The sequence below is a fragment of the Flavobacterium sp. 9 genome (assembly GCF_002754195.1).
Taxonomy (GTDB): domain Bacteria; phylum Bacteroidota; class Bacteroidia; order Flavobacteriales; family Flavobacteriaceae; genus Flavobacterium.
Window position 1 is genome coordinate 3,862,674 of the sequence record NZ_PEEU01000001.1, and the last position, 57,671, is coordinate 3,920,344.

At 35.0% G+C, this 57,671-nt stretch carries 41 protein-coding genes and 2 tRNA genes (2 of these 43 cut by a window edge); 28 read left to right on the top strand and 15 right to left on the bottom strand.

From position 1 onward, the window contains the following. Positions 1 to 807: the end of a M3 family metallopeptidase gene (locus tag CLU81_RS15960; protein WP_099710714.1), read on the top strand. Its footprint begins 1,281 nt before the window's first position; only the last 807 of its 2,088 coding nucleotides appear in the window; the start codon falls outside the window, past its left edge; its stop codon occupies positions 805 to 807. Between the two features lie 71 nt (positions 808 to 878). Here the strand turns inward: CLU81_RS15960 and tsf are convergent, their stop codons facing one another. From tsf to CLU81_RS15990, 6 genes are all read right to left on the bottom strand, one after another. Then, positions 879 to 1,841 carry a translation elongation factor Ts gene (gene tsf, locus CLU81_RS15965; RefSeq protein ID WP_083693452.1) on the bottom strand — a complete coding sequence of 321 codons (963 nt, stop codon included), beginning with the start codon at positions 1,839 to 1,841 and terminating at the stop codon, positions 879 to 881. 137 nt (positions 1,842 to 1,978) lie between these two features. After that, entirely contained in the window at positions 1,979 to 2,740 is a 762-nt protein-coding gene (gene rpsB / locus CLU81_RS15970) for a 30S ribosomal protein S2 (protein WP_099710715.1), read from the bottom strand. A gap of 184 nt (positions 2,741 to 2,924) precedes the next feature. Then, on the bottom strand, positions 2,925 to 3,311 hold the full coding sequence (gene rpsI / locus CLU81_RS15975; protein ID WP_099710716.1) for a 30S ribosomal protein S9: 387 nt from the start codon (positions 3,309 to 3,311) through the stop codon (positions 2,925 to 2,927). Continuing rightward, complete coding sequence (rplM, locus tag CLU81_RS15980; RefSeq protein WP_026983738.1) at positions 3,311 to 3,766, bottom strand: 50S ribosomal protein L13; 456 nt, start codon at positions 3,764 to 3,766, stop codon at positions 3,311 to 3,313. The genes rpsI and rplM overlap by 1 nt, the downstream gene beginning before the upstream one ends. 194 nt (positions 3,767 to 3,960) lie before the next feature. Then, complete coding sequence (locus CLU81_RS15985; protein ID WP_099710717.1) at positions 3,961 to 4,773, bottom strand: ferritin-like domain-containing protein; 813 nt, start codon at positions 4,771 to 4,773, stop codon at positions 3,961 to 3,963. A 26-nt stretch (positions 4,774 to 4,799) separates the two neighbouring features. Next, positions 4,800 to 5,549: a ferritin-like domain-containing protein gene (locus CLU81_RS15990; RefSeq protein ID WP_099710718.1), complete on the bottom strand. Its 750-nt coding sequence runs from the start codon at positions 5,547 to 5,549 to the stop codon at positions 4,800 to 4,802. A 193-nt stretch (positions 5,550 to 5,742) separates the two neighbouring features. On the opposite strand from CLU81_RS15990, the gene CLU81_RS15995 reads away from it, so the two are divergent. Next, a complete protein-coding gene (locus tag CLU81_RS15995) occupies positions 5,743 to 6,768 on the top strand; it encodes a LacI family DNA-binding transcriptional regulator (protein WP_099710719.1) in 1,026 nt (341 codons plus the stop codon). A gap of 41 nt (positions 6,769 to 6,809) precedes the next feature. On the opposite strand, the gene CLU81_RS16000 is transcribed toward CLU81_RS15995, so the two are convergent. Then, a complete protein-coding gene (locus CLU81_RS16000) occupies positions 6,810 to 7,928 on the bottom strand; it encodes a hypothetical protein (protein WP_099710720.1) in 1,119 nt (372 codons plus the stop codon). A 60-nt stretch (positions 7,929 to 7,988) separates the two neighbouring features. Beyond that, positions 7,989 to 10,835: a DNA polymerase I gene (polA, locus tag CLU81_RS16005; protein ID WP_099710721.1), complete on the bottom strand. Its 2,847-nt coding sequence runs from the start codon at positions 10,833 to 10,835 to the stop codon at positions 7,989 to 7,991. A gap of 419 nt (positions 10,836 to 11,254) precedes the next feature. Here polA and CLU81_RS16010 point away from each other — a divergent pair, with 419 nt between their 5' ends. The 7 genes from CLU81_RS16010 to CLU81_RS16040 all read left to right on the top strand — a co-directional run bounded on the left by CLU81_RS16010 (position 11,255) and on the right by CLU81_RS16040 (position 16,019). Further along, on the top strand, positions 11,255 to 11,476 hold the full coding sequence (locus tag CLU81_RS16010) for a hypothetical protein (protein WP_099710722.1): 222 nt from the start codon (positions 11,255 to 11,257) through the stop codon (positions 11,474 to 11,476). 55 nt (positions 11,477 to 11,531) lie between these two features. After that, positions 11,532 to 11,723, top strand: coding sequence for a hypothetical protein (locus CLU81_RS16015; RefSeq protein ID WP_099710723.1), 192 nt, complete (start codon positions 11,532 to 11,534; stop codon positions 11,721 to 11,723). Positions 11,724 to 11,915: 192 nt separating this feature from the next. Beyond that, the gene (locus CLU81_RS16020; protein WP_099710724.1) at positions 11,916 to 12,590 is read left to right on the top strand and encodes a response regulator transcription factor; all 675 of its coding nucleotides are present in this window, start codon (positions 11,916 to 11,918) and stop codon (positions 12,588 to 12,590) included. Positions 12,591 to 12,600: 10 nt separating this feature from the next. Beyond that, positions 12,601 to 13,938, top strand: coding sequence for a cell wall metabolism sensor histidine kinase WalK (locus CLU81_RS16025; RefSeq protein WP_233209724.1), 1,338 nt, complete (start codon positions 12,601 to 12,603; stop codon positions 13,936 to 13,938). 105 nt (positions 13,939 to 14,043) lie between these two features. Then, a complete protein-coding gene (locus tag CLU81_RS16030; RefSeq protein ID WP_099710726.1) occupies positions 14,044 to 14,229 on the top strand; it encodes a hypothetical protein in 186 nt (61 codons plus the stop codon). A gap of 177 nt (positions 14,230 to 14,406) precedes the next feature. Beyond that, the gene (locus CLU81_RS16035; RefSeq protein WP_099710727.1) at positions 14,407 to 15,642 is read left to right on the top strand and encodes a metallophosphoesterase; all 1,236 of its coding nucleotides are present in this window, start codon (positions 14,407 to 14,409) and stop codon (positions 15,640 to 15,642) included. 74 nt (positions 15,643 to 15,716) lie between these two features. Beyond that, entirely contained in the window at positions 15,717 to 16,019 is a 303-nt protein-coding gene (locus tag CLU81_RS16040; protein WP_068844990.1) for a co-chaperone YbbN, read from the top strand. A gap of 27 nt (positions 16,020 to 16,046) precedes the next feature. Here CLU81_RS16040 and CLU81_RS16045 read toward each other — a convergent pair whose 3' ends face one another. Continuing rightward, a complete protein-coding gene (locus CLU81_RS16045; RefSeq protein ID WP_099710728.1) occupies positions 16,047 to 16,682 on the bottom strand; it encodes a polysaccharide deacetylase family protein in 636 nt (211 codons plus the stop codon). Positions 16,683 to 16,774: 92 nt separating this feature from the next. Continuing rightward, the gene (locus CLU81_RS16050; protein WP_099710729.1) at positions 16,775 to 20,053 is read right to left on the bottom strand and encodes a DUF2723 domain-containing protein; all 3,279 of its coding nucleotides are present in this window, start codon (positions 20,051 to 20,053) and stop codon (positions 16,775 to 16,777) included. 245 nt (positions 20,054 to 20,298) lie between these two features. Here CLU81_RS16050 and CLU81_RS16055 point away from each other — a divergent pair. Both CLU81_RS16055 and CLU81_RS16060 read left to right on the top strand, forming a co-directional pair. Beyond that, positions 20,299 to 20,369: transfer RNA gene (locus CLU81_RS16055), tRNA-Gln, on the top strand. Positions 20,370 to 20,466: 97 nt separating this feature from the next. Beyond that, a tRNA-Gln gene (locus CLU81_RS16060) sits at positions 20,467 to 20,537 on the top strand. A 226-nt stretch (positions 20,538 to 20,763) separates the two neighbouring features. Here the strand turns inward: CLU81_RS16060 and CLU81_RS16065 are convergent. The 3 genes from CLU81_RS16065 to CLU81_RS16075 form a co-directional block, all read right to left on the bottom strand. Next, positions 20,764 to 21,570: an AraC family transcriptional regulator gene (locus tag CLU81_RS16065; RefSeq protein ID WP_099710730.1), complete on the bottom strand. Its 807-nt coding sequence runs from the start codon at positions 21,568 to 21,570 to the stop codon at positions 20,764 to 20,766. Positions 21,571 to 21,640: 70 nt separating this feature from the next. Beyond that, a complete protein-coding gene (locus CLU81_RS16070) occupies positions 21,641 to 23,056 on the bottom strand; it encodes an aldehyde dehydrogenase family protein (RefSeq protein ID WP_099710731.1) in 1,416 nt (471 codons plus the stop codon). 207 nt (positions 23,057 to 23,263) lie between these two features. After that, positions 23,264 to 24,088: a universal stress protein gene (locus CLU81_RS16075; RefSeq protein ID WP_099710732.1), complete on the bottom strand. Its 825-nt coding sequence runs from the start codon at positions 24,086 to 24,088 to the stop codon at positions 23,264 to 23,266. 177 nt (positions 24,089 to 24,265) lie between these two features. Here CLU81_RS16075 and rimP point away from each other — a divergent pair, with 177 nt between their 5' ends. Genes rimP through infB form a run of 3 tightly spaced genes read left to right on the top strand, consistent with a single transcriptional unit; the run spans position 24,266 to position 28,928 of the window. Further along, positions 24,266 to 24,730 (top strand): ribosome assembly cofactor RimP, encoded by a 465-nt coding sequence (rimP, locus tag CLU81_RS16080; RefSeq protein ID WP_165877227.1) that lies wholly within the window; start codon positions 24,266 to 24,268, stop codon positions 24,728 to 24,730. Between the two features lie 13 nt (positions 24,731 to 24,743). After that, complete coding sequence (gene nusA, locus CLU81_RS16085; protein ID WP_099710734.1) at positions 24,744 to 25,991, top strand: transcription termination factor NusA; 1,248 nt, start codon at positions 24,744 to 24,746, stop codon at positions 25,989 to 25,991. A gap of 48 nt (positions 25,992 to 26,039) precedes the next feature. Beyond that, entirely contained in the window at positions 26,040 to 28,928 is a 2,889-nt protein-coding gene (infB, locus tag CLU81_RS16090; RefSeq protein WP_099710735.1) for a translation initiation factor IF-2, read from the top strand. Between the two features lie 118 nt (positions 28,929 to 29,046). On the opposite strand, the gene CLU81_RS16095 is transcribed toward infB, so the two are convergent. Continuing rightward, entirely contained in the window at positions 29,047 to 29,847 is an 801-nt protein-coding gene (locus tag CLU81_RS16095) for a helix-turn-helix domain-containing protein (protein ID WP_099710736.1), read from the bottom strand. A 97-nt stretch (positions 29,848 to 29,944) separates the two neighbouring features. Here CLU81_RS16095 and CLU81_RS16100 point away from each other — a divergent pair, with 97 nt between their 5' ends. Continuing rightward, complete coding sequence (locus CLU81_RS16100; protein WP_099710737.1) at positions 29,945 to 31,153, top strand: MFS transporter; 1,209 nt, start codon at positions 29,945 to 29,947, stop codon at positions 31,151 to 31,153. A 117-nt stretch (positions 31,154 to 31,270) separates the two neighbouring features. On the opposite strand, the gene CLU81_RS16105 is transcribed toward CLU81_RS16100, so the two are convergent. Beyond that, positions 31,271 to 31,660, bottom strand: a complete 390-nt coding sequence (locus tag CLU81_RS16105; protein ID WP_099710738.1) for an SPOR domain-containing protein — start codon at positions 31,658 to 31,660, stop codon at positions 31,271 to 31,273. 219 nt (positions 31,661 to 31,879) lie between these two features. Here CLU81_RS16105 and CLU81_RS16110 point away from each other — a divergent pair, with 219 nt between their 5' ends. The 13 genes from CLU81_RS16110 to CLU81_RS16170 form a co-directional block, all read left to right on the top strand. After that, the gene (locus tag CLU81_RS16110; protein WP_099710739.1) at positions 31,880 to 33,211 is read left to right on the top strand and encodes a c-type cytochrome; all 1,332 of its coding nucleotides are present in this window, start codon (positions 31,880 to 31,882) and stop codon (positions 33,209 to 33,211) included. Between the two features lie 32 nt (positions 33,212 to 33,243). Further along, positions 33,244 to 36,297, top strand: a complete 3,054-nt coding sequence (locus CLU81_RS16115) for a TAT-variant-translocated molybdopterin oxidoreductase (protein ID WP_099710740.1) — start codon at positions 33,244 to 33,246, stop codon at positions 36,295 to 36,297. Between the two features lie 34 nt (positions 36,298 to 36,331). Continuing rightward, complete coding sequence (nrfD, locus tag CLU81_RS16120) at positions 36,332 to 37,732, top strand: NrfD/PsrC family molybdoenzyme membrane anchor subunit (protein WP_041516374.1); 1,401 nt, start codon at positions 36,332 to 36,334, stop codon at positions 37,730 to 37,732. Then, entirely contained in the window at positions 37,725 to 38,249 is a 525-nt protein-coding gene (locus CLU81_RS16125) for a DUF3341 domain-containing protein (protein ID WP_041516373.1), read from the top strand. The genes nrfD and CLU81_RS16125 overlap by 8 nt, the downstream gene beginning before the upstream one ends. 8 nt (positions 38,250 to 38,257) lie before the next feature. Continuing rightward, positions 38,258 to 38,803: a cytochrome c gene (locus CLU81_RS16130; protein ID WP_099710741.1), complete on the top strand. Its 546-nt coding sequence runs from the start codon at positions 38,258 to 38,260 to the stop codon at positions 38,801 to 38,803. A 27-nt stretch (positions 38,804 to 38,830) separates the two neighbouring features. Next, positions 38,831 to 40,225 (top strand): quinol:cytochrome C oxidoreductase, encoded by a 1,395-nt coding sequence (locus tag CLU81_RS16135; RefSeq protein WP_099710742.1) that lies wholly within the window; start codon positions 38,831 to 38,833, stop codon positions 40,223 to 40,225. Positions 40,226 to 40,244: 19 nt separating this feature from the next. Beyond that, entirely contained in the window at positions 40,245 to 41,435 is a 1,191-nt protein-coding gene (locus tag CLU81_RS16140) for a cytochrome c oxidase subunit II (RefSeq protein WP_099710743.1), read from the top strand. A 31-nt stretch (positions 41,436 to 41,466) separates the two neighbouring features. Beyond that, complete coding sequence (locus CLU81_RS16145; RefSeq protein WP_099710744.1) at positions 41,467 to 43,269, top strand: cbb3-type cytochrome c oxidase subunit I; 1,803 nt, start codon at positions 41,467 to 41,469, stop codon at positions 43,267 to 43,269. Positions 43,270 to 43,403: 134 nt separating this feature from the next. Next, entirely contained in the window at positions 43,404 to 44,426 is a 1,023-nt protein-coding gene (gene ruvB / locus CLU81_RS16150) for a Holliday junction branch migration DNA helicase RuvB (protein ID WP_055096839.1), read from the top strand. Positions 44,427 to 44,435: 9 nt separating this feature from the next. Next, positions 44,436 to 45,251: an alpha/beta hydrolase gene (locus CLU81_RS16155; RefSeq protein ID WP_099710745.1), complete on the top strand. Its 816-nt coding sequence runs from the start codon at positions 44,436 to 44,438 to the stop codon at positions 45,249 to 45,251. 63 nt (positions 45,252 to 45,314) lie between these two features. Continuing rightward, positions 45,315 to 46,661, top strand: a complete 1,347-nt coding sequence (locus CLU81_RS16160; protein ID WP_099710746.1) for a cytochrome P450 — start codon at positions 45,315 to 45,317, stop codon at positions 46,659 to 46,661. After that, the gene (gene queG / locus CLU81_RS16165; protein ID WP_099710747.1) at positions 46,658 to 47,584 is read left to right on the top strand and encodes a tRNA epoxyqueuosine(34) reductase QueG; all 927 of its coding nucleotides are present in this window, start codon (positions 46,658 to 46,660) and stop codon (positions 47,582 to 47,584) included. Before CLU81_RS16160 ends, queG begins: the two co-directional genes overlap by 4 nt. A 749-nt stretch (positions 47,585 to 48,333) precedes the next feature. Next, positions 48,334 to 57,671, top strand: the 5' portion of a protein-coding gene (locus CLU81_RS16170) for an Ig-like domain-containing protein (RefSeq protein WP_099710748.1). The gene runs 5,458 nt beyond the window's last position; only the first 9,338 of its 14,796 coding nucleotides appear in the window; the start codon lies at positions 48,334 to 48,336; its stop codon lies off the right edge, out of view.

The following is a 57,671-nucleotide window of genomic DNA, read 5'->3' on the forward strand; positions in this document are numbered from 1 at the left end:
TATGCAAGAACAGGAAAGCGTTCAGGCGCGTGGATGAGTTCTTATCGTGATCAGCAAAAGTTAGAAAACACGCTTCCGATTGTTTCTAATAATTGCAATTTTATAAAAGGAGATTCAAACGAATCGGTTTTGATTTCCTGGGACGATGCTACGACTTTGTTTCATGAATTTGGTCATGCTCTTCATGGATTGTGTTCGAATGTTACGTATCCTAGGTTGTCCGGAACATCAGTAGCGAGAGATTATGTTGAATTTCCTTCGCAGATTTTTGAGCATTGGCTGGCGACTCCGGAAGTGTTGAATAAGTTTGCTTTGCATTATAAAACAAATGAGCCATTGCCACAATCAATGGTGGAGAAAATTGAAATGGCTGCCAATTTTAATGAAGGTTTTGCAACTGTAGAAACAATATCAAGTTCTTTTGTAGATATGGAGCTTCATTTGACAACTGAAACTATTGATCCTGATGAATTTGAAAAAGTGACTTTAAAGAAGCTAAATATGCCGTCAGAGATTGTAATGCGTCATCGTATTCCGCAATTTGCTCATATTTTTTCGAGTGATGGTTACGCAGCCGGTTATTATAGTTATTTATGGGCAGATGTAATCAATGCAGATGCTTATGAGGCTTTTACGGAAGCAAATGGATCTTATGATAAAGTAGTTGCAAAAAGGTTGCATGACACTGTTTTTAGTGTTGGAAATACGATTGATAACGAAAAAGGATATGAAAATTTTAGAGGAAGAGCGCCAAAATCTGATGCTTTGATGCGCGCGAGAAATTTTCCGATTATAGAAAAGATCTAAGATTAAAATGTAAAAATAAAAAAGCCCGAATAAATAAATATTCGGGCTTTTTATATTGAAATAATAATATATTAACCTAAAGTAACTCTTTTGAAACCTGTGATTTCAACGTTGTATCCTTTAACGTAATCACCAACTTTTTTACTATCGTCTTTGATAAAGTTTTGATCTAACAAAGCTTTCTCTTGATCTAAAGTAGTGTTGTCAGAGATAAAACGTTGAACTTTTCCTGGGATAATTTTGTCCCAAATTTGCTCTGGTTTACCTTCAGCTTTTAATTCAGCTTTAGCATCTTCTTCAGCTTGTTTTAAAACTTCTTCAGTTAATTGAGAGAAAGAAATATATTTAGGAACATTTTTTAAAGTTTTTCCTAAACGTTTTGCTTCTTCATTATCTTTTTCGATTACAGCAATACGAGCAGCAAGTTCAGATTCAACGAAAGCAGGATCAAAATCTTTGTAAGATAATGTATCAGCTCCCATAGAAGCAACTTGCATAGAAACATCTTTAGTTAAAACGTCAGCGTTAGGAATTGCAGCAGAAATTGCAGTTAATGCAGCAATTTTGTTAACGTGAACATAAGATCCAACAAAAGCACCTTCTAAAATTTCAAAACCACCGATTTCGATTTTTTCTCCGATAACTCCAGTTTGCTCGATTAATTTTTCAGCAACAGTAATTCCGTTGAAATCTGAAGCTAAGAATTCTTCTTTATTAGAGAAGTTAATAGCTCTTTCTACTAATTCTTTAGCCAAAGTTACGAAAGCTTCATTTTTACCTACGAAATCAGTTTCGCAGTTTAAAGTGATGATAGCTCCTTTAGTATTATCAGCATTGATAAAAGAAACAGCAGCTCCTTCAGAAGACTCACGGTCAGAACGGTTAGCAGCAACTTTTTGTCCTTTTTCTCTTAGGACTTGAATAGCTTTATCGAAATCTCCGTCAGCCTCAACTAAAGCTTTTTTACAGTCCATCATTCCGGCACCTGTAGATTGTCTTAATTTATTTACGTCTGCAGCAGTAATTGTTGCCATAATATTTTGAATTTTAATGTTAAAAGTAAAAATTCCATCTTCTAAATTCTAAACTCCAATTTTATTAAATTATCAACATAACGTTTTTAATTTGTGTTTTGGAATTTAGAATTTAAAATTTGGAATTTAAATTTGATTTATTCTTCAGTTGCAGGAGCAGCTTCAGTAGCAGGAGCTTCTTCTGTGAAAACTTCAGCTTCTTTGTCAGAACCTCTGTCAGAAAGACCTTCGATTACAGCAGCAGTTACTAAAGATAAAATTTTGTCAATTGATTTAGAAGCATCATCATTTGCAGGAATAACGTAATCAACCTCTCTTGGGTCAGAATTCGTATCAACCATTGCGAAAACTGGAATGTTTAATTTTTGTGCTTCTTTTATTGCGATGTGTTCAGCTTTGATATCTACTACGAACAATGCTGCAGGTAGTCTAGACATATCAGCAATTGAACCTAAGTTTTTCTCTAATTTAGCACGTAGACGATCAACTTGCAAACGCTCTTTTTTAGATAACGTCATGAAAGTACCATCTTTCTTCATTTTATCAATAGAAGACATTTTTTTAACTGCCTTTCTGATAGTTACAAAGTTAGTTAGCATTCCACCAGGCCATCTTTCAGTGATATAAGGCATGTTTGCAGCCTTTGCTTTATCAGCAACGATGTCTTTAGCTTGTTTTTTGGTAGCTACGAATAAGATTTTTCTACCTGATGCAGCGATTTTTTTCAAAGCTTCGTTAGCTTCTTCGATTTTTGCTGCAGTTTTATATAGATTGATAATGTGAATACCATTACGCTCCATATAAATGTAAGGGGCCATGTTTGGATCCCATTTTCTAGTCATGTGTCCAAAGTGAACACCTGCTTCTAGTAAGTCTTTTACTTCTATTTTGTTTGCCATTTTTGTACTAGTTTACGTTCTGTTGATTAGCAATGTATAAATGGCGGTTTCTAACGATTCCTGGCTTTATACATTTAGATGCTAAACTATATCCTACCTCGATAGGAGAGCAACAACAACTGTGTTTTTTAATTTCAATAAATAATTGATAGTGTCTTGTACCTTATGCACAAGACAGGTAATATTAACGTTTAGAGAATTGGAATCTCTTACGAGCTTTCTTCTGACCGAATTTCTTACGTTCAACCATTCTTGGATCTCTTGTTAATAAACCTTCTGGTTTAAGGATTCCTCTGTTTTCAGCATTTACTTCACACATAACACGTGCTAATGCCATTCTTACAGCTTCTGCCTGTCCAGTTGAACCACCTCCGTAAACGTTTACTTTTACATCAAAGTTGTTTACATTTTCTGTCATAGACAATGGTTGTAAAACTTTGTATTGTAAAGTTGCAGTTGGAAAGTAAGTTGCGAATTCTTTTTTGTTTACAGTGATTTTTCCTGTTCCTTCAGAAACATATACACGTGCAACAGCGGTTTTTCTTCTACCGATTTTGTGAATAACTCCCATTACTTAAGATCGTTTAGGTTAACAGTTCTAGGTTTTTGAGCTCCATGAGTATGCTCAGCACCTACAACAACATTTAGATTTCTAAAAAGTTCAGCTCCTAATTTGTTTTTAGGTAACATTCCTTTTACAGCTTTCTCTACTAATAATGCAGGGTTTTTAGATTGCAATACTTTAGCAGTTAAAGTTCTTTGTCCTCCTGGGTAACCTGTATGACGCATGTAAATTTTGTCATTCATTTTTGTACCTGTAAGGTTAATTTTTTCTGAGTTGATAACAATTACGTTATCTCCACAGTCAACGTGTGGTGTGTAACTTGGCTTGTACTTACCTCTTAAGATCATCGCAACCTTTGAAGCAAGACGACCTAAGTTATGACCTTCTGCATCAACAACAATCCACTCTTTTGTTACAGTGGCTTTGCTAGCTGAAATTGTCTTGTAGCTTAATGCGTCCATAATATTATTTTAATTAAACATTCCATCCCCAATAAAGGGGATGCAAAAGTACAATTAATTATTTTAAAACCAAATACCTGAAAAGAATATTTTATATGCTGAAAATCAAGGGGTCAGTTTTATATTTAAAACAATAAAAAAAAACCACCTTCACAATAACGCGAAGGTGGTTCAATATTTAGAATTGTTTTTGCTTAAACAATAAATAAATTTGCAATATCTACAACTTGTTGAGTCGTAAGTGGCTCATCATAAGCTTCTGACCCTGCTGCAGCTCCAAATGAGGCTGCGGTGTTGAATCCTGCCTGAACAGTAACTCCTTCGCCATTATAAACAGCCTGCGTTGCAGATGGCATTCCTGCGCCTCTTTCGTCATTAGAAATCCATCCTTTTAATCCGCGTAAGCGTCGAACTTCAGATGCATGACGTGCTTCTACAGAATGAATTTGCAGTGCAGCGGTCAATAAATCCGGTGCCGAAATTAAATTTGCAGCCTGACCTTTGTAGGCTCTTACACCTGTATCTTCAAATGCTTGCGCCAATGCCAGAAAGGTTGGATAGTCTCCAAAAGGATCAAATGCACCTCCAACAGTAAAGTCAAATGTTGGTTTTGCAACGAAGTTTGCACTTGCTGGTCCTCCCAATCCTGCAATTAAAAATTTAACGTGATCAGATTCGTGTGCAGCTATTTGTTCAAAAACTTTTCGATCTCTTCCTCCATTTTCTGATGCAGGAATTACTCCTGAATCTAATGCCATTGCATAAAATTCGTTTTCAAGATATTCTAAAGTTAATGCAAATTGCAAAGCTCCAATTGGAGTTGCCGGTGTTGCGGTAATATCTTTTGCTAATGCTTTATTAGCGAAAGTGGATAATCCAAAAGGGATCGCTGCGATTGCCAGTGTTTTTCCAATATTTCCAAACTGATTAAAACTGTCTCTTCTTGATCCAGTGCTTCTCATTAAGCTATCATCAGTAAATGTTTCTATAAATTTTAAAATATTCATAATTTCTAAGTTTTAGCTAGTTAGGATTAAGGTAAATATTTGGCAGTAAATTTTGTAGTAATAAAACCTCCGGCAATTGGTAAAATTTTAGAAGGATCTTTCGCAACATCTAAACCTGTAGAAGTATTTATGACATCATCACCAGCAAAATCGCTTGAATTTGGATTAATTAAGCTTCTTATCGCTGAAGCGTGTCTTGCTTCAACTGAAACAATTTTTCCTGCTAATAAAAGATAGTCAGGACTTTTAATCAATTTTCCAGCTCCGTTATAAGCTGCAACTCCAGTATCTTCCAATGCTTTTGCTGTTGCAAGAACATCAGTACGGCTATTAAAATTCAGAGCGCCATAATTAAAAGCTAGTGTAGGAAGTAATTGTGCGCTTGGATTTGGAAGTGCTCCGGATAAGGCAGCTTTAAAAAAGTCTCTGTGAATTACTTCGTGATGATACAAATCAGTTAGGACCTGACGTTCAATATCATTAAAAGTTGTGTTAAAGTTTGAAGAATTTACAACTTTAGTATAAAAGTCGGCTTCTAGTTGTTCAAGAGCATACGCATAAGTTAATACTCCAAAATCTCCAGAGCCTAAATCAAAAATGCCATTTCTAACTCCTGGTAACGACGTGTCTTCGGGAGCGTTATCATTATCATCGTTGTTGCTGCAACCGGCTATTACGAGACCTGCGCCTGCTAATGCTAAGCCGCTGAGCTTTAGAAAGCTCCTTCTGTTATTCAATGAAGGGTCAACCTCATGAATTTTAACTTCGTTTTTCATAATCAAGGTTTTTAAAAAGGTTAATAACATGTATTAAGGTATTAACGATATTTTAAGACATGCGGTTTTGAAAAATCGCACTATTTTAAATTTATTTTAAAAAGACCTTATAAATTCAAATACTGGTAGGTGTTTTTTGTTTTATTTTAGGTAATTCTACTATATTTGTATTAATTACATAAAATTATTTTAAATGAAAGCTAAAGCAACTCTAAAACAAATTGCGAAAGAACTTGGTGTTTCTGTATCGACGGTGTCTAAGGCATTAAACGATAGCCCGGAAATTAGTGAGCAAACGAAGGTGAAGATTAAGGAGTATGCCAAACTCAAAAATTATAAACCCAATGTTATTGGTCTTAATTTGAAGAATCGTAAGACGAAAACAATTGGTGTAATTATACCTAATATATTAAACTCCTTTTTTGCAAAGGTTTTTAGTGGTATCGAAAAAGTAGCCGATAAAAAAGGATATAATGTAATTACTTGTATTTCGAATGAATCTTTAGAAAAAGAAATTCATACACTTGAAATGTTGAGCAACGGAACAATTGACGGATTTATTCTTTCGGTTTCTGAAGAAGCTCAAAAATTACAAGATTACAGCCATTTTTCGGCAATTATTAACGACGGAACGCCAATTGTAATGTTTGATCGTATTGCCGATGAAGTAGAATGTGATAAAGTTGTTGTAGATGATTTTGATTCTGCTTTAAATTCAACACAACATTTAATTGATTTGGGATGTAAAAACATTGCCTTGATTTCTTCGGTAGATAATTTAAGCGTTGGAAAATTAAGAGCTGATGGATATTTGAAAGCTTTGGCTGATAATAATATTCCGGTAAACGAAAAAATTATTCTTCGTACCGATTCAGAAGATGATATGAAGGCTAAAATTGATGCCATTTTCGACAATAAAATTGATGCAATTTTTGCTTTAGACGAAAATGATTCGGTTGCTGCTTTACGCGTAAGCTTGAAAAAAGGATATAAAGTTCCTGAAGATATTTCGATAATTGGTTTTGCTGACGGAATTTTAGCATCAAGACGTTTATCGCCAAGTTTAACAACTGTAAGTCAACACGGAATCGAAATTGGAGAAGTTGCAGCTAAGCAATTAATCAAACGTTTAGAAGAATCTGAAGAAGAAACTTCTGATTACGAAACCATCGTTATCAAAACAAAATTGAAAGAACGAGAATCTACAAGAAAAAAATAAGACTTATAAAAAATCCATTCGCAACAACGAATGGATTTTTTTTATTGTAATGCGTACGGAAATTTTGGATTCTTGTACTTTTTTAATTTTTCAAACGGAACTAAATAAGGTTCTTCGCAAGATCTGGCCGCTCTGTAAAAGATTGGTGTAAATTCTATCCCTTTTTCTGTATAATTCCAAGATGGGAAATCCCAATATTCTTCGTTAGTATAATCACAAGGATCTTCATCGTCATTTTTTGGTTTTTCGAAATGAAACTCTGAGTTAAGTACAGCAAGTAATCTAGGAGCAAAGTAAGTACTTCTATAAGTGGAATAACTTGAGAAATCGCTTTCTTCTTCTGTTGTAGCACTTTTATCGAAAACTAGTATATCATCAATTTTATAGTTTTTTCCATTATTTAAGTCAATTAAAAAACCGCTGCTTCCAAAATCAGGATGAGCGCCTCCGCAGTAATAAGAACTCGAAATCTCAAAGCCTAATAAGTTTGAATTCAAAAAGTTTACAGTTGCGTTTCCTTCTATTCCTTTTCCTTCGCTATATTCAAAAGAAGAAGAACAATTTAATTGATCTAATGTATTTTGAATGTGAATTTTTTCTAAAATCGGATTTATAACAGATTTATTTTTCTCTGAGAAGTTATTTCCTATTCTGAAAAATTCTGAATCACAATGTTTCTCAGAATACCAAACAAATTCTTTGTTGTTATAAACGGTTGTTTTCTGTTTTTTAAATTCTAAAAACTTACACTTTACACGATTTAATTTTTCATCAGAATAGTATTTATCCAGATTTGCTCTGTAATTAGTGAAATCAACGGGATGTAATTGTACCGCAAATTGAGTTCCTTTGGTATTATACCAAGATCCTTCAAAATTATTATTTGCAGATTTTTTCAGATAAAACTTTTCAGTAATTACATCGTTCGGTTTAAAAAAGAAAGTGAAAAGATTACTTTTTAAATTCCCTTCTAACTTAATGTCCTTCAATGAATTTTGATAAAAATAAGTCGCACTTAGACTTGTTTCATTATCAGATTTGTAAACTTCAATTTTCATGAATATTTTACTTTTAGCCAGGTTTCCTTCTAAATAATAGGTTTCCTGACTAAATGTAATTGTTGAGTAAAATATAAATAGGAATAAAAAAACTTTTTTCATTCGTTTGAGTAGCTTTCGTAAAAAAAAATCTAAAATCTAAAATCTTCAATCTAAAATTGTTTAATGCGCCGCTAGCCAGTCTTTACCCATACCAAGTTCAACTTCTAAAGGAACTGCCATTGTAAAAGCATTTTCCATTTCGTGTTTAATCATTGGTTGGATTTTTTCTAATTCGTCATTATGCACATCAAACACAAGCTCATCATGAACCTGAAGTAACATTCTTGATTTCCAGTTTTCTTCTTTTAATTTTTTATGAATGTTGATCATCGCGATTTTAATCACATCGGCAGCACTTCCTTGAATTGGCGCGTTTACAGCATTTCGTTCAGCAGCGCTTCTAACTACAGCATTTGCCGAGTTGATATCTTTTAAATAACGACGACGCCCCAGAATTGTTTGTACATATCCTTTTTCGCGTGCAAACTCAATTTGCTCGTTAATATAAGATCTAAGTCTTGGATATGTTTTGTAATAAGCTTCGATCAAAGCGGCACTTTCGCTACGAGATAATGAAGTTTGATTGCTCAAACCAAAAGCAGAAACACCATATATAATACCAAAATTTACCGTTTTGGCATTGCTTCTTTGTTCGCGGGAAACTTCGTCCAAAGGAACATCAAATACTTTTGCCGCTGTAGCTTTGTGAATGTCTTCTCCGTTTTTGAAAGCGGCAATCATATTTTCTTCTCCGCTTAAAGCGGCAATAATTCTTAATTCTATTTGCGAGTAATCGGCAGAGATTAAAGTATGGTTTTCATCGCGTGCAACAAAAGCTTTACGAATCTGACGACCTCTTTCAGTACGAATTGGAATATTTTGTAAGTTCGGATTATTAGAACTCAAACGTCCAGTTGCAGCAACAGTTTGCATGTAATCTGTATGAACGCGTAATGTTTTCTTGTCAACTTGTTCCGGCAAAGCCAAGATATAAGTGCTTTGTAATTTTACCATTTGACGCCAATCCAGAATTTCTTTTACGATTGGATTATCATTCGCTAAATACGTCAAAACTTCTTCGCCAGTTGCATATTGACCGGTTTTGGTTTTCTTTTGTTTTGCGCCTCCAATTTTAAGTTTATCAAATAAGATATCACCTAATTGTTTTGGAGAAGCAAGATTGAATTTCTCGCCTGCAGTCTCGTATATTTTTTGTTCCAAAGATTTAATCTCAACATCCATTTCTTTAGACATTGCTTTTAGAAATTCAACATCAAGACGAATTCCTTCGGTTTCCATTGCTGCCAAAACACTTACTAACGGAATTTCGATTTCGTCAAATAACTTCTTAGTTTCTGTTTTGTCTAATTCGGTTGTGAAAATTTCTTTTAATTGTAAAGTTACATCAGCATCTTCTGCGGCGTATTCTTTAATGTCTTCAAGAACTACATCGCGCATTGTGATTTGATTTTTTCCTTTTTTACCAATTAATGTTTCAATAGATTTTGGTGAATATTTTAAATAGGTTTCAGCTAAAATATCCATATTATGACGCATATCCGGATTAATCAAATAATGCGCAATCATTGTGTCAAAAAGTTTTCCTTTTACAGTAACACCATAATTAGAAAGGATTTTTAAATCGTATTTTAAATTCTGACCAATTTTTTCGATATTTTCATTCTCAAAAAATGGTTTGAATTTATCCACTAAAACCTGAGCTTCTTCTTGATTTTCCGGAAACGGAACATAAAAAGCTTTTCCTTTTTCATAAGAAAAAGACATTCCTACTAATTCAGCGTGTAAAGCGTCTAAACCAGTTGTTTCAGTATCAAAACAAACAGAAGTTTGGTTTTGTAAATTTTGTAAAAGCAATTTTATTCCTAAATCGCCTTGAATAGCCTGATAGGAATGTGGTGTATTTTCTAAAGTATTATAAAATGAAGTTCTTGCCGTTTCTGGATCTTCTTCTGTAGAACCGCCTCCAAAAAGGTCAAATTGATCTTCATTTTTAGGTTGTGGTTTTTTGTATAATTTTGGATCAGAAGCAGGAGCAGAAGCTGCTAATTCATTTCCTCCGCCAGCTTTAAACAGATTGTCAAATTGTTCTGCCATTCTTCTGAATTCTAATTCTTGAAAAATAGCATCTGTTTTTTCGATATCAGGACGTGTTAACTCATAATCGTTTTCATCAAAAGTTACCGGACAATCCAATAAGATAGTTGCCAGTTTTTTAGACAATAATCCTTTTTCTTTATTGGCTTCGATATTCTCTTTCATTTTTCCTTTTAGCTTATCAGTATTTGCTAAAAGGTTTTCCATAGTTCCATATTCTTTCAGAAGTTTTTTGGCAGTTACTTCACCAACTCCCGGAAGTCCCGGAATATTATCGGCAGCGTCACCCATCATTCCAAGAAAGTCAATTACTTGCTCCGGACGATCGATTTCGAATTTTGCCAAAACTTCAGGAACACCCCAAATTTCAATTCCGTTACCCATACGAGCCGGTTTGTACATAAAGATATTCTCAGAAACTAACTGTGCAAAATCCTTATCGGGAGTTACCATGAAAACTTTGTAATTTTCTTTTTCAGCTTGTTTTGCAATTGTTCCAATCAAATCGTCGGCTTCAAAACCGGCAACTTCAATAATCGGAATGTGCATTGCTTTTAATAATTCACATATGTAAGGAACAGCAATTTTGATAGCTTCTGGTGTAACGTCACGATTTGCCTTGTATTCAGGGAATAATTCGTTACGCAATTGACTTCCGCCTTTATCAAAAGCTACTGCCAAATGATCTGGTTTTTCACGTTTAATAACATCCAAAAGCGAATTCATGAAACCCATGATCGCTGATGTATCCATTCCTTTAGAGTTAATTCGCGGATTTTTTATGAAGGCATAATAACCACGAAAAATTAAAGCGTAAGCATCGAGAAGAAAAAGACGTTTTTGAGTTGACATAAAAAAAATATTAGTCTGTAAAAATAATCAATTGGGTTTTAAAAACGATTCGGTTCTGAAAAATAAACACAAATTTAAAATGAGAATTATTTTCTGTCCTATACGTAGAGACGCACAGCAGTTCGTCTATGGTTTGAAATTGTTTTTCACCATATAAGTTATGTAAGTTCATTTCAGTAGAGACGCACAGCAGTGCGTCTAAGGTTTAGAAGGATTTTATTAGGATTGAATTTTAAATTAATTTGTTTGTATTCTATAAAAGACGTACTGCTGTGCGTCTCTACATGGTAGAAAAACTCTTAAATAGTTAATGTCAAGTTAAAATATTTAAGACGAGGGTTTTCTTCATTTTGTCTTCATATTACAGGGGTAAATTTGATCTGTAAAATAAAAGGTATTAATATAAAAATTTAGAAATCATGAGAAATTTATTGATGTTACTAGTAGCGGTTTTAGGAACAAGTGTTATGGTAAATGCATTTCCTGCAAAAGGTACTAAACCAGCTCAGGCTAAAGAAGTAAAAGCAACTCCTGCAAAAGAAGTTAAAGCTACAAAAGAGCCGAAAAAAAAATCTGAGAAAAAAGCAAAATCAGAAAAAACTGTAGCTCCAAAAGCAGAAGCTACTAAAGCGAAAAAATAAAAAAGAACAAAAGAGCATTAAAAAATAAAAGGCAATTAATTTAAATTTAAAAGTTATGAAAAATCTAGTTATGTTACTCGTGGCAGTTTTAGGAACAAGTGCAATGGTTAGCGCACAAACAACTCCAACTCAGGCAGCTCCTGCAAAAGAGGTTAAAGCAACAAAGCATCACAAACACAATACTGATAAAAAAGCAAAATCAGCAAAAAGTGAGGCTCCAAAAGCAGATGCAACTAATATGAAATAATAGAAATTGTTTTTGTTTTGCTTTCGAAGAATTGTAAAGGAGGCAAAACAGAAGTAATGATTATGGAGAATGCGGTTGAGGAAAGCTGGTAAAGAAATTTATCAGCTTTTTTTTGATTCGTTAATTTTTTAATAATGCGTAACACGGCCTTTTATAATTACTTAAATTTAGTTGCGCTTAAAAGCTGTTTTTATGAATATTTTGATTGTTGAAGATAATAGAGAACTCGCTGTCGAGGTTTACGATTTTTTGTGCAACGTGGGTTATGTGTGCAAAATAGCGCATAATTGCAGTGATGCTCTTGACGAAGTTAGTAGTAACGATTATGATGCAATGTTATTGGATCTTGGTTTGCCTGATGGAGACGGTTTTGAGGTTTTGAAAACGGTTCGGAAAACCAAATCAAAAATGGCAGTAATTGTTCTGACAGCTCGAGGAGAATTAGACGACAGAATAAATGGTTTACATTTGGGAGCAGATGATTATTTGACAAAACCATTTGCTTTGACGGAACTTAGTGCGCGATTATTTGCTGTAATTCGCAGGATTCATGGATTCACGTTAAATAACTTGAGTATTCATGGATTTTTGCTGCAACTTCAGGATTATAAAGTGAGTTATGATGAAATTCCAATAAACCTTACCAAAAAAGAGTTTGATATTTTTCAATATTTAGTTCTGAATAAAAACAGGGTAATTACGAGATTACAATTAACAGAACATATTTGGGGAGATATTCTGGAGGTAAATTCAGACTCTAATTTTATAGATGTTCACGTTCGGAATCTGAGAAAAAAACTGGATAAACATACCGCAATTGATTGGTTTGAGACCGTAAGAAATGTTGGATATCGTATTAATGAATAAATAAAGAACTGTGAAAATAAAACATCAATTAGCCATTTTTAATGCTCTGACACGATTGTTGGTTATTTTGATTTTATGGTTAATGCTGCCTATTTTGGTAGAAAATGTGGTTTATAGACACATCAATAATGGATTGCTGGAAAAGAAGCATAAGTTCATCGAGCATTTGGATAAAAATGAAATTGATGATTTTATCGAAAATCCAGATGATTCAACCGAAACTTACTCACAGTTTTCTACGCTTCACAGTGAGTTTTTAGTGCTTTCGAGATCTCCGATAAAACCCAATCAGAAGAAAGCGGTTTTTAGTAATGATTTCAGGATTATTGAAGGCGAAGAAAATGAATACAGGATTCTACAGTATCATTTTACGTATGAAAATCAAGGATATCAACTCGAAATAGGGAGTAGTCTTAGTGAAGTAAATGATCTTACTTTTATTATTCGGTTTTTTATTATCATTGTTTTTGTGGTTATTCTGTTGATTACCTTTTTGGCAGATACTTTTTATATCGAATTTTTATTGAAGCCTTTTTATAAAATTATCGACACAAAAATTAGGCGTGTAAATGAACCGGAATCTTTTGATCATACACCAATAAAAGCGACATCAAGAGATTTTAGAGAACTGGATTTTGTTTTAAACCAAATGATGGATCGTATTACGGAGCTTTTTAAAAAAGAAAAACAGTTTATTTCGAATGTTTCTCACGAGCTTCTTACGCCAATTGCGCTGCTTAAAAATAAGTTTGAGAATTTACTCCAAAATAGTTCTCTAGACGATAATGCTGTGGATAAAATTGCAGGTTCTCTCAGAACATTAGATATGCTGAAAAAAATCATCAATAACTTATTGTTGATTTCCCGAATTGAAAATAATCAGTATGAAGCAAACGAAGAAATTAACTTTCATGAAATTATTTCAGATCTGCAGGAAGATTTATTAGATCGAATTGATGATCGTGAAATACAGTTTCTGAACAAGATGCAACATAATTATATCTTTACAGGAAATAAAACCTTAATTCATATTCTGATTTATAATTTGGTGACAAATGCCATAAAATACAATAAACCTAAAGGAAGTATTGTGGTGGAAGATGGTTTCCTGGAACATCGTTATTTTATTTCCATTACCGATTCAGGAATTGGAATGACTTCTGCTCAGCTGGAAAATATATTCAACAGATTTGCCAGAATTAGTTCAGATCAGGATGGTCAGGGTTTAGGGCTTGCTATTGCTGAGAGTATTGCCTCTTTTCATCATATTGAAATCAAAGTTACTTCGCAAATAAAAGAAGGAACTACCTTTATGTTATTGCTTCCGGAAGCTGTAAAACACAATTAAAAGTTAATTTTTTATGGTTGGTCCAATCTTCATTTAATCTTCATTTACTGATTATATCTTTGAGGTATAATAAATGAAATAATAACAATCATAAAACTTCAAATCATGAAAAAATTAGTAATGTTAGCAGTAGCTGTTTTAGGAACAACTGCAATGGTAAGCGCTCAAACTACTCCAGCTCAAACAACTCCGGTAAAAGAAGCTAAAGCTCCTAAAAAAGACAAAAAAGCTGATAAAAAAGCTAAAAAAGCAGAAGCTGCTAAACCAGAAGCTGCAAAAGCTCAAAAATAAAACAACATTGGTTTACCCTGTAAACCTGTTGTGGATTATTAAAGGTTTTGAAAAATTTGGTAGAGAAAAAGCTGATGGAGAAATCTATCAGCTTTTTACATTTATTAGAGTTAAATTTTTGATAATAAAAAGCTATAAAATTTTCATTATTTGTTACTTTGCTTAAAACTATAACTAATGATAATTCGTTTTGTAATTCTCTGTGCTCTTTTTTTGTTTATTGAGTTCTATTCTTATCAAGCCATCCGCACTTTAATCAAACTAAGATGGGTTTTGGTTAGCTATCAAATTATAAGTTTACTGCTTTTAATTTTTATCATTTACTCTTTCACGCAATTCGATCGTTCTGTTGGACAAACTAAGCAAACCATGTTTACAATGGGTTTGATGTTATTGGTTTACGTTCCAAAAATTGTAATTACGTTAGTTTTATTAGGTGAAGATGTTTTTAGATTAGGAGCGGGAGCAATTAATTATTTTATAGACAATCCAAGTAATACAAGTGTTTTTCCTTCGAGGAGAAAATTTATTAGTCAAATAGGTTTAGGTTTGGCGGCAGTTCCTTTTTTATCCTTAATTTACGGAATATTTGAAGGAAAATATAATTTTAAAGTCATCAAACAAACGGTTTTCTTTCCTGATTTGCCAGATGCTTTTGATGGTTTTAGAATTACTCAGATTTCAGATGTTCACAGCGGAAGTTTCGATGATCCTGAAAAAATAAATTATGCCATTGATTTGATTAATGAACAAGAGGCGGATATGATTTTGTTTACTGGAGACATTGTAAATACTCATGCCAAAGAAATGCATCCGTGGCTAGATACTTTTAAAAGAATTAAAGATTATAAATACGGGAAATTTTCTGTTTTAGGAAATCACGATTACGGAGAATATGTTACGTGGCCTTCTGAGAAAGAAAAAGACGAAAATTTTAAAGAAATTAAAAGCCTTTATGGTCAAATAGGATTTAACCTTTTGTTGAACGAACATACTTATATTCAAAAAGGAGATGACAAAATTGCATTAATTGGAGTAGAGAATTGGGGACAAAATTTCAAGAAAGCTGGAGATTTAAATAAAGCATCTCAAAATGTGCATCAGGATGATTTTAAGGTATTAATGAGTCATGATCCAAGCCATTGGGAATATGAAATTAAAAATCACCCTAAAAATTTTCATTTAACATTGTCAGGACATACACATGGCATGCAATTTGGAATTGAAATTCCGGGATATTTTAAATGGAGTCTGGCGCAGTACATCTATAAACAATGGGCTGGTCTATATGAAAATGTAGGAAGATATGTTTATGTAAATCGAGGTTTTGGTTTTCATGCTTATCCGGGTCGAGTAGGTATTATGCCTGAAATAACTGTGATTGAACTAAAAAAAGGGAACAATGTGGCTTAATTCGTTAAAAATGCTACATTTGTATATAATTATCTCTTTTTAACAGAATAATAAAGAATTAAATTTTTGGTTTTATGTCAAAATTTGGAGAACTTATAAATGCTCAAGTTCCAGTGTTAATTGATTTTTACACGGATTGGAACGAATCATCTGTATCGATGCATCCTGTTATTAAGGATGTTGCGGCTGCGCTTGGCGATAAAGCTAAGGTGATTAAAATTGATGTGGATAAAAATCAGGAATTAGCAGAAGCGCTTCGTATAAAAGGACTTCCTACTTTAATGATTTATAAAGAAGGGCAAATGATTTGGAGACAATCAGGAGAACTTGATGCAAATACAATTATTGGAATTGTCCAGGAACAATTTAACTTATAGAATAAACTACTTCTTATTTGATATTATTTAGTGAATAATATCAAACTTATATCCATTTTCTTTTAAAAAATGTAAGGTTTTAGGTAACGCAAATTTTAAGTTCTGCGATGCTTTTATGCTGTCATGAAATACAATTACACTTCCTGATTTTACGTTTTTGGTAACGTTTTCAAGACATTTTTCAGGAGTAATGCTTTGGTCAAAATCGGCGCTCAAAACATCCCACATAATTATTTTGTAGCCTAGATTTCTTAGAATTTTAGATTGCGCTTTTTTAATCTTCCCGTAAGGAGGACGAAATATCAGGTTGCATGTTTTTTCTTCTTCTAAAACGGCAGCGCAGTTTTTTACATTTTCAATGTAATCGTTATTGTTGCTTTTCCAGCCATTAACATGATTCATTGTGTGATTTCCTATTGCATGTCCATCTGTTAGTAGTTTTTCAAATAAGGACAAATTAGCTTTAATATTTTTTCCAATACAGAAAAAAGTAGCTTTTGCATCAAACTTTTTCAATTCAGACAAAACCCAATCTGTGACCTCTGGAGTTGGGCCATCATCAAACGTGAGGTATATTTTCTTTTCTTTGTTTGGAATGTCCCAACAATATTTAGAAAATACCCTTTTTATGAATGAATTTGTTTTTACCCAGTAAAAGCTCATTTTGGAAGGATTTAGTTATATGTAAATTTAAAAAATGCAGCGCTATTTATCAAACAGTGCTGCATTTTTTTAATTAGTATATTTTTCGTATATTATTCTTTTTCACGACCAAAACGTTCAAACACGTTTACATAAGTATTAAAAGTTACTTTGTGTTTTTCGTAGAATGCTTTATCGTTGTTTTTCTTCATAACTTCCAATAAGCTTCTGTAACGCTCGATATCAGTGATAATATCCATTGCTAAGTCTGTTTGGTCGCCAGGAGTTAAAGTAGCATAATAGTTTAAGTTCTCTCTGTATTTTTGAACTAATTTATCAAGTAGATCATGTGCTTTTGCAGTTTCTCCAACTTTATAATATCCATTAGTAAAAGGCTCAACAAGAGAATAATATCCATATTTATCCAATGGCATTTTTGTTATCGCCAGATTGATAATGTTTTTAGCTTTATCAATTTTACCTTCTGCGATAAGTTGATCCATTAAACGCGATAGATTCGTGCGATATGTTATACTGTTTCTTCTAGTTTCAGGATCATGATAAATATTACCATTGCTGTTACCCCAATCCCATTTCATTACAATGTCGTACATTTTATCGGCGTCAATTTGACCCATATCCATTGGTCCGCCATCTTTTGAAGGAACATTTTTAATAGGAACCAATTTGTAAACCATTCCGTCTAATTGTAAATAGTTTTTTAACCAAAGATAATCTTCATCATCAAAAGCTCCACCACTAAAGTAAATTGGTCTTTTCCAATTGTTATTAGCCAAGATGTCTAACATCATTAAACGGTTTTTGTATAATGCTCTTCCTTTGATATCAATATCGATATAAGGTACAATAGAATCATTGTATTTTGGATCAACAACCTTGTTTTTAATGATCGTATTTTTGTCAACACTCAATCTTATTTTATTTGTTGGATAAAAATGAATTGTTTGTCCGTTTTGTAATCCAACAGTAGATTTAGGGTTTTTAATGAAAGACATTAAATCTTTGATATCCCAACGAGTTTCAACTTTTTGAATGTAAGCAACATAATCTAGTTTATCTCCAACATATTCATCATGTGTAAATGATATTGGTAATGGATCAGATTCGTATGATTTTGCTTTCATTTGATCAATATACCAATCCGTCATAAATAAACTTGTATTTACGATTTTTACATCGGTTCTGATGTGCTCAATTTCTTGCGCATACCAGAGCGGGAAAGTATCATTATCTCCAATAGTGAACAAAATAGCATCTTTATCACAGGAATTCAAATAAGCTTTTGCCATTGCAACTGCAGTATATCTTTCTGATCTGTCATGATCGTCCCAGTTTTGAGACGCCATTAAAACCGGAGCTGCTAAGAAAGTTGCTGCAATAATAACTGGTCCTGCAATTTTGGGAGCAATATATTTTTGTATACTTTCATATAGAGAATAGACTCCAAAGCCTATCCAGATTGCAAACACATAGAAGGATCCTACAAGTGCATAATCTCTTTCACGAGGTTCAAAAGGGCGTTCGTTTAGGTATATTTTTAATGCGATTCCGGTAAATAAGAATAATGCCAAAAGAACATAAAAACTTTTGAGGTCTTTATTTGCATGGTACATTATTCCAATTAAACCTAAGATAAATGGCAAGAAAAAGTAAACGTTACGTCCTTTGTTGTTTAAAACATCAGTTGGTAAGTTGTCTTGAGAGCCAAGGTGTAATGAGTCAAGCGCTTTGATTCCGCTGATCCAGTTTCCATCCAGATTGTCATATTTTCCCTGAACATCACTTTGACGACCAACAAAATTCCACATCAAATATCTCCAATACATATATCCAAATTGATATTCGAACATAAAACTGAAATTGTCTGCAGTTGTTGGTTTTTCTATTATTAGATATTCACCATAGCTGTTTAAGAATTTAACGTAACCTTCGTTGTCGATTTGTTTTTGAGCGTAAGCTTTTCTGAATTCAGAAACTGTTTTTTCAACTTCATTACGCAATTGCGCAGTAGCTTTGTTGTATTCTTCTTCGCTTAATTGGCTCGCGTCAATTCCGTATTTTGCTAAATCTTCATCATAACTATGATTTGGATCTATTTTGAAAGCAGGAGGATTTGTGAAGCTAATATAATTTTGGATGTGTCCGGTTTCGGTGCTCCACATTCTTGGCAGAATAGTTTTCTGATTGTCATCAGAATTTTGTTCTGCATTTTTATAATTGTTGGTAATAATATATTTACCAGTTTTATAATCTCTTTCGTAGTTAGGTTTTTTATCTAAATAAGGAGTTTTTGCATCCAGACCAGCAAAAAGTTCTGTGTATTGAGGTCCGTAAAACAATGGATTTACACCATATTGTTCACGATTATAATATGCTAAAACCTCTGTAGCATCTGATGGTTTGTTTTCGTTAATTACTGTATTGGCGTTAGCACGAACCGGTAACATGATCCATGTTGAGAAACCAATAAGTATAAATAGAATACAAACAATAATAGTGTTGTAGAAAACTAATCCTTTTTGTTTGGTGTATTTAAGGCCAAAATAAAAGAAAGCAATAAATAATAAAGCAACAAAAATAGTTCCTGAGTTAAAAGGTAATCCCATGCTATTTACCATGTAAATCTCGGTTTTACCAAAGAAAGCCATTGTTAATGGTAATAAAAGCTTGAAAATAAACAATAGAATTGCAATTACTACAGCATTAGCAATAATGAAATTTTTTATAGTAACTTTTTCGTAGTGTTTGAAATAGTAAAGAAAACCAATTGCGGGAATAGTCAAAAGTGCCATGAAGTGAACACCAAATGAAAGTCCAATAACAAGAGAAATGATTAATAACCATTTGTTTCCTTTTGGTTTGTCCATGTCTTGTTCCCAGCGTAATCCAAGCCAAAAAAGTAATGCGATTAATAGAGATGCCATTGCATAAACTTCGGCTTCAACAGCATTAAACCAGAAACTGTCAGAGAAAGTATAAGCAAGAGCTCCAACAAAAGAGCTTCCTAATATAACAATTGAATTGTTTTGATCGATCTCAGTAAAACGAGCAACGATTTTTTTCAAAATCATTGACGAAGACCAGAACATAAATAGAATGGTGAATGCGCTTGAAAAAACCGACATCATATTTACCATCACAGCAACATGTTGAGCATCTATAGCAAACATTGCAAAAAAAGCACCCATCATCTGGAATAAAGGCGCCCCTGGAGGGTGACCAACTTCTAGTTTAGCTGCTGTTGCAATGTATTCGCCACAATCCCAAAAGCTCATGGTGGGTTCAACAGTTAGTGTATAAGTAGTTAAAGCGATTGCAAATGCAAACCAACCAATAATTGTATTCCATTTATTGAAATTGAATTGTGCCATATTTAGGTGTTATAATTATGTATGTTTTCTATCCTACAAAGAAAATGTTTTTTTGTTTAAAGAGAAGAGCATTAACATAAAATTCTATAAAAGTATTTGATTGTATTAATGTATTGTTTGTTAAATGGTTGCGTGAATATTACGAGTTTGAAAGAAAAAAAATGAAAAAAAAACGAGTTTTTTTTATTAAAAAGTTTGCGCAAACTAAAAAAAGCTCTAAATTTGCACTCGCTTAACAGCAACGCTGGTCTATGGTGTAATGGTAACACAACTGTTTTTGGTGCAGTCTTTCAAGGTTCGAGTCCTTGTAGACCAACATAAAAAGCCTCTCAAAACGAGAGGCTTTTTTATCTCAAAAGCGTTGTTTTAGTTAAAAAAAGCTGTAAATTTGCAGTCTGTATAAGTATTTTTATTGGTCTATGGTGTAATGGTAACACAACTGTTTTTGGTGCAGTCTTTCAAGGTTCGAGTCCTTGTAGACCAACAAAAAAGCCTCTCAATCGAGAGGCTTTTTTTATGGAATAAACTTAACGGTTTTAACCGCAAAGAGCGCTAAGTTTTTGTCTTAATTGTTATGATTGCAAACGCAAAGTTTGCAAAGCTTTGTCAATTATAGCTTTGCGGACTTTGCGTTTATATTAAATCTTATAAGTAAAAAAAACCTTGCGTTCTTTGTGGTTAAATTCCGAGCTGGATTTTAAAAGGCAGTGTTATTTAGAGAGTAAAGAAGATGGAACTACACCGAATTTCTTCTTGAATGAAAATGAGAAATGCGAAAGATCTTCAAAACCAACGCCTATATAAACTTCTGATGGCGGTGTTCCTTGGCTAATTAGATAATAAGCTTCTTGAAGTCTTTTGTTCAAGAGCCATTTTCCAGGTGTTTGTTGGAATACTTTTTCGAAATCTCTTTTAAAAGTAGCTAAACTTCTTCCAGTTAAATAAGCAAAACGATTAAGATGCACGTTAAAATGGAAATTTTTGTTCATAAAAGCTTCAAGATCCATTTTGCCGGGTTCGCTAAAATCAAATAAAACATCTTTTAATTCTGGATTTACTTTAAGTAATAGATGTACGGCTTCTTTTATTTTTAAATTAAAAAGAGTTTCGTTGTCTTCTTGTTCGACTTCGAGGTAAGATATAAGTGATTCCATGAAGGATTTGTAAAGCGGATTTGGCGCTAACATAATCATGGTTTCAGAATCTGTTCTTTTGTTGATTTTGAAATCGTATTCTTTGCTTATTTCGCGAAGAATCTCCTGATCCAGAAAAAGAGATATTGTTTTGAATTCGCCTCCTTCGGGTGGTATTTTGGTGAATTTTGCTAAATTATTTCTTTTGCTAAAGCGAAAATCTCCCGCTTTTGTGAGATAGGTGTTTTTGCTGTCTGAAGCTGTCATTTCTCCTGAGATCTGGTAGCTAAAGACGTGTTCCGGTATAAAATGTTCACCTTCACGACTGCGTGCGTAATAGCAGGAGTAAAGTATTTGAGGTTTTGTATTTGTTTTTGCAGTCATAATTGTAAAGTTACAAAAAGATCCGGAAAATCTTTTTGTATAAAGATATCCGGATCTGTAAATGTTGTTTTTATTGAATTAATGCTCTTGGTTCAAGATATGCTTCAAGTCCAAGAACTCCAAATTCTCTGCCTATTCCTGATTGTTTAAATCCGCCAAAAGGAGCCATTGGATCGTGTCCGATTCCGTTTATCTGAACGCGTCCTGCATTAATTTGTGAAGCAACTTTGTGAGCTCTTTCGTTGTTTGATGAGCTTACATAGGCTTGTAGTCCATAAGTGGTGTCGTTTGCTATTTCGATTGCTTCTTCTTCTGTTTTATAGGTAATAATAGATAAAACAGGACCGAATATTTCTTCTCTCGCAATGCGCATTTGGTTGTTTACATGAATAAAAACTGTTGGTTTTACGAAATTTCCTTTTTCTAATCCTTCAGGTTTTCCTAAACCGCCAATAAGAACTTCTGCACCTTCGTTTATTCCTGTTTTGATGTAATTCTGAACGCGATCATATTGTTTGTTGCTAACCATTGGTCCAACTGCGGTTGTTTCATTTTTTGGGTCACCAACAATTGTTTTTGAAACTATTTCTTTAACAAGAGTTTTGACTTCTTCAAGTTTATTTTCGGGAACTAATAATCTTGTTCCTGCAATGCACGCTTGCCCGTTGTTCATGTAAGCGGCAATTATAGCTAACGGAATTGCTTCTGAGAAATTGGCATCGTCCAAAATGATATTTGGAGATTTTCCACCAAGTTCAAGCGTAACGCGTTTCATGGTATTAATGGCTTCTGTGGCGATAATTTTCCCGACAGTAGTTGATCCTGTGAAGGAGATTTTTGCAATATCCGGATTGCGGCTTATTTCGGCTCCAACAACTTCGCCAAGTCCGTTTACGATATTGAAAACACCTTTTGGAAGTCTTGCTTCATGAAGGCATTCTGTGATTAATTGGGTTTGCTGCGCGCTCATTTCGCTTGGTTTTATAACCGTTGTACATCCTGCGACAATTGCAGTTGATAATTTGCTGCATATGAATCCGTTGCTTGAATTCCATGGAATGATAATTCCCACAACTCCCAGCGGTGTCATTTGAACTTCAGATTCTCCCATTTTTTTAGTAAAATCATAAGTGTTTAATAGGTTAATCGCAGAATCAAAACCTTTTAGCATATATTCATAGCTTATTGTTGAAAATTGCAGTGTTCCTCCGTATTCTTCAATCATTACATTGATGAAGTCGGTTTTTCTTTTCTCGATAGCTGTTTTTATGTTTTGCAGGTATTGAATTCTTTCTGCAACTGTGGTTTTTGAGAAAGTTTTGAAAGCTGTTTTAGCTGCGTTTACTGCATTTTGAGTGTCTTCTTTGTTTCCTAAAAGAACTCTTCCTAGTTTTTCATTTGTCGTTGGGCTTATCAGGTCAAAATATTCTTGTCCTTGTGGAGTAACGAATTCTCCATTAATGTAGATTTTGTCTATTGTTTTCATGTTGTATTGTATTATGATTTTTATTTGACAAATTTCTATATTAATTAGCTCTTCTATTTTGTTGAAAAGCTCAGATGTACTTTGTTAAAAAGCTCATGTAGTTTTTTTAAAATTGAGCAAGTGAGTAATATTTATATATAAAAAAAAGCCCTTCATTCGAAAGGCTTTTGGTGAGAGTAAAAGATTTTGTCTTTATGGAATATTTGCTTAAATCTTAAAAGTAACAACAGGTTTTACGGTATGATTTACTAATCCTTCGCTGATGCTTCCGTTAAAAAAGTGAGCAAATCCGGTTCTTCCGTGAGTGCACATTCCAATAATGTCAGCATTAATACTGTTGGCGAAATTGATAATTCCTTTTTCGATATTAGTGTCGTTATAGATGTGAGTTGTGTAATTTGTAAGATTAAATTCGGCTATAAAATTATCCATAGCTTTTTGAATAACATGAGTTGGTTTAAAGCTATTTGGAGTGCAAATTGTAACTAAATGAATTTTTGATTCGAAGAATTTAGTAAAGTTCAAAAGTTTTTCGAAAGGTTTTTTGGTTTCTTCGGAAAAGTCAGAGGCAAAAACGATATTTCCAACTTTGAAATCTGTGATGTCTTTTTTGATTACTAAAACTGGAATATCAGAATTACGTACTACTTTTTCAGTATTTGAGCCTATTAAGAGTTCTTCAATTCCAGAAGAACCATGTGATCCCATTATGATTAAATCAACTTCATAATCTTTGCTTACCTGAGTAATTCCATGAATTGGCTTGTCCATTTTTACGATTTCAGTCACTTTTATTCCGTCAAGATAAGGTTTTGATGAAATTTCGTCCAGCATTTCGTTTGCTTTTTTCATGAAAAGCATAGTTTCCGGAATGCTTGCGCCGCCCAAAATTGCGTCGTTCATTTGATGTGGCAATTCAAGCATGTGTAAAATGATAATTTCCGAATCGTTTTTTTTGGCGATTTTGGCAGCAACTTTCAAGGCGTCTTCTGCATGTTCTGAGAAGTCGGTAGGTACTAGAATTCGTTTCATGATTTTTAAGGGGTTAAATAATGTGAAATTCCGTTATTTTAATGCTCTTATAAAGATAAGAAATATTTTTAGAGCAATCTATTTATTTTGATTTATAAAAAAAACACTATATTTGCACCGTTATTTATTAAAATCTAAATAATGAGGGGACTAAGTGTCCCCTCTTTTTATAAAATTATGACATTTAAAGAAAAAGTAAACGGATTAATTACAGAAGCTCTTCTGGAAAAACCATCAATCTTTTTGATTGATCTGGCTATTTCTGACTCTTTTAAAATTAGTGTTGGCTTAGACGGGGATAATGGAGTGGCGTTGCAGGATTGCATTGATATTAGTCGTGCAGTCGAGAATAATCTGGATCGTGAAGAACAGGATTTTTCGCTTGAAGTAGCATCGGTTGGAGTAGGGTCACCATTGAAATTGACAAGACAATACAAGAAAAATATTGGTAGAACGTTGATTGTTACTACAAATAATGAAAAAATTGAAGCAGAATTAGTGGAAGCTAACGATGTTTTTATAATTTTGTCTTGGAAAGCAAGAGAACCGAAAAAAGTAGGAAAAGGAAAAGAAACAGTTCAAAAAGAGCAACAAATACCTTATACAGAAATTAAAGAGGCAATTGTTACAGTAACATTTTAATTAAAGAATTCGCATGGAAAATTTAGCATTAATCGATTCATTCTCAGAGTTTAAAGATAATAAACTTATTGATCGTGTAACGCTTATGGCAATTTTAGAGGACGTGTTTAGAAATGCATTGAAGAAAAAATACGGTTCTGATGATAACTTCGATATTATTATTAATCCTGATAAGGGAGATATGGAAATATGGAGAAGAAGAGTGATTGTTGCTGATGAAGATCTTGATTTTGAAAATGAAGAAATTACATTGACAGAAGCTAGAATGATCGAAGCGGATTTTGAAATTGGTGAAGAAGTTTCTGAAGAAGTTAAATTGATTGATTTAGGACGAAGAGCGATTTTAGCTTTACGCCAAAACTTAATATCTAAAATTCACGAACACGATAATACAAATCTTTATAAGCAATTTAAAGATATTATCGGTGATATTTATACTGCCGAAGTGCACCATGTTCGCCCTAGAGTTGTTATCTTAGTTGATGATGAAGGGAACGAAATTGTACTTCCGAAAGAAAAACAAATTCCGTCTGATTTTTTCCGTAAAGGAGATAATGTACGTGGAATCATTGAAAGCGTTGAATTAAAAGGAAACAAACCTCAAATTATTATGTCTAGAACTTCAGAGAAGTTTTTAGAGAAATTGTTTGAACAAGAAATTCCTGAAGTTTTCGACGGATTAATTACTGTTAAAAATGTAGTTCGTATTCCTGGTGAAAAAGCAAAAGTAGCGGTAGATTCTTATGATGATAGAATCGATCCTGTTGGAGCTTGTGTTGGTATGAAAGGATCTCGTATTCACGGAATTGTTCGTGAATTAGGGAACGAAAATATCGACGTAATCAATTATACAAACAACATTCAATTGTTTATTACAAGAGCATTAAGCCCTGCAAAAGTTTCTTCAATTAAAATTGATGAAGAAAACAAAAGAGCTGAAGTATTCTTGAAATTAGAAGAAGTATCTAAAGCAATTGGTAGAGGAGGTCACAATATTAAATTAGCAGGTCAGCTTACAGGCTATGAGCTGGATGTTATTAGAGAAGGTGATGTTGCTAGTGGTGAAGATGATGACGTTGAATTAACTGAGTTTTCAGATGAAATTGAAGGCTGGGTTATCGAAGAATTTGCAAAAATTGGTTTAGATACAGCTAGAAGTATCTTAAAACAAGAAGTAGAAGATTTAGTAAGAAGAACAGATTTAGAAGAGGAAACAATTCTTGATGTTATGAAAATACTAAAAGAAGAGTTTGATAGCTAGTTATCTGCTCTAACAACACAACGAAAAAGGTAATAATAAAAAGGTTATATGTCTGAAGAGAGAGTAATAAGAATAAACAAGGTTTTAAGGGAATTAAATATTTCGTTAGAAAGAGCTGTTGATTATCTAAAAGATAAGGGAATTGCTATTGATGCAAATCCAAATGCGAAAATTTCTGATAGCGAATTTAATATCCTACAAAGCCAATTTGCGGGCGATAAGGGGAATAAGGAAGCTTCTAAAGAGGTAGGAGAAGAGAAAAGAAAAGAAAAAGAAGCATTACGTGTTGAACGTGAGAAAGAAATTGAGGATAAACGCAGACAAGACGAGGAACGCCAAAAGCAACAAGAGATTATAAAAGCGAGAGCTGTTGTAACCGGACCTGTTCAAGTTGGTAAAATTGATTTAAATCCAAAGAAACCTGCAGTTGTTTCTACTCCTCCTATTGTTGAGGAACCAGTTAAGGCTGAAGAACCAAAAGTAGTTGTTGCTCCAACTCAACCAGAAAAACCTGTTCAAAAAGAAGTTGTACAGCCTGAGCCGGTAGTGGCTCCTGTAGTTTCTGAAGAGAAAAAGGTAGAAAAACCTATTATTACAGAGAAAAAAGAAGTAAAAGTGGAAACTCCTAAAGTAGCACCGGAACCTGTTATTTCGACAGATCCTACAACTGCTGAGGAAACTATCACTACTCAATATCAAAAATTATCGGGAACTACTCTTACTGGACAAACAATTGATTTATCTCAATTTAATAAGCCTAAGAAAAAGAAAGAAGATCCAAAGATAACTCCGAATAAACCGGGAGCTCCTGGGGCAAATAATAATAACGCTAATAAAAATAAGCGTAAAAGAATTGCTCCTAAGCCTGGAACTCCGGGTGCGCCAAAACCTGCAACAGGTAATGCGCCGGGAACTCCAAACCCAAATAAAATTACACCTAATACCGGTGGTGGAGGATTTAATGCTAACAGAAGCGCAAGACCTGGTTTTGTAAAAGGGAACCGTCCTGCAATTGTAGCTAAAGTTGAGCCTACTGAAGAGGAAGTAAAAAACCAAATTAGAGAGACTCTTGAAAAACTTCAAGGTAAAGGTGGAAAATCAAAAGCTGCTAAATACAGAAGAGATAAAAGAGATACGCATCGTCAGAAATCTGATGAAGAGCAAAGAGCGCTTGACGAAGGAAGTAAAACTATTAAAGTTACTGAGTTTGTTACTGTAGGTGAAATTGCAATCATGATGGATGTGCCGATTACTAAAGTAATTGGAACTTGTATGTCTCTTGGTATCATGGTTACTATGAACCAACGTCTGGATGCTGAAACATTAACTATCGTTGCCGATGAATTTGGTTATGAAGTTGAGTTTATTACAGTTGATATCGAAGAAGCAATCGAGGTTGTTGAAGATAAAGAAGAAGATTTAGTAGTAAGAGCACCAATTGTTACTGTAATGGGTCACGTCGATCACGGTAAAACATCTTTACTGGATTATATCCGTAAAGAAAATGTTATCGCTGGTGAGTCTGGAGGTATTACACAGCACATTGGAGCATACGGAGTAACTTTAGATAATGGTCAAAAAATTGCATTTTTAGATACACCAGGTCACGAGGCGTTTACCGCTATGCGTGCACGTGGAGCTCAAGTTACAGATATCGCGATTATTGTTGTAGCGGCGGATGATGATATCATGCCACAAACAAAAGAGGCAATCTCTCACGCACAAGCTGCAGGAGTGCCAATTATATTTGCAATCAATAAAATTGATAAACCAAATGCGAATGTTGAGAAAATCAAAGAGCGTTTGGCTAGTATGAATTTACTTGTTGAAGATTGGGGTGGAAAAATTCAGTCACATGATATTTCTGCAAAAGTTGGAACAGGAGTAAAAGAATTATTGGAAAAAGTTTTATTAGAAGCTGAAATTTTAGATTTAAAATCTAATCCAAATAAAGCAGCACAGGGAACTGTAGTTGAGGCTTTCTTAGATAAAGGAAAAGGATATGTTTCTACAATCTTAGTTCAACACGGAACTTTAAGAGTTGGAGATTATATGTTGGCAGGAAAACATCATGGTAAAATTAAAGCTATGCATGACGAACGTGGACATATTGTTAAAGAAGCTGGTCCATCAACTCCAGTATCTGTTTTAGGTCTTGATGGAGCTGCAACGGCAGGTGATAAGTTTAACGTTTTTGAAGACGAAAAAGAAGCAAAACAAATTGCATCAAAACGTTCTCAATTAATGCGTGAACAATCTGTACGTACACAAAGACATATTACGCTTGACGAAATTGGTCGTCGTATTGCTCTTGGTCAGTTTAAAGAATTGAACGTAATCCTTAAAGGAGACGTTGATGGATCTGTTGAAGCATTATCAGATTCGTTCTCTAAACTTTCTACTGAAGAAATTCAAATTAATATTATCCATAAAGGTGTTGGAGCAATTACTGAAACTGACGTTATGTTGGCTTCTGCTTCTGATGCGATCATTATCGGATTTAACGTTCGTCCTGCTGGAAATGCGAGACAACTTGCTGATAAAGAAGAAATCGATATCCGTTACTATTCTATTATCTATGCTGCTATCGATGACTTGAAAGATGCGATGGAAGGAATGTTAGCTCCTGAGATGAAAGAAGAAATTTTAGGAACAGCTGAAATTCGTGAGATTTTCAAAATTTCTAAAGTTGGTTCTATTGCAGGATGTATGGTTATGGATGGTAAAATCATGAGATCTTCTAAAATTAGAGTTATTAGAGATGGAGTAGTGGTGCATACAGGAGAACTTGTTGCATTGAAACGTTTCAAAGACGATGTTAAAGAAGTTTCTAAAGGTTACGATTGTGGTATCCAGATTAAAGGTTACAATGACATCGAAGAAAGAGATGTTATTGAAGCATACCACGAAGTTGCTATCAAGAAAAAATTGAAATAAAATTGAAATATTTTTCAAATAAAAAATCCCGAGCAATCGGGATTTTTTTTGTTTTGAGGAATTTGGCTTTTTAAACAGAATATGTAGTTTAAATAAAATTACCAATAAGAGGTGGAAATTAGTATTCTGTTTTATTTTCCAAAATATAATTTGAAGGAGTCTTACCTAGATTTTTTTTAAACATAAAAATAAATGCACTCGTTGTTTCGTATCCTAAATCAAATGCAATTTCTTTTATGGATTGTTTTTCTCCTAATCTTTTTATTGCTTCTAATAGTTTTAATCTAATTCTCCAATCGCTAAAACTCATTCCTAGTTCTTTTGTGAAAAGTCTGGATAATGTTCGGCTGCTCATATAAGATAAATCAGCGAAATGTTCTATTGTTTCTTTGTTGGCGACATCATTGATTAAAAGATCAATAATGCTTTTGAGTTTTATGTGATTGCTTGTGGGTAAGAAAGTAGAACTTGGATGAATCAAAACTAGTTCATCCAAAAATACATCCATAATTCTTCTTTGTGCAGGAGTTAAGTTTTTAGGATCTTCAAAAGAAATAATTTTAAACATTAACTGTTTTAGAAAAACTGAAATATCAAAAGAAAAACTAGTTGATGGCAGATTATTTGTATAGGACGGATCGATAAAAACACTATATAGATTTACATCCTTTTGAAAAGATACCTGATGTTCAACTCCGCCTGCAATCCATAATCCCTGTAGGGGATTTACAACCCAAATTTGATTTTCTACAACCACATTCATGACGCCACTTGTTGCGTAAAGAAGTTGTGCTCGTGGATGTGAATGCAAGGAACAAACAGCATCTGTAATTGTTTCGGTATATCCCACAACCGGAAGAGATGGGTTTATCTGAAATCCAAGGTCAACAACAAGATATGTCTGATAATCGTTATTCATTGTCCAAATGTAGTAATTCTGACAATGTATTTAATAGGATCTTTGTCAAAAATAAATCGTTAAGATTTATTAGTGTTCAAAATTAAAATAACAACGTATGACAAATGTTAAAACACAACCTGAGATAGTTCAAAAAACGATCTATTCTATACTTTTCATTATTAGCTTTTCTCACTTTATTAATGATTTATTGCAAGCAGTAATTCCTTCTGTTTATCCTTTATTCAAGGAAAAATTTAATTTAAGTTTCGCTCAGATTGGTATGATAACTTTTACGTACCAACTTACTGCTTCTATTTTGCAACCATTTGTTGGAATGTATACGGATAAAAAGTCTAAGCCGTATTCATTAATTGTTGGGATGAGTTTTACATTATTAGGGCTATTTTTTGTATCGATTGCATCGAGCTTTACTTATTTATTATTGGCGGTTAGTTTGATTGGTATTGGGTCTTCTATTTTTCATCCGGAATCTTCAAGAGTAGCGCATTTAGCATCAGGTGGAAAACGTGGGTTAGCGCAATCTATTTTTCAACTGGGAGGGAATGCAGGTAGTGCGGTTGGACCTTTATTGGCTGCTTTAATTGTGATTCCGTATGGACAATTCTATATAATCTGGTTTTGTCTGATCGCCTTAATTGGAATTTTTGTTTTATATAGAATAGCAATTTGGTACAGCGCGCATTTAGAGTTAAAACGACAAAATAAAGAAACATCACATGAGATTTTTACGCATCAATTGTCTAAAAAAAGAGTAGTGTTTTCATTGATTATTCTATTGATCTTAATTTTTTCGAAATACTTTTATTTGGCAAGTATTACTAGTTATTATACATTTTTTCTAATCGATAAGTTTAATATTTCGATTCAGGAATCACAGATTTATTTATTTGCTTTTTTAGGTGCAGTTGCTGCTGGTACATTAATCGGTGGACCATTGGGAGATAGGTTTGGGAGAAAATATGTGATTTGGATTTCTATTTTAGGAGTTGCGCCTTTTACTCTTTTGCTTCCATATGCGTCGTTATTCTGGGTTGGCATTTTGTCAGTAATAATTGGATTGATAATTTCCTCTGCATTTTCGGCTATTTTGGTTTACGCGACAGAATTATTGCCGGGTAAAGTTGGTTTGGTAGCTGGATTGTTTTTTGGTTTTGCTTTTGGAATGGGAGGTTTAGGATCGGCTATTCTAGGTAAACTGGCTGATTTGACCAGTATAGCTTATGTTTTTAAAATTTGCGCCTTTTTGCCATTGATTGGTGTTATAACTGGGTTTTTACCTAATATTGAAGGTAAAAAAAGATAATTCTATTTTTGAATTTTAATTGCTATTAGATTCTTGTGGTTTGATATGTAATGATATAAAAAAAGCATCAGCGATAGCTGATGCTTTTTTTGTTTTTAAGTGTTTTTTGAGAAGATTCTATTTGCTTGGTTTGATCAAAAATACACTTTTGTACTTTTTCTTAATTTCAGCTAAATTTCTTTCTGCTTCGATTCTTGTTTTAAAATTCCCAACGATTACTTTGTAGTTTGGTGTGTTGAAAATTATTGTGCCGTCGATATCACTATTTTCTCTTTTGAAATCTGCTAGTGCTTTTTTTGCTTCCTCGCTTTTCCCGCTAAAAATTTGAATTTTATAAGTGTCGTTTGTGTTTATTGACGTGTTAATTTTGCGCTTGTCGTTTAATAATTGCTCAAATTTGGGATCTTGATTTAGTGTTAAATTTTGGTCTTGAGCATGAATGTTATATGCTAAAGTGAACATTGCTAGTGTTAAGAAAACTCTTTTTGAGTGGGTTAAAATTCTCATAATGTGATGGTTTTTATGCAAAAATAGTATTTAAAGTTTGTATGGAAAATTTTAATATTATTTAGAATTGATATAAATTGATATTTAAGAGTATTTTAAGGTTTTGAGAATAGTTCATAAGTCGTATTTTTGTGCAAGTTTTAAAAGAAGGTATTAGTTTTTTGTTGATTTACTACAGAAAAAATCATACCAAAAATTAGTAGATAATTATTATACTATATGAAAAAGGTGGGTAACCATAATTCGATCTCCAGAAAATTGCTGCTTAGCTTATCGCTAACGCTAATTTTCTCCCTAACTTCATTTGCTCAAGATGCTGCTGCTGCTCCGGCGGCGCCTGCTGCTGCCACTCCGGCTGCAACTTCAGGTGGTGATCCAGTAAAAGGGAAAGAACTTTTTAATGCAAATTGCGCTGCATGTCACAAATTAGATGCTAAGTCAACAGGTCCTGCTTTAAGAGGAGTTGCTGCTAAGCACGAAATGGCTTGGATCTACAAGTGGGTTCACAACAGTTCTGAAGTAATTAAATCAGGTGATCCTGTTGCTGTGAAATTATTTGAAGAAAACAATAAGTCTGTAATGACTTCTTTTCCTCAATTATCTACAGGTGATATTGATAATATTATCGCTTATACTTCTGAAGTAAAAGCTGAGCCTGCTGCTGGTACACCTGGAACTGTTCCTCCTGGGGAGAAAGTTGAAGGTGGTGGAATTTCAAATAATGTTATTTTAGGCGCTCTTGCACTTGTTATGGCTATTTTGGTTGTGATGTTGTTCATGGTGAACAAAGTATTGACTAAAGTTGCTAGTAATAACGGAATTGAAGTTGCTCCTAGAGAAGCAAGAACTCCAATCTGGAAAGCTTTTGCTAAAAACCAATTCTTGGTATTAGTTACTTCTATATTCTTGCTTTTGGCAAGTGGTTATTTTGTTTATGCTTTCTTAATGCAAGTAGGTGTTGATCAAAATTATGAGCCAATTCAGCCAATTCATTATTCTCATAAAATTCACGCAGGAGATAACGAGATCAATTGTAAATATTGTCACTCTGCTGCTCGTGTGAGTAAAAATGCTGGTATTCCATCTTTGAATGTTTGTATGAACTGTCATAAAAATATTTCTGAAGTTGCTGAGTCTACTGCTACTCCTGAGTACAGTAAAGCTTACTACGATGGTGAAATCCAGAAGTTGTATACTGCTGTTGGTTGGGATAAAGCTAAACAAGCATATACTGGAAAAACGCAGCCTGTAAAATGGGTTCGTATTCATAATCTTCCTGATTTTGTTTACTTCAACCACTCTCAACACGTTACTGTTGCAGGAGTTGAATGTCAAACTTGTCACGGTCCAGTGCAGGAATTTGAGATCATGAAGCAATATTCTAAATTAACAATGGGATGGTGTGTTGATTGCCATAGAAAAACTGATGTTAAGATGGAAGGAAATGCATATTATGATAAAATTCATGCTGAACTTTCTAAAAAATACGGTGTAGAGAAATTGACTGCAGCGCAAATGGGAGGTTTAGAATGCGGTAAATGCCACTATTAATCGAATTATTAAGATTTTAATATTTATATACAATGTCATCAAACAAAAAATACTGGAAAAGTGTTGAAGAACTAGAAAATAGTTCTATTGTTGAGGCGCTTAGAAATAACGAATTCGTTGAAGAAATTCCTACAGAAGAATTCTTAGGGAATGCAGATGCTTTAGCTCAATCTGGAACTTCACGTCGTGACTTTTTAAAGTACGTAGGATTTAGTACTGCAGCGGTAACTCTAGCTGCCTGCGAAGGTCCGGTTCACAAGTCTATCCCTTACGTGTTACAACCAGAACAAATCATTCCTGGTGTTGCAGACTATTATGCAACTACTGTTTTTGATGGTTTTGATTTTGCTAACTTATTAGTGAAAACTCGTGAAGGTCGTCCAATTAAAATTGATAACAATACTATTTCTGGAGCTAAGTTTTCAGCCAATGCTAGAATTCATGCGTCTATTCTATCTTTATATGATGGCATGCGTTTGAAAGAACCTAAATTGGAAGGAAAAAATAGTAGCTGGTCTGCTGTTGATTTGAAAATAAAATCAAGTCTTGCTGATGCAAAAGCAAAAGGTGGACAAGTGGTATTGTTGACAAATACTTTAGCGAGTCCATCTACTGAGAAATTAATAGGTGAATTTATTGCTAAAAACCCAAATGCAAAACACGTTGTTTATGACGCTGTTTCTTCTTCTGAAGCATTAGATGCATTTGAAACAGTTTACGGTGAAAGAGCTCTTGTTGATTACGATTTCTCAAAAGCTTCTTTAATTGTTTCTGTTGGGGCTGATTTCTTAGGAGATTGGCAAGGTGGTGGATACGATGCCGGATATGCTCAGGGACGTATTCCTCAAAACGGAAAAATGTCTCGTCATTTTCAGTTCGAATCAAACATGACATTGTCTGGTGCTGCTGCTGATAAGCGTATTCCAATGACTCCAGCGGATCAAAAACAAGCATTAGTTTTAGTTTATAATATTATTGCAGGTGCTTCTGTTCCGGTTTCTTTGGATGCAAAATTTAAAACAGAAGTTACTAAAGCTGCTCAACAGTTAAAAGCTGCTGGTTCTAAAGGAGTTTTAGTATCTGGAATTGAAGATAAAAATGCTCAATTATTAGTTTTAGCTATCAATCAGGTATTGGCTAGTGAAGCTTTTAATACAGCTGGTACAAGACAAATTAGAAAAGGATCTAATGCGGTTGTATCTCAATTAATAAAAGATATGAATGCTGGTAGTGTTCATACTTTAATCATGAGTGGTATTAATCCAGTTTATACATTAGCTGATTCAGCTTCTTTTGTATCTGGATTGAAAAAAGTAAAAACTTCAGTTGCTTTCTCTTTAAAAGAAGATGAAACTGCTTCAGTTGCTACAATTGCTGCTCCGGCTCCTCATTATTTAGAATCTTGGGGTGATGTTGTGATTACTAAAGGAACTTATAGTTTAACTCAACCAACTATTCGTCCTATATTCAATACAAAACAATTTCAAGACGTTTTATTATCATTAAACGGAGTTCCTGGAAATTTCTACGATTATCTTAAAGCTAGTTCAGCTGGGATTATTGCTGGTTCTTCTTGGAATAAAGTTTTACATGATGGTGTTTTTGTAATTGGTTCTACTGCTTTATCTGCAGGTTCTGTTGATTATGCTGCTGCTGCTAATGCGGTTTCTAAATCAAAAGCTGCCGGAGAATTTGAATTAGTATTGTATACTAAAACAGGTTTAGGAGATGGACAACAAGCAAACAACCCTTGGTTGCAAGAGTTTCCAGATCCAATCACAAGAGTTTCTTGGGATAACTATGTTACAGTTTCTAATGCTGACGCTAAAAAACTTGGCTTAACAAATGAAATTGTTGCTAACGGAGGTTTAAACGGAAGTTATGCTACAATTACTACTGCTGACGGTTTAAAATTAGAGAATGTTCCGGTTATCGTTCAACCAGGACAAGCTGTTGGAACAGTTGGTTTAGCAGTTGGTTATGGTCGTAAAGCGGCTTTAAAAGAAGAAATGGTTGTAGGTTTAAATGCTTACGCTTTATATAAAAACTTCAATAGTGTTCAATCTGTTTCTATTGCGAAAGCAAATGGAGTACATGAGTTTGCTTGTGTTCAAGGACAGAAAACATTAATGGGTAGAGGAGATATTATTAAAGAAACTACTCTTGAAATCTTTAATACTAAAGATGCTGAATTTTGGAACGAACAACCAATGGTATCTTTAGATCACGAAGAAGTAAAAGCTACTACTGTCGATTTATGGGAATCATTTGATCGTTCTACAGGACATCACTTTAACCTTTCGATTGATTTGAACGCTTGTACAGGATGTGGAGCATGTGTTATTGCTTGTCATGCTGAAAACAACGTTCCTGTTGTAGGAAAAGCTGAAGTAAGAAGAAGTCGTGATATGCACTGGTTGCGTATTGACAGATACTATTCTTCTGAAAGTACTTTTGAAGGAGATAACGAAAGAAAAGAAAATATTGCTGGTTTATCTAGTTCATTATCTACATTTAATGAAATGGAAAAAGCTGGAGATAATCCACAAGTTTCATTCCAGCCAGTTATGTGTCAGCACTGTAATCACGCACCATGTGAGACAGTTTGTCCAGTTGCTGCAACATCTCACGGTCGTGAAGGTCAAAACCACATGGCATACAACAGATGTGTTGGTACTCGTTATTGTGCAAACAACTGTCCATATAAAGTACGTCGTTTTAACTGGTTCTTGTACAACAAAAACAGTGAATTCGATTATCATATGAATGACGATTTAGGACGTATGGTGTTAAACCCAGACGTAAACGTTCGTTCTCGTGGTGTTATGGAAAAATGTTCAATGTGTATTCAAATGACACAAGCTACTAAATTAAAAGCTAAAAACGAAGGTCGCCCAGTTGCTGATGGCGAATTCCAAACAGCTTGTTCTAACGCTTGTTCTTCTGGAGCAATGATATTTGGTGATGTTAATGATAAAGAAAGTAAAGTTGCTAAATTAGCGGCTGATGAAAGATCATATCACTTATTAGAGCATGTAGGAACAAAACCTAATGTGGTTTACCATGTTAAAGTTAGAAATACTTAGAATAAATTATTAATTAAGAAACATATAAAGGATTATGTCGTCTCACTACGAAGCACCCATTAGAAAACCTTTAGTTATAGGTGATAAATCTTATCACGATGTAACTGTAGATGTAGCTGCACCTGTTGAAGGTCCTGCAAACAAACATTGGTGGATTGTATTTTCAATCGCATTAATAGCCTTCCTTTGGGGGTTAGGTTGTATAATTTACACCGTATCTACCGGTATTGGAACATGGGGATTAAATAAAACAGTTGGTTGGGCTTGGGATATCACGAACTTCGTTTGGTGGGTTGGTATTGGTCACGCCGGAACATTAATTTCTGCGGTATTATTACTTTTCCGTCAACGTTGGAGAATGGCGATTAACCGTTCTGCAGAAGCTATGACTATCTTCTCAGTAGTTCAAGCAGGTTTATTTCCAATTATTCACATGGGACGTCCATGGTTAGCATACTGGGTTTTACCTATTCCAAATCAATTTGGGTCTTTATGGGTAAACTTTAACTCACCATTACTTTGGGACGTTTTCGCAATTTCAACATATCTTTCGGTATCATTAGTTTTCTGGTGGACTGGTTTATTGCCTGACTTTGCAATGCTACGTGATAGAGCGGTAACTCCTTTTACAAAAAGAGTTTATTCTATCCTAAGTTTCGGATGGAGTGGAAGAGCTAAAGATTGGCAACGTTTTGAAGAAGTATCATTAGTATTAGCTGGTTTAGCTACTCCTCTTGTACTTTCTGTACACACGATTGTATCTATGGACTTTGCTACTTCTGTAATTCCGGGATGGCATACAACAATTTTCCCTCCATACTTCGTTGCTGGAGCGGTATTCTCAGGATTTGCTATGGTAAATACATTGTTGATCGTTATGAGAAAAGTATCTAATCTTGAAGCTTATATTACACTACAACATATCGAGTTAATGAACATTGTAATCATGATTACTGGTTCTATCGTAGGGGTAGCATATATCACTGAGTTATTTGTAGCTTGGTATTCAGGTGTAGAGTATGAGCAATATGCATTCTTAAACAGAGCTACTGGACCTTACTGGTGGGCATATTGGTCGATGATGACTTGTAACGTTTTCTCTCCACAATTTATGTGGTTCAAGAAATTAAGAACAAGTATCATGTTCTCATTTATTATTTCGATTGTAGTAAACATCGGAATGTGGTTTGAAAGATTCGTAATTATTGTTACTTCTTTACATAGAGATTACCTTCCATCTTCTTGGACAATGTTTTCACCAACATTTGTTGATATTGGAATTTTCATTGGAACGATAGGTTTCTTCTTCGTATTGTTTTTATTATACTCTAGAACATTCCCTGTAATTGCCCAGGCAGAGGTTAAAACAATTTTGAAAGGAACAGGAGATAATTACATTAGAGAAAGAGCAAATAAAGATTCACATCATGAGTAATAAAGTAATATACGCCATTTATAATGACGATGATATTTTGATGGATGCAGTAAAGAAAACCAGAGCTGCTCATCATCATATTGAAGAGGTTTTTACTCCATTCCCAGTTCACGGATTGGATAAAGCTATGGGTTTAGCACCAACAAGATTAGCAATTTGTGCATTTTTATATGGATGTGTTGGTATTTCTGTTGCAACAACCATGATGAGTTATATCATGATTCATGATTGGCCACAGGATATTGGAGGTAAACCAAGTTTTAGCTTCATTCAAAATATGCCTGCATTTGTACCAATTATGTTTGAGATGACAGTATTTTTTGCTGCTCACTTAATGGTTATTACTTTTTATATGAGAAGTAGATTGTGGCCATTCAAAGAAGCTGAGAATCCTGATGTAAGAACAACAGATGACCATTTTTTAATGGAAGTTGCTGTAAATGATAACGAAGCAGAACTAGTTTCTTTTTTCGAAGGTACAGGAGCTGTTGAAGTTAAAGTAATTGAAAAGAATTAATTGTAGCTATGAAAAGGATATATAAAATAACACTTTTAGTTGGTATAACTATTTTAGTTTCATCTTGCCACAATAATTCGGCACCAAACTATCAGTATTTCCCTAATATGTATGAGTCTGTAGGTTATGAAACCTATTCAGAAGCAAAAATATTTAAAGGTGGAAAAGAAGGACAGCTTCCTGCAGCAGGAAGTATCAATAGAGGTTTTGAGCCTTATGAATATGAAAATTCAACTGCTGGTTATGAATTGGCTAAAGCTAATTTAAAATCACCTTTGACTGAAGAAGAAAGAAATTCCGGAAAAGGAAAAGAACTTTTCGAAATTTATTGTATCAGTTGTCATGGTGCAACTGGAAACGGTAAAGGTAAATTGGTTGAAAGAGAAAAATTTCTTGGAGTACCTAACTATAAAGACAGAGAAATCACTGAAGGAAGTATCTTTCACGTTGAGACTTATGGTCTGAATGCAATGGGTTCGCATGCAAATCAATTAAGTGCCCACGAACGTTGGTTAGTTGCTGACTATGTTCTAAAACTAAGAAGCCAATTATAATTGTTGAACAAACTGATCGTAATAGATATGTATACATTTTCAAGTAAATTAAAAACTTTTTCTATCATCCTAATGGCCCTTGGTATATTAGGAATTGGATATGGTTTTTTAACTGCTCCTAAAGATATTCAAGAAGTTGAAAAAATTCTAGCTGCAGATGCACATGGATCTCATGGCGCTGCACATGAAGCAACAGCAGAAACTTCTCATCAAGAAGCTGGACATCACGAAGCTGCTGAAGCTTCTCATGAATCACACAAAGGTGGTGAGCATGAAACAGTAAATGCTGCTGATGAGCACAAAGAACATTTAACGCATGTATTGCACCAATTGCAAAATAAGCCTTGGTCAGCTTTATATGTTGCTTGTATTTTCTTCTTACTACTTTCTATGGGAACATTAGCATTTTATGCTATTCAACAAGTTGCTCAGGCAGGTTGGTCTCCGGTTTTATTTAGAGTAATGCAAGGAATCACTGCTTATTTACCAGTAGGTTCAATTATTTTCTTTATTATTTTAGTTCTTTGCGGATTACACTTTAACCACGTTTTTGTATGGTTAGGTGAAGGGGTTACAGATCCTAATAGTGCAAACTACGATAAAATTATTGCTGGTAAGGCAGGTTACTTAAACTTTCCTTTCTGGATTGTTAGAGCCGCTATCTTTTTAATAGGATGGAACTTATACCGTTACTATTCAAGAAAAAATTGTTTACTTCAAGATGAAGCAAACGATGATCTATACTACAAAAAGAACTTTAAGTTAACTGCTGGTTTCTTAGTATTCTTTATCGTATCTGAGTCTATTATGTCTTGGGATTGGATTATGTCAATTGATCCACACTGGTTCAGTACTTTATTTGGATGGTATGTTTTCGCATCTTTCTTCGTAAGTGGTATTACTGCAATTGCATTAGTAACTGTTTACTTAAAATCTAAAGGATATTTAGAGTATGTAAATACAAGCCACATTCACGATTTAGCTAAATTTATGTTTGGTATTAGTGTTTTCTGGACTTATTTATGGTTCTCTCAATTTATGCTTATCTGGTATGCTAACATTCCGGAAGAGGTAACTTACTTCGTAACAAGAATTCAATTATACAATTTGCCATTCTTTGGTGCTGTAGTTATGAACTTTGTGTTCCCATTATTAATATTGATCAATACAGACTTCAAACGTCTTAGCTGGGTTATTGTAATGGCAGGTACTGTTATCTTACTAGGTCACTATGTAGATTTCTTTAATATGATTATGCCTGGTACAGTTGGAGATAAATGGTTTATTGGAGTTCCTGAAATTGCATCTATACTTTTCTTCTTAGGTTTATTTATTTTTGTTGTATTTACTGCATTAACTAAAGCTCCTTTGTTAGCAAAAAGAAATCCTTTCATTGAAGAAAGTAAACATTTTCATTATTAATATTTAAAGAAGTAAACAGATGACAAGTTTGTTGGTAATTATAGTTTTAGTTTTATTAGCAGTTGCATTATGGCAATTGACCAAGATATTTGATCTTACTCAAGTAGGATCTTCTTCGGACGATTCTCAGGTTGCATCAGATAATGATAATAATATTCAAGGGTATATTATGTTTGGCTTCTTGGCATTCATATATATATTTACGATTTATGGTTTACTAAAATGGGGTGGTTTAGCACTTCATACTCCAGCTTCAGAGCATGGACTTTTAGTAGATAGCTTAATGAATATTACTTGGGTTTTAATTTTTGTAGTTCAATTTATTACACAAGGTTTATTGTATTGGTTCTCTTTCAAAAATAGAGGTCATAAAGATAGAAAAGCATTATTCTTTGCTGATAGTAATAAATTAGAAGCAATTTGGAGTATTATTCCATCTGTAGTTTTAGCTTGTTTGATTCTTTACGGATTGTACGCTTGGAACAACATTATGTTCGTTGATAAAGATGAAGATGTAATCGAAATCGAATTATATGCTCAACAATTTAAATGGACTGCAAGATATGCTGGACAGGATAATGTTTTAGGAAAAGCAAACGTACGTTTAATTGAAGGTGTAAATACTTTAGGAGTTGATATGTCAGATCCTAATTCTCAAGATGATATCGTAGTTTCTGAATTACATATCCCAAAAGGTAAAAAAATACATTTCAAAATGCGTTCTCAAGACGTATTACACTCAGCTTACATGCCTCACTTTAGAGCGCAAATGAACTGTGTTCCTGGAATGGTTACTGAGTTTGCTTTTATTCCAACTTATACAACATCTGAATACAGAGAGTTACCATTCATGGTAGAAAAAGTTGCGAACATCAATAAACTTAGAGCTGAAAAAAGTGTTGAGTTAGTTGCTAAAGGTGGTACAGCTTTAGATCCTTATACATTTGATTATTTATTATTATGTAATAAAATTTGTGGAGCTTCTCATTACAACATGCAAATGAAAGTTGTTGTTGATACTCCTGAAGAGTATAAAAAATGGTTAAGCGAAAAAACTACTTTAGCTCAGGATATTAAAGCGGCTGAAGCTGCTAAGAAACCAGCTGAAGAAGCAGGAGCGAAAGCGACTACAGATAGTACTGCTAAAGATACTGTTAAAGCAGTTATTGATACTGTAAAAGCAGTTGTAGCTAAAGTTGCTATGAAATAATATTTATTAAGAAAATTTAAAGTACACATATATGTCAGCAGAAGCGCACGGTCACGATCACGGACACGATCACGAGCACGAACATCATCATAAAGACACGTTCATTACTAAATATATATTTAGTATTGATCACAAAATGATTGCTAAGCAATACTTAATTACCGGTATTATCATGGGAATTATTGGTATTGCAATGTCTTTGCTTTTCAGAATGCAATTAGCATGGCCAGAAGAGTCTTTCAAAATCTTTAATGTTTTATTAGGAGATAAATTTGCACCAGATGGTGTAATGGCTAATGATATTTATTTGGCCTTAGTTACAATTCACGGTACCATCATGGTATTCTTTGTACTGACGGCTGGTTTAAGTGGTACTTTTAGTAACTTACTTATTCCACTTCAAATTGGAGCAAGAGATATGGCTTCTGGATTCATGAACATGATTTCATACTGGTTGTTTTTCTTGTCTGCTGTGATTATGTTGTCTTCTTTGTTTGTTGAAGCTGGACCAGCTTCTGCAGGTTGGACAATTTATCCTCCATTAAGTGCTTTACCACAAGCGATTCCAGGTTCTGGAACTGGTATGACTTTATGGTTAGTTTCAATGGCAATCTTTATCGCATCTTCTTTAATGGGATCTTTAAATTACATTGTTACAGTTATCAACTTAAGAACTAAAGGAATGTCTATGACTAGACTTCCACTTACAATCTGGACATTCTTCGTAACAGCTATTATTGGTGTTATTTCATTCCCAGTATTGTTATCTGCAGCATTATTATTGATTTTTGATAGAAGTTTTGGTACTTCATTCTTCTTATCTGATATTTATATCGCTGGAGAAGTTTTACATTACCAAGGTGGTTCTCCAGTATTGTTCGAACACTTATTCTGGTTCTTAGGACACCCTGAGGTTTATATCGTAATCTTACCTGCAATGGGTCTTGTTTCTGAAATTATGGCTACGAACTCTCGTAAACCAATCTTTGGATACAGAGCGATGATTATGTCAGTTCTTGCAATTGCATTTTTATCTACAATTGTTTGGGGTCACCACATGTTTATTTCAGGTATGAATCCTTTCTTAGGATCTGTATTTACCTTTACAACTTTATTGATTGCGATTCCATCTGCTGTAAAAGCTTTTAACTGGATTACAACATTATGGAAAGGTAACTTGCAATTTAACCCTGCAATGTTATTCTCTATCGGAATGGTTTCTACTTTCATCACTGGAGGTTTAACTGGAATCATCTTAGGAGATAGTACTTTAGATATTAACGTTCATGATACTTACTTTGTAATTGCTCACTTTCACTTAGTAATGGGTATTTCTGCACTTTACGGAATGTTTGCTGGTATTTACCACTGGTTCCCTAAAATGTACGGAAGAATGTTGAACAAAAACTTAGGTTATATTCACTTTTGGGTAACAGCAGTTTGTGCTTACGGAGTTTTCTTCCCAATGCACTTTATTGGATTAGCTGGTTTACCAAGACGTTATTATACAAACACAAACTTCCCATTATTTGATGATTTACAAAATGTGAATGTTTTAATTACAACATTTGCTCTTGTAGGAGGAGCTTTCCAATTAGTATTTTTGTACAACTTCTTTAGTAGTATTTTCTACGGTAAGAAAGCAGTTCAGAATCCATGGAAATCTACAACATTAGAATGGACTACTCCAGTAGAACATATTCACGGTAACTGGCCAGGTGAAATTCCTCACGTATACCGTTGGCCGTATGACTATAGTAACCCAAATCACGATGTAGATTTTGTACCGCAAAATGTACCAATGAAAGAAGGTGAAGAAGTTTTACACCACTAAAAATATTTAAAAAAGACCATCTGAAAAGATGGTCTTTTTTGTTTTAACTAAAGTTGGAATTTGACCTGAAGTTTCAGTGTTTTATTTGAGATTTATCTGTTTTACAAACTGATTACTTTGTCTATCTTTGTAAAATGAATGAGAACCTAGATCCCACTACAAATGGGTATAACCCAGAAGAATTAGATCTTGAAAAAAGATTACGTCCGCTGTCCTTTGATGATTTTGCCGGACAAGATCAAGTTTTAGAGAATTTGAAAGTTTTTGTTGCTGCTGCCAATCAACGTGGTGAAGCGCTTGATCATACACTTTTTCACGGACCTCCCGGATTAGGAAAAACTACTTTGGCAAATATCCTTGCTAATGAGCTTGAAGTTGGAATCAAAATTACATCTGGTCCTGTCTTGGACAAACCTGGAGACTTGGCTGGTTTATTGACTAACCTTGATGAAAGAGATGTTTTATTTATTGATGAAATTCATCGTTTAAGCCCAATTGTTGAAGAGTATTTGTATTCGGCAATGGAAGATTTTAAGATTGATATTATGATCGAGTCTGGTCCAAATGCCAGAACTGTGCAGATCAATCTAAATCCTTTTACTTTAATTGGAGCTACAACTCGTTCAGGATTATTAACGGCACCTATGCGTGCACGTTTTGGAATTTCATCACGATTACAATATTATACTACAGAACTTTTGACTACTATTGTCGAAAGAAGTTCTTCTATTCTTAAAATGCCAATATCATTAGATGCTGCTATAGAAATAGCCGGTAGAAGTCGCGGTACACCTCGTATAGCAAATGCATTATTGCGTAGAGTTCGAGATTTTGCACAGATTAAAGGTAACGGAACTATTGATCTTGAAATTGCACGTTATGCTTTAAAAGCACTTAATGTCGATGCACATGGATTGGACGAAATGGATAATAAAATTTTACTGACAATTATTAATAAATTCAAAGGTGGGCCAGTTGGTCTTTCAACTTTGGCAACTGCCGTTTCTGAAAGTAGTGAAACCATTGAAGAAGTATATGAACCATTCTTGATTCAGGAAGGTTTTATTATGCGTACTCCGCGTGGTCGAGAAGTTACGGACAAAGCTTATAAACATTTAGGAAAAATAAACACCAACATTCAAGGTGGATTGTTTTAAAAATAAATTATGAAGCACTTCCTTTTATTCTTGTTGTTTGCTTTTTGTAGTTCTTTTGGGCAAAGTAAGTCTTTTTCGCATCTTGCTTATGGGAAATCATCTCAACAAGCTTTAGATCTGTATATTCCTAACGGAGATTTAAAAGAAATACCTGTTGTTATATTGCTGCATGGTGGCGCATGGTCAATGGGCGGACTTCAATATAACAGTAAACATGCTCAGGACATTTGTAATAAAGGATTTGTTGTCGCTAATGTCGATTATCGTTATGTAACGGAAGAAATTTCGGCAAAGGATTTATTAGCAGATATTCAAGCAGCTGTTACGTATGTTTCAGATGTTTCCGGTAAATATGGATATGCTAAAAAAGGATATCATATTGTAGGGATTAGCGCTGGTGCTCATTTGGCTTTATTATATGGATATACCAAAAAGAACATGAAGTCGATAACCGCACTTTGTGCTCCTTCAAGATTAGATTCTGTTGAAGTATTAGAATTTCTTAAGAAGAATGTTCTTTTGGATGTTATCGAAAAATTAGCTGGAGCAAAATTTAATACAACGGGGACTAATCCTGCATTTATTGCAATAAGTCCTTTCAGAAATATTTCGAACACACCGACATTACTGATACATGGTGATGCTGATCCTTTGGTTAATGTCAGTCAATCTCAAAATCTTTATGCTGAATTAAAAAGCAAAGGTGTTGAGACAAAATTACTAATTAGAGAAGGAAAAGGACATGATGTTGGTATGAATTCACCTGATACTGAAGCTCAGAATATAAAAGATATTACCGATTGGATTATCATGCATAATAAGTAAATTTGATAAGTAAGAAAAAATAAACACCAAGATTCAGTGTAAGGTGTTTTAATTCTATTTAAAATGTCTGAGAACAGAAAATATAATTACCCGAACAGACTTTCGATATTAAGATTTTTTCTCGATGCTGAAGGAGTGCGTAGAAATCCGATTCCATTTCATAAAAGATATTTTGAGCAATTTGGAGATTCTTTTTCTCTTAAAATTGGTCTTTCTAAGCATATCATTTTATCAAGAGATAATGAAATTGCACAGTATATTTTGCAAAAGAATCAAAAGAATTATCATAAGTCAAAATTTCAATCTGTATATCTTTCAAAATATTTAGGGAAAGGACTTTTGACTGTTGACGGTGATTTTTGGCTAAAGCAAAGAAGATTAATTCAACCAGCTTTTCATAAACAAAAGATGAATCAGTTAGTTGAAAATATGAATTTGACTATTGCTTCTGAATTGGATAATTTAGAAGAAGAAAAGACAATTGATCTTTTTCCTGTAATGAGTCAATTAGCCTTTAATGTTGTGGCTAAATCACTATTTCAGCTTTCCATTTCAGAAGAAAAACTAAATCGCATAAAATTTATTATTGAAGAAGTTCAGAATTTTTTAATCAAAGAAATTAGGCTTCCACATAAAGCATGGTGGTTTTCTGTTACGGGGCAAGTGAAAAAACATCTTGAATTGGCAGAAGAAAATAATGGAATCATTCAGGAAATTATCGAGCAAAGACTGGCTTCGAAAGAAGAGATTAACGACTTGCTGAATATGCTTTTAGAAACCCGATATGAAGATACGGGAGAAGGTATGTCGGTTAAACAATTAGTTGATGAAATAAAAATTTTGTTTATAGCTGGTCATGAAACAACTGCAAATGCATTGACTTTTACACTTCATCTTTTAGGAAGAAATCCTGAGATACAGCAAAAAGTTCTCGATGAGATTATCGAAATAGAATCTCAAACGCAGGATATTGTTGAGCAACTTCAAAAAATGACTTATACAAATGCTGTTCTAAATGAATCGATGCGTTTGTATCCACCAGCCTGGATTACGGACAGACAAAATGTTACGGATGATACGCTTGCAGGTTTTCATATAAAAAAGGAAACTCTTATTGGAGTTTCTTTCTACGAATTACATCGAAATCCTAAATATTGGGCAAATCCGGATGAATTTAATCCGGAACGATTTCTTGGAGAGCAGAAAAAGCTTTCTATGCAATACTTTTATCCTTTTGGCGCCGGTCCCAGAATGTGTATAGGAGCTGGGTTTGCTATTTACGAAATGTGTTTGACTATTGCTCAAATTGTAAAAAAATATGAGATTAAATCAAATACAGATGAAGTTCAGTTTAATCCTTTAATTACATTAAAACCAGTTGGTGTAGAAGTTTCATTTTCGAAAAGATGAGTATTAATGCAAAAGAGACATATTCGAAATTTATAAAATCAGAAGCAAAACGCCTCGGTTTTCTTTCTTGCGGAATATCTAAAGCTGGATTTCTGGAAGAGGAGGCATCGCGTCTTGAAAAATGGCTCAATAATAACCATCATGGGCAAATGGCTTATATGGAAAACTATTTTGATAAACGCTTGGATCCAACTTTATTAGTTGATGATGCTAAAAGCGTTGTTTCACTTTTATTAAATTATTATCCGGAAGAAACCCAAACTCAGGAAAGCTTTAAAATTTCTAAATACGCTTATGGACAGGATTATCATTTTGTAATCAAAGAGAAGTTAAAAGAATTTTTGCATTCGATTCAGGAAAATATCGGAGACATTTCCGGACGTGCTTTTGTTGATTCTGCGCCTGTTTTAGACAGAGCTTGGGCAGCAAAAAGTGGTTTAGGCTGGATTGGTAAAAATGGTAATCTGTTGACTCAAAAAGTGGGTTCGTTTTATTTTATTGCCGAACTTATTCTTGATTTAGATTTAGAATATGATCATGCTACTACAGATCATTGTGGTTCTTGTACAGCTTGTATTGACGCTTGTCCTACACAAGCAATAGTTGCGCCTCATGTGGTTGACGGAAGCAAATGTATCTCTTATTATACCATTGAGCTTAAAGAAAATATTCCTTATGAAATGAAAGGAAAATTTGACGAATGGATGTTTGGTTGTGATACTTGTCAGGATGTTTGCCCTTGGAATCGGTTCTCGAAACCTCATTCAGAACCTCTTTTTAACCCGAATCCAGAACTACTTTCTTTTTCAAAAAAAGACTGGATCGAAATTACAGAAGAAACTTTTCGTGCTGTTTTTAAAAATTCTCCTATTAAAAGAACCAAATATGATGGTTTGAAACGCAATATTACCTTTCTGGAATAGCTTAAAAAAAGTTGTTTTTCTTAAGAATTTTTGCACTCGTTTTTTGTAAGGATTATAGATTAAAAACGATTACTGCGAGACATCTTATTTTTTTAAAACGCGTGAGATTAATACCTATAATTTTATTGGAAGTTATGCTTTAACTCCAAGAGATATTGTCGCAGAAAGTGTAATTATTTTTTATGTAATAATTTGTAAAACCTATCTAAATGAGCTAGTTAGCTTTTTCGGACTTTTAGATATTAATAAAATAATGTAAAATACTGTTTATCAGTGTTTAAAGAGGAGTCGTGATGTTGTCACGTCTCCTCTTTTTGTAAGATATTATTGGTTTTTTGTCACAGAATTAACTAAAAGCTAATTTTTCTATAAAAATTTAAGAAAATTCTGTTGTTTTATTATCAAATTGTTATGTTTTTTGAACATGCAGGTTAAATTTTGTCGGCAAAAAGTGTATTTCAACGTTTTTCCATGTAGTTTATCGACGAATGTAGCTAGTAATTAGGTGTTTGTATATTTTCGCTGCTCCAAAACTACTTAATTTAACCAAAAGACAAGTATTTGTCTTGAACCTATTATACCTATGGCCCACACGGTACATTTTATGTATGAAGATCTTGAAAAGACTTTTTTCAGATTTTTGACATCCATTCCTTTCATTTTATCGTATCTGCTCTATGTGCTGAAGACCGCATCCGGTTGTTCAGCTGATTATATTTTTATTACCGCCATTAATACCAACACTGTCTATGCGTAACATTACTTTTAGAACCCCTAAGTTTTTTAGGTTAATTTTTATTGCTTCATTATTTTTACTAAATACCACTTTATCTTTTGCACAAGTCTGTGGGACTCCCGGAGCAGATGGACCAATAAATGTTTCGACATCGATAAATACATATTATCCAATAACAGGAACACTGAATTTAGCAAAAGGTGCAAAAACAATTGCGTTAACTGCAGTTCCGGCAACAGATAGTCACGGTAATAATTTTGGCGGAACTCAAATTTCATCCGGAGATTTGGTTTTAATTATCCAAATGCAGGATGCAACCATAGATTATAGTAATAATCCAAGTTATGGTTCAGGAAGCTCAACTTCTGGAATTGATAATTTGGGAGGTACCGGATTTACCAATTTAGGAAATACAGGAATCTATGAATATGTTATAGCAACGAGTAATGTACCTCTGACCGGAGGGACTTTAACGTTTATTGGAACCGGTACTGGAGGTGGTGCATTGAATGATTATTTTAATGCTGCTCCAACAACAACTAGCGGTAAAAAGACTTTTCAGATTATTCGTGTACCTCAATTTTCAAATTTAACTCTTAACTCTAATATTACAACGCCACCATTTAATGGTTTTGCCGGAGGAATTATTGCTTTTAATGTTTCTGGAACTTTTAACTTTAATGGATTCAATATTGACGGATCTGCCAGAGGTTTTAGAGGAGGTTACAGCCCTGTAGCGACAACAAATGCAAATAATTCAACTATCTACGTAGATAATTCAACGAATAGCGTAGTTTCAGGAAAAGGAGAAGGTATTGCCGGAACACCACGATATATGTGGGACGGTTTTAATCAGGTAAATAATGGAGTTGAAGGTATGCCGGGAGGATCTGCCGGTAGAGGAGCCCCAGCAAATGCTGGTGGTGGTGGAAATGATCACAACTCCGGAGGTGGAGGTGGTGGAAATGGTGGATATGGTGGTTTAGGTGGATTAGGCTGGCAAGGTGGCGGAGGAGACGTTAGTCCCTTAAACGGAGGTGGCCGACCAGGATATACTTCATATCTAACTGCAACACCATTGCTTACCCGTCTTGTTATGGGAGGTGGTGGTGGAGCCGGTGATGCCAATAACGCTGTAAATGGTGTAAAAGGTGGAGTTGGAGGAGCTATAATTTTGATTAATGCCGGTTCAATACAAGGATCAGGAAATATTTATGCAAATGGAGGTGTGGGAGCCGCCGGTACTTATTCAGGTGCGCCTGATGGAGCCGGAGGTGGTGGAGCCGGAGGAAGTGTTTTTCTAAATATTTCGAATAATAGTACCACCACAATTAATATTGAGGCAAAAGGTGGAAATGGAGGAAATACATTAAATGACGAAAATAATTCACACGGACCCGGTGGTGGTGGTGGTGGTGGAATAATTAGATATAATGTTCCGGGATCAGGAGTTACGATTAATACTTCTGTAATTAATGGAACTTCTGGAGTAACAGCTGATAATAAGGACCATGGTGCTCAACCAGGAACTCCAGGTTATGTATCTGCTTTTAGTTCAAGTGATATGCCTTCTGAATTGCAGATTAATTCTAATTGTTTAGCTTCACTTTCTACAAAAGTAAATTCAATAAATAAATCGCTATGCAATACAATTGATGCAACAGTTACTTACGAAATAGAAATAACAAATTTAGGAAGTGGAAATGCTGCACAAGTAAATTTAAATTATCTGTTTCCTACTGGGATAAATTTTGATTCTGCAACAGCAACTTATACACTTAATGCTTCTGGACCAACAGGCTCAATGGCAAATACAGGTACAGCAAATAGCCCTATTGTTGGAGGTTTCAATATTCCTTTGAATGGAGTTGTTAAAATTACGCTTATCGGAAAAGTTGCAGCTGCTATGACGCCAGGTACTACTTATAGTTCGAAAGCTCAAGCTTTATATTTGGATCCAACACGAACAATAGCAGATCCAACGAGAAGAATTACACCGTTTACAAATTCTTTCGGAACTGTTAATACAACTTATCAAACAGGGGGAGGATTAAATGTTGGAGGAACCAATTTTGATGGTACTTCAAAAACGGAAGATGATGTACTCATAATAGCATCTCCTGGAACTCCATCAATTTCAGCAAGTGGTCCAATAACATTTTGTGCAGGTGGAAGCGTTGTTTTGACTTCAACTGTGGGAACCGGTTACCTTTGGTCAACAGGAGCTACAACTCAAGCCATAACAGTAACAACTTCTGGTACTTATACAGTTAAGGTGTCTAATGCTTCCGGATGCTATAGTGCATCTTCAGCAGGCACAACAGTTACCGCGAATTCATTGCCAACAGCTTATAATGTTACAGGAGGAGGATCATATTGTGCTGGTGGAACAGGATTTGCAGTTGGACTAAGTAATTCTCAAACAGGAGTAAGCTATCAATTACAATTAGGAGGAGTTAATGATGGAACTGCAGTTACAGGAACTACAGGTTCAGCAATCAGTTTTGGAACAAAAACAGCTGCTGGAACTTATACTGTTGTTGCAACTAATACCACAACAAGCTGTACTGCAACAATGACAGGCAGTAAAACAATAACCATAAATCCATTACCAACAGCTTATACTGTTACGGGTGGCGGAACTTATTGCGCGGGAGGAACAGGATTTCCAATTGGATTAAGTAATTCTCAAACAGGAGTAAGTTATCAATTACAATTAGGAGGTACTAATAATGGAACTGCAGTTGCAGGAACTACTGGTTCAGCAATCAGCTTTGGAACAAAAACAGTTGCGGGAACTTATACTGTGGTTGCAACTAATACAACAACAAGTTGTACTTCATCAATGACTGGGAATGCTGTAATAACTGTAAATCCGTTACCAACAGCTTATACTGTTACCGGAGGCGGATCTTATTGCGCTGGTGGAACAGGACTTGCAGTTGGACTAAGTAATTCTCAGACCGGAGTAAGTTATCAATTACAATTAGGCGGAGTTAATGATGGAACTGCCGTTACAGGAACTACTGGTTCGGCAATCAGCTTTGGAACAAAAACAGCTGCAGGAACTTATACTGTGGTTGCTACTAATACTACAACAAGCTGTACTGTAGCAATGACAGGCAGTAAAACAATAACCATAAATCCATTACCAACAGCTTATGCCGTTACGGGAGGCGGAACTTATTGCGCTGGCGGAACAGGAGTTGCGGTTGGACTAAGCAATTCACAAACCGGAGTAAGTTATCAATTACAATTAGGAGGAGTGAATGACGGAGCTGCAGTTGCAGGAACTACAGGAACGGCAATTAGTTTTGGAACAAGAACAGCTTCGGGAACTTATACTGTGGTTGCAACTAATACAACAACAAGTTGTACTGCACCAATGACAGGCAGCAAAACAATAACAATAAATCCTTTACCAACAGCTTATACTGTAACCGGAGGCGGTGCATATTGCGCTGGTGGAACAGGATTTGCAATTGGACTAAGCAATTCTGAAACTGGAGTAAGCTATCAATTGCAATTAGGAGGAGTGAATGATGGAACTGCAGTTGCAGGAACTACTGGTTCAGCAATCAGCTTTGGAACAAAAACAGCTGCAGGAACTTACACTGTGGTTGCAACTAATACCACAACAAGCTGTACTGCAACAATGACAGGCAGTAGAACAATAACCATAAATCCATTACCAACAGCTTATACTGTTACGGGAGGCGGGGCATATTGCGCTGGTGGAGCAGGATTTGCAATTGGACTAAGCAATTCTGAAACTGGAGTAAGCTATCAATTACAATTAGGAGGAGTGAATGACGGAACTGCAGTTGCAGGAACTACAGGAACAGCAATCAACTTTGGAACAAAAACAGCTGCAGGAACTTATACTGTGGTTGCCACTAATGCTACAACAAGTTGTACTGCACCAATGACAGGCAGTAAAACAATAACCATAAATCCATTACCAACAGCTTATACAGTTACCGGAGGCGGATCATATTGCGCTGGTGGAACAGGATTTCCAATTGGATTAAGTAATTCACAAACAGGAGTTAGTTATCAATTACAATTAGGAGGAGTTAATGACGGAACTGCAGTTGGAGGAACTACTGGTACAGCAATAAGCTTTGGAACAAAAACAGCTGCGGGAACTTATACAGTGGTTGCAACTAATACAACAACAAGCTGTACTGCAGCAATGACAGGCAGTGCAACAATAACCATAAATCCATTACCAACAGCTTACAATGTTACCGGTGGAGGAGCTTATTGCGCTGGCGGAACAGGATTTCCAATTGGATTAAGCGATTCTCAAACTGGAGTAAGTTATCAGTTAAAATTAGGAAGTTCTAATGATGGAGCTGCAGTTGCAGGAACTACAGGAGTAGCAATTAGTTTTGGAACAAAAACAGCTGCAGGAACTTATACTGTGGTTGCAACTAATAACACAACAAGCTGTACTGCACCAATGACAGGCAGTAAAACAATAACAGTAAATCCATTACCAACAGCTTATACTGTAACCGGAGGCGGAACTTATTGCGCTGGTGGAGCAGGATTTGCAATTGGACTAAGCAATTCTGAGACTGGAGTAAGCTATCAATTACAATTAGCAGGAGTGAATGACGGAGCTGCAGTTGCAGGAACTACCGGTACTGCAATTAGTTTTGGAACAAAAACAGCTGCTGGAACTTATACTGTGGTTGCCACTAATACTACAACAAGCTGTACTGCACCAATGACAGGTAGTAAAGCAATAACAATAAATCCATTACCGGCAATACCAGTTACTTCTTTAACGCAACCTAACTGTACTACATTAACTGGTTCTATTACAGTTACAGTACAGGATCCGTTAGAGACTTATAGTTTTGATAATGGGCAAAATTTTCAGTCTGGTAATTCAAAATCAGGATTAGCACCAGGTAGTTATGATGTGATTATTCAGAATACATCGGGATGTAACTCACCTAAAAAAACAGTTACGATTGATGTAAAACCAAATTGTCCTCCAGTAGCCATTGACGATACAGCAACTGCAACCGAAGATACACTTTTCACCTCAACTGTAAGCCTTGTGGCGAATGATACCGATGTTGATTCAAGCCCACTCACAGTAGTAGCTGGAACTTACACTACATTGAAAGGCGGAACCTTGACTTTAGCGGCAGACGGATCTTATACTTATATGCCGGCAGCGAACTTTAATGGAACTGATACAGTAGATTATACAGTTACTGACGGAAGCCTAACTGATATTGGAACACTTACAATCACAGTAAATGCTGTAAACGATGCACCAATTGCAGTTGACGATACAGCAACCGCTACAGAAGATACTTTATACACCTCAACTATAAGCCTTGTGGCGAATGATACCGATGTAGATTCAAGCCCACTTACAGTAGTAGCTGGAACTTACACTACATTGAAAGGCGGAACCTTGACTTTAGCGGCAGACGGATCTTATACTTATATGCCGGCAGCGAACTTTAATGGAACTGATACAGTAGATTACACGGTAACTGACGGAAGTTTAACTGATATTGGAACATTAACGATCACAGTAAATGCTGTAAACGATGCTCCAATTGCTGTTGATGATACAGCCACTGCTACAGAAGACACACTTTTCACATCAAGTATCTCTCTTGTAGCTAATGATACTGATATAGACTCAAGCCCACTGACAGTATTAGCAGGAACTTATACGACAGCAAAAGGCGGAACATTGACTTTAGCTTCAGACGGATCGTATACTTATATGCCGGCTGCAAACTTTAACGGAACAGACACAGTAGATTATACGGTAACCGATGGAAGTTTAACAGATATCGGAACATTAACCATTACAGTAAACGCTGTAAACGATGCTCCAATTGCGGTTGACGATACTGCAACTGCTACAGAAGACACGCTTTACACATCAAGCATCTCTCTTGTAGCGAATGATACTGATATAGACTCAAGCCCGCTAACCGTGGTAGCAGGAACTTACACTACAGCAAAAGGTGGAACCTTGACTTTAGCTTCAGACGGATCGTATACTTATATGCCGGCTGCAAACTTTAACGGAACTGATACAGTAGATTACACGGTAACCGATGGAAGTTTAACAGATATTGGAACACTTACTATCACAGTAAATGCTGTAAACGATGCACCAATTGCTGTTGACGATACTGCAACGGCAACCGAAGATACTCTTTACACTTCAACAGTAAGCCTTGTAGCTAATGATACAGATGTAGATTCAAGTCCATTAACAGTGGTAGCAGGAACTTACACTACAGCAAAAGGCGGAACCTTGACTTTAGCAGCTGACGGATCGTATACTTATATGCCGGCAGCGAACTTTAATGGAACTGATACAGTAGATTATACAGTTACTGACGGAAGTTTAACCGATATTGGAACACTTACAATCACAGTAAATGCTGTAAACGATGCACCAATTGCAGTTGACGATACAGCAACCGCTACAGAAGATACTTTATACACCTCAACTATAAGCCTTGTGGCGAATGATACCGATGTAGATTCAAGCCCACTTACAGTAGTAGCTGGAACTTACACTACATTGAAAGGCGGAACCTTGACTTTAGCGGCAGACGGATCTTATACTTATATGCCGGCAGCGAACTTTAATGGAACTGATACAGTAGATTACACGGTAACTGACGGAAGTTTAACTGATATTGGAACATTAACGATCACAGTAAATGCTGTAAACGATGCTCCAATTGCTGTTGATGATACAGCCACTGCTACAGAAGATACTTTATACACATCGACAATAAGCCTTGTGGCTAATGATACCGATGTAGATTCAAGTCCACTAACAGTGGTAGCAGGAACGTATACAACAACTAAAGGCGGAACATTGACTTTAGCGGCAGACGGATCTTATACTTATATGCCAGCTCCGAATTTCAACGGAACAGATACAGTAGATTATACGGTAACTGACGGAAGTTTAACAGATATTGGAACATTAACGATCACAGTAAATGCTGTAAATAATGCGCCAATCGCTGTTGATGATACAGCAACTGCAACCGAAGACACCCTTTTCACATCAAGCATCTCTCTTGTTGCTAATGATACCGATGTAGATTCAAGCCCGCTGACAGTGGTAGCAGGAACGTTCACAACAACTAAAGGCGGAACACTGACTTTAGCAGCTGATGGATCGTATACTTATATGCCAGCTCCAAACTTTAACGGAACCGACACGGTAGATTATACAGTTACTGACGGAAGCCTAACTGATATTGGAACACTTACAATCACAGTAAATGCTGTAAATGATGCACCAATTGCTGTTGACGATACAGCCACCGCTACAGAAGACACGCTTTACACTTCAACGGTAAGCCTTGTGGCGAATGATACAGATGTAGATTCAAGTCCATTAACAGTAGTAGCTGGAACTTACACTACAGTGAAAGGCGGAACATTAACTTTAGCGGCAGACGGATCATATACTTATATGCCGGCTGCGAATTTTAATGGAACTGACTCAGTAGATTACACGGTAACCGATGGAAGTTTAACTGATATTGGAACTTTAACAATCACAGTAAACGCCGTAAACGATGCGCCAGTTGCTATTGACGATACAGCCACTGCAATTGAAGATACCCTTTACACTTCAACAGTAAGCCTTGTGGCGAATGATACCGATGTAGATTCAAGTCCACTAACAGTGGTAGCAGGAACGTATACAACAACTAAAGGTGGAACCTTGACTTTAGCGGCGGACGGATCATATACTTATATGCCGGCTCCAAACTTTAATGGAACTGACTCAGTAGATTATACCGTAACCGATGGAAGTCTAACCGATATTGGAATATTAACGATCACAGTAAACGCCGTAAACGATGCTCCAATTGCTGTTGACGATACAGCCACGGCTACAGAAGACACACTTTACACTTCAAGCATCTCTCTTGTAGCGAATGATACAGATGTAGATTCAAGTCCACTTACAGTAGTAGCAGGAACTTATACCACAACTAAAGGCGGAACATTAACCTTAGCTTCAGACGGATCTTATACTTATATGCCGGCTGCAAACTTTAGCGGAACCGACACAGTAGATTACACGGTAACAGATGGAAGTTTAACCGATATTGGAACCTTAACAATCACAGTAAATGCTGTAAACGATGCTCCAATTGCTGTTGATGATACAGCCACTGCTACAGAAGACACACTTTTCACATCAAGTATCTCTCTTGTAGCTAATGATACTGATATAGACTCAAGCCCACTGACAGTATTAGCAGGAACTTATACGACAGCAAAAGGCGGAACATTGACTTTAGCTTCAGACGGATCGTATACTTATATGCCGGCTGCAAACTTTAACGGAACAGACACAGTAGATTATACGGTAACCGATGGAAGTTTAACAGATATCGGAACATTAACCATTACAGTAAACGCTGTAAACGATGCTCCAATTGCGGTTGACGATACTGCAACTGCTACAGAAGACACGCTTTACACATCAAGCATCTCTCTTGTAGCGAATGATACTGATATAGACTCAAGCCCGCTAACCGTGGTAGCAGGAACTTACACTACAGCAAAAGGTGGAACCTTGACTTTAGCTTCAGACGGATCGTATACTTATATGCCGGCTGCAAACTTTAACGGAACTGATACAGTAGATTACACGGTAACCGATGGAAGTTTAACAGATATTGGAACACTTACTATCACAGTAAATGCTGTAAACGATGCACCAATTGCTGTTGACGATACTGCAACGGCAACCGAAGATACTCTTTACACTTCAACAGTAAGCCTTGTAGCTAATGATACAGATGTAGATTCAAGTCCATTAACAGTGGTAGCAGGAACTTACACTACAGCAAAAGGCGGAACCTTGACTTTAGCAGCTGACGGATCGTATACTTATATGCCGGCAGCGAACTTTAATGGAACTGATACAGTAGATTATACAGTTACTGACGGAAGTTTAACCGATATTGGAACACTTACAATCACAGTAAATGCTGTAAACGATGCACCAATTGCAGTTGACGATACAGCAACCGCTACAGAAGATACTTTATACACCTCAACTATAAGCCTTGTGGCGAATGATACCGATGTAGATTCAAGCCCACTTACAGTAGTAGCTGGAACTTACACTACATTGAAAGGCGGAACCTTGACTTTAGCGGCAGACGGATCTTATACTTATATGCCGGCAGCGAACTTTAATGGAACTGATACAGTAGATTACACGGTAACTGACGGAAGTTTAACTGATATTGGAACATTAACGATCACAGTAAATGCTGTAAACGATGCTCCAATTGCTGTTGATGATACAGC

Coding starts and splice junctions, on each gene's coding strand:
- tsf (WP_083693452.1), bottom strand. CDS start 1,841: ATGGCAACAATTACTGCTGCAGACGTAAATAAATTAAGACAATCTACA.
- rpsB (WP_099710715.1), bottom strand. CDS start 2,740: ATGGCAAACAAAATAGAAGTAAAAGACTTACTAGAAGCAGGTGTTCAC.
- rpsI (WP_099710716.1), bottom strand. CDS start 3,311: ATGGGAGTTATTCACAAAATCGGTAGAAGAAAAACCGCTGTTGCACGT.
- rplM (WP_026983738.1), bottom strand. CDS start 3,766: ATGGACGCATTAAGCTACAAGACAATTTCAGCTAGCAAAGCCACTGTA.
- CLU81_RS15985 (WP_099710717.1), bottom strand. CDS start 4,773: ATGAATATTTTAAAATTTATAGAAACATTTACTGATGATAGCTTAATG.
- CLU81_RS15990 (WP_099710718.1), bottom strand. CDS start 5,549: ATGAAAAACGAAGTTAAAATTCATGAGGTTGACCCTTCATTGAATAAC.
- CLU81_RS15995 (WP_099710719.1), top strand. CDS start 5,743: ATGAAAGCTAAAGCAACTCTAAAACAAATTGCGAAAGAACTTGGTGTT.
- CLU81_RS16000 (WP_099710720.1), bottom strand. CDS start 7,928: ATGAAAAAAGTTTTTTTATTCCTATTTATATTTTACTCAACAATTACA.
- polA (WP_099710721.1), bottom strand. CDS start 10,835: ATGTCAACTCAAAAACGTCTTTTTCTTCTCGATGCTTACGCTTTAATT.
- CLU81_RS16010 (WP_099710722.1), top strand. CDS start 11,255: ATGAGAAATTTATTGATGTTACTAGTAGCGGTTTTAGGAACAAGTGTT.
- CLU81_RS16015 (WP_099710723.1), top strand. CDS start 11,532: ATGAAAAATCTAGTTATGTTACTCGTGGCAGTTTTAGGAACAAGTGCA.
- CLU81_RS16020 (WP_099710724.1), top strand. CDS start 11,916: ATGAATATTTTGATTGTTGAAGATAATAGAGAACTCGCTGTCGAGGTT.
- CLU81_RS16030 (WP_099710726.1), top strand. CDS start 14,044: ATGAAAAAATTAGTAATGTTAGCAGTAGCTGTTTTAGGAACAACTGCA.
- CLU81_RS16035 (WP_099710727.1), top strand. CDS start 14,407: ATGATAATTCGTTTTGTAATTCTCTGTGCTCTTTTTTTGTTTATTGAG.
- CLU81_RS16040 (WP_068844990.1), top strand. CDS start 15,717: ATGTCAAAATTTGGAGAACTTATAAATGCTCAAGTTCCAGTGTTAATT.
- CLU81_RS16045 (WP_099710728.1), bottom strand. CDS start 16,682: ATGAGCTTTTACTGGGTAAAAACAAATTCATTCATAAAAAGGGTATTT.
- CLU81_RS16050 (WP_099710729.1), bottom strand. CDS start 20,053: ATGGCACAATTCAATTTCAATAAATGGAATACAATTATTGGTTGGTTT.
- CLU81_RS16065 (WP_099710730.1), bottom strand. CDS start 21,570: ATGACTGCAAAAACAAATACAAAACCTCAAATACTTTACTCCTGCTAT.
- CLU81_RS16070 (WP_099710731.1), bottom strand. CDS start 23,056: ATGAAAACAATAGACAAAATCTACATTAATGGAGAATTCGTTACTCCA.
- CLU81_RS16075 (WP_099710732.1), bottom strand. CDS start 24,088: ATGAAACGAATTCTAGTACCTACCGACTTCTCAGAACATGCAGAAGAC.
- rimP (WP_165877227.1), top strand. CDS start 24,266: ATGACATTTAAAGAAAAAGTAAACGGATTAATTACAGAAGCTCTTCTG.
- nusA (WP_099710734.1), top strand. CDS start 24,744: ATGGAAAATTTAGCATTAATCGATTCATTCTCAGAGTTTAAAGATAAT.
- infB (WP_099710735.1), top strand. CDS start 26,040: ATGTCTGAAGAGAGAGTAATAAGAATAAACAAGGTTTTAAGGGAATTA.
- CLU81_RS16095 (WP_099710736.1), bottom strand. CDS start 29,847: ATGAATAACGATTATCAGACATATCTTGTTGTTGACCTTGGATTTCAG.
- CLU81_RS16100 (WP_099710737.1), top strand. CDS start 29,945: ATGACAAATGTTAAAACACAACCTGAGATAGTTCAAAAAACGATCTAT.
- CLU81_RS16105 (WP_099710738.1), bottom strand. CDS start 31,660: ATGAGAATTTTAACCCACTCAAAAAGAGTTTTCTTAACACTAGCAATG.
- CLU81_RS16110 (WP_099710739.1), top strand. CDS start 31,880: ATGAAAAAGGTGGGTAACCATAATTCGATCTCCAGAAAATTGCTGCTT.
- CLU81_RS16115 (WP_099710740.1), top strand. CDS start 33,244: ATGTCATCAAACAAAAAATACTGGAAAAGTGTTGAAGAACTAGAAAAT.
- nrfD (WP_041516374.1), top strand. CDS start 36,332: ATGTCGTCTCACTACGAAGCACCCATTAGAAAACCTTTAGTTATAGGT.
- CLU81_RS16125 (WP_041516373.1), top strand. CDS start 37,725: ATGAGTAATAAAGTAATATACGCCATTTATAATGACGATGATATTTTG.
- CLU81_RS16130 (WP_099710741.1), top strand. CDS start 38,258: ATGAAAAGGATATATAAAATAACACTTTTAGTTGGTATAACTATTTTA.
- CLU81_RS16135 (WP_099710742.1), top strand. CDS start 38,831: ATGTATACATTTTCAAGTAAATTAAAAACTTTTTCTATCATCCTAATG.
- CLU81_RS16140 (WP_099710743.1), top strand. CDS start 40,245: ATGACAAGTTTGTTGGTAATTATAGTTTTAGTTTTATTAGCAGTTGCA.
- CLU81_RS16145 (WP_099710744.1), top strand. CDS start 41,467: ATGTCAGCAGAAGCGCACGGTCACGATCACGGACACGATCACGAGCAC.
- ruvB (WP_055096839.1), top strand. CDS start 43,404: ATGAATGAGAACCTAGATCCCACTACAAATGGGTATAACCCAGAAGAA.
- CLU81_RS16155 (WP_099710745.1), top strand. CDS start 44,436: ATGAAGCACTTCCTTTTATTCTTGTTGTTTGCTTTTTGTAGTTCTTTT.
- CLU81_RS16160 (WP_099710746.1), top strand. CDS start 45,315: ATGTCTGAGAACAGAAAATATAATTACCCGAACAGACTTTCGATATTA.
- queG (WP_099710747.1), top strand. CDS start 46,658: ATGAGTATTAATGCAAAAGAGACATATTCGAAATTTATAAAATCAGAA.